This is a genomic window from Mesorhizobium sp. C399B (genome assembly GCF_030323185.1).
Classification (GTDB): Bacteria; Pseudomonadota; Alphaproteobacteria; order Rhizobiales; family Rhizobiaceae; genus Mesorhizobium.
Genome location: NZ_CP100472.1, coordinates 3256963 through 3311105, shown reverse-complemented (window position 1 = coordinate 3311105; position 54143 = coordinate 3256963). Strand labels below are relative to the sequence as shown.

General features: G+C 63.3%; 55 protein-coding genes and 9 pseudogenes (2 of these 64 only partly in view). 28 read left to right on the top strand and 36 right to left on the bottom strand.

Translation table 11 applies throughout. The annotated features are described in order from the left end of the window. Positions 1-723, bottom strand: partial view of a hydantoinase/oxoprolinase N-terminal domain-containing protein gene (locus tag NLY36_RS15955; protein WP_023736967.1) — the 5' portion only. The gene continues 1299 nt to the left of window position 1, outside the view; 723 of the gene's 2022 nt are visible here — the first part of the coding sequence; the start codon lies at positions 721-723; its stop codon lies beyond the left edge, outside the window. Between the two features lie 195 nt (positions 724-918). Between NLY36_RS15955 and NLY36_RS15950 the strand changes: the two genes are divergently transcribed. Genes NLY36_RS15950 through NLY36_RS15940 form a run of 3 tightly spaced genes read left to right on the top strand, consistent with a single transcriptional unit; the run spans position 919 to position 2902 of the window. Beyond that, a complete protein-coding gene (locus tag NLY36_RS15950; protein WP_023736968.1) occupies positions 919-1896 on the top strand; it encodes a threonine ammonia-lyase in 978 nt (325 codons plus the stop codon). 8 nt (positions 1897-1904) lie between these two features. After that, complete coding sequence (locus tag NLY36_RS15945) at positions 1905-2285, top strand: nuclear transport factor 2 family protein (protein ID WP_023696060.1); 381 nt, start codon at positions 1905-1907, stop codon at positions 2283-2285. Between the two features lie 17 nt (positions 2286-2302). Continuing rightward, positions 2303-2902 carry a DNA-3-methyladenine glycosylase gene (locus NLY36_RS15940; RefSeq protein WP_023696061.1) on the top strand — a complete coding sequence of 200 codons (600 nt, stop codon included), beginning with the start codon at positions 2303-2305 and terminating at the stop codon, positions 2900-2902. Positions 2903-2906: 4 nt separating this feature from the next. Here the strand turns inward: NLY36_RS15940 and NLY36_RS15935 are convergent, their stop codons facing one another. The 4 genes from NLY36_RS15935 to NLY36_RS15920 are packed head-to-tail and all read right to left on the bottom strand — an operon-like array spanning position 2907 to position 6611. Further along, on the bottom strand, positions 2907-4043 hold the full coding sequence (locus NLY36_RS15935) for an ABC transporter permease (RefSeq protein WP_023696062.1): 1137 nt from the start codon (positions 4041-4043) through the stop codon (positions 2907-2909). Next, a complete protein-coding gene (locus NLY36_RS15930; RefSeq protein WP_023696063.1) occupies positions 4040-4960 on the bottom strand; it encodes an ABC transporter ATP-binding protein in 921 nt (306 codons plus the stop codon). The genes NLY36_RS15935 and NLY36_RS15930 overlap by 4 nt, the downstream gene beginning before the upstream one ends. After that, a complete protein-coding gene (locus NLY36_RS15925) occupies positions 4957-5910 on the bottom strand; it encodes an HlyD family secretion protein (protein WP_023687506.1) in 954 nt (317 codons plus the stop codon). The genes NLY36_RS15930 and NLY36_RS15925 overlap by 4 nt, the downstream gene beginning before the upstream one ends. Next, positions 5907-6611, bottom strand: a complete 705-nt coding sequence (locus tag NLY36_RS15920; protein WP_023687507.1) for a CerR family C-terminal domain-containing protein — start codon at positions 6609-6611, stop codon at positions 5907-5909. The genes NLY36_RS15925 and NLY36_RS15920 overlap by 4 nt, the downstream gene beginning before the upstream one ends. A gap of 91 nt (positions 6612-6702) precedes the next feature. Between NLY36_RS15920 and NLY36_RS15915 the strand changes: the two genes are divergently transcribed. The 3 genes from NLY36_RS15915 (at position 6703) to NLY36_RS15905 (ending at position 9094) form a co-directional block, all read left to right on the top strand. Continuing rightward, positions 6703-7200, top strand: coding sequence for a CYTH domain-containing protein (locus tag NLY36_RS15915; protein ID WP_023681278.1), 498 nt, complete (start codon positions 6703-6705; stop codon positions 7198-7200). An 86-nt stretch (positions 7201-7286) separates the two neighbouring features. Continuing rightward, positions 7287-8225 carry a CHAD domain-containing protein gene (locus NLY36_RS15910; protein WP_023736969.1) on the top strand — a complete coding sequence of 313 codons (939 nt, stop codon included), beginning with the start codon at positions 7287-7289 and terminating at the stop codon, positions 8223-8225. A 41-nt stretch (positions 8226-8266) separates the two neighbouring features. Next, complete coding sequence (locus NLY36_RS15905) at positions 8267-9094, top strand: C40 family peptidase (RefSeq protein WP_023696064.1); 828 nt, start codon at positions 8267-8269, stop codon at positions 9092-9094. A gap of 50 nt (positions 9095-9144) precedes the next feature. Here NLY36_RS15905 and NLY36_RS15900 read toward each other — a convergent pair whose 3' ends face one another. Beyond that, complete coding sequence (locus NLY36_RS15900; RefSeq protein WP_023696065.1) at positions 9145-10521, bottom strand: adenylate/guanylate cyclase domain-containing protein; 1377 nt, start codon at positions 10519-10521, stop codon at positions 9145-9147. Between the two features lie 116 nt (positions 10522-10637). Further along, positions 10638-11438 (bottom strand): helix-turn-helix domain-containing protein, encoded by an 801-nt coding sequence (locus NLY36_RS15895; RefSeq protein WP_023696066.1) that lies wholly within the window; start codon positions 11436-11438, stop codon positions 10638-10640. Between the two features lie 116 nt (positions 11439-11554). Between NLY36_RS15895 and NLY36_RS15890 the strand changes: the two genes are divergently transcribed. Beyond that, the gene (locus NLY36_RS15890; RefSeq protein ID WP_023696067.1) at positions 11555-12412 is read left to right on the top strand and encodes an SMP-30/gluconolactonase/LRE family protein; all 858 of its coding nucleotides are present in this window, start codon (positions 11555-11557) and stop codon (positions 12410-12412) included. Between the two features lie 18 nt (positions 12413-12430). Here NLY36_RS15890 and NLY36_RS15885 read toward each other — a convergent pair whose 3' ends face one another. The 4 genes from NLY36_RS15885 to NLY36_RS15870 form a co-directional block, all read right to left on the bottom strand. Further along, the gene (locus NLY36_RS15885; protein ID WP_023696068.1) at positions 12431-14152 is read right to left on the bottom strand and encodes a SulP family inorganic anion transporter; all 1722 of its coding nucleotides are present in this window, start codon (positions 14150-14152) and stop codon (positions 12431-12433) included. 79 nt (positions 14153-14231) lie between these two features. Then, positions 14232-14501, bottom strand: coding sequence for a helix-turn-helix domain-containing protein (locus tag NLY36_RS15880; protein WP_023673276.1), 270 nt, complete (start codon positions 14499-14501; stop codon positions 14232-14234). A 288-nt stretch (positions 14502-14789) separates the two neighbouring features. After that, positions 14790-15500, bottom strand: coding sequence for a phosphatase PAP2 family protein (locus NLY36_RS15875; protein WP_023710371.1), 711 nt, complete (start codon positions 15498-15500; stop codon positions 14790-14792). A gap of 4 nt (positions 15501-15504) precedes the next feature. After that, positions 15505-15846, bottom strand: coding sequence for a hypothetical protein (locus tag NLY36_RS15870; RefSeq protein ID WP_023681268.1), 342 nt, complete (start codon positions 15844-15846; stop codon positions 15505-15507). 230 nt (positions 15847-16076) lie between these two features. On the opposite strand from NLY36_RS15870, the gene NLY36_RS15865 reads away from it, so the two are divergent. Next, positions 16077-16301 carry a hypothetical protein gene (locus NLY36_RS15865; RefSeq protein ID WP_023736970.1) on the top strand — a complete coding sequence of 75 codons (225 nt, stop codon included), beginning with the start codon at positions 16077-16079 and terminating at the stop codon, positions 16299-16301. A gap of 81 nt (positions 16302-16382) precedes the next feature. On the opposite strand, the gene NLY36_RS15860 is transcribed toward NLY36_RS15865, so the two are convergent. The 3 genes from NLY36_RS15860 to NLY36_RS15850 form a co-directional block, all read right to left on the bottom strand. After that, the gene (locus NLY36_RS15860) at positions 16383-17063 is read right to left on the bottom strand and encodes a GNAT family N-acetyltransferase (RefSeq protein ID WP_023703859.1); all 681 of its coding nucleotides are present in this window, start codon (positions 17061-17063) and stop codon (positions 16383-16385) included. Continuing rightward, a complete protein-coding gene (locus NLY36_RS15855; RefSeq protein ID WP_023736971.1) occupies positions 17060-17545 on the bottom strand; it encodes a MarR family winged helix-turn-helix transcriptional regulator in 486 nt (161 codons plus the stop codon). Before NLY36_RS15855 ends, NLY36_RS15860 begins: the two co-directional genes overlap by 4 nt. Before the next feature lie 395 nt (positions 17546-17940). Next, complete coding sequence (locus tag NLY36_RS15850; RefSeq protein WP_156933273.1) at positions 17941-19089, bottom strand: flavin-containing monooxygenase; 1149 nt, start codon at positions 19087-19089, stop codon at positions 17941-17943. Between the two features lie 187 nt (positions 19090-19276). On the opposite strand from NLY36_RS15850, the gene NLY36_RS15845 reads away from it, so the two are divergent. Beyond that, on the top strand, positions 19277-20308 hold the full coding sequence (locus NLY36_RS15845) for a phosphatidylglycerol lysyltransferase domain-containing protein (RefSeq protein ID WP_023736972.1): 1032 nt from the start codon (positions 19277-19279) through the stop codon (positions 20306-20308). Between the two features lie 94 nt (positions 20309-20402). Here the strand turns inward: NLY36_RS15845 and NLY36_RS15840 are convergent, their stop codons facing one another. Continuing rightward, positions 20403-21164: an ABC transporter permease gene (locus NLY36_RS15840; RefSeq protein ID WP_023736973.1), complete on the bottom strand. Its 762-nt coding sequence runs from the start codon at positions 21162-21164 to the stop codon at positions 20403-20405. After that, positions 21161-22087 (bottom strand): ABC transporter ATP-binding protein, encoded by a 927-nt coding sequence (locus tag NLY36_RS15835; protein ID WP_023736974.1) that lies wholly within the window; start codon positions 22085-22087, stop codon positions 21161-21163. Before NLY36_RS15835 ends, NLY36_RS15840 begins: the two co-directional genes overlap by 4 nt. A 270-nt stretch (positions 22088-22357) precedes the next feature. Between NLY36_RS15835 and NLY36_RS15830 the strand changes: the two genes are divergently transcribed. After that, the gene (locus tag NLY36_RS15830; RefSeq protein WP_023736975.1) at positions 22358-23719 is read left to right on the top strand and encodes a cytochrome ubiquinol oxidase subunit I; all 1362 of its coding nucleotides are present in this window, start codon (positions 22358-22360) and stop codon (positions 23717-23719) included. Between the two features lie 107 nt (positions 23720-23826). Then, positions 23827-24833: pseudogene (locus tag NLY36_RS31550) on the top strand (cytochrome d ubiquinol oxidase subunit II). Positions 24834-24998: 165 nt separating this feature from the next. Here the strand turns inward: NLY36_RS31550 and msrA are convergent. The 3 genes from msrA to NLY36_RS15800 form a co-directional block, all read right to left on the bottom strand. Beyond that, positions 24999-25724 carry a peptide-methionine (S)-S-oxide reductase MsrA gene (gene msrA, locus NLY36_RS15810; protein WP_023736977.1) on the bottom strand — a complete coding sequence of 242 codons (726 nt, stop codon included), beginning with the start codon at positions 25722-25724 and terminating at the stop codon, positions 24999-25001. 111 nt (positions 25725-25835) lie between these two features. Further along, positions 25836-26120, bottom strand: coding sequence for a hypothetical protein (locus NLY36_RS15805; RefSeq protein WP_023736978.1), 285 nt, complete (start codon positions 26118-26120; stop codon positions 25836-25838). A 79-nt stretch (positions 26121-26199) separates the two neighbouring features. Beyond that, the gene (locus NLY36_RS15800) at positions 26200-26901 is read right to left on the bottom strand and encodes a DUF1223 domain-containing protein (RefSeq protein WP_023736979.1); all 702 of its coding nucleotides are present in this window, start codon (positions 26899-26901) and stop codon (positions 26200-26202) included. Positions 26902-27095: 194 nt separating this feature from the next. On the opposite strand from NLY36_RS15800, the gene NLY36_RS15795 reads away from it, so the two are divergent. Both NLY36_RS15795 and lepA read left to right on the top strand, forming a co-directional pair. Then, a complete protein-coding gene (locus tag NLY36_RS15795) occupies positions 27096-27467 on the top strand; it encodes an endonuclease domain-containing protein (RefSeq protein WP_023681256.1) in 372 nt (123 codons plus the stop codon). 138 nt (positions 27468-27605) lie between these two features. Beyond that, a pseudogene (gene lepA, locus NLY36_RS15790) lies at positions 27606-29416 on the top strand (translation elongation factor 4). Here the strand turns inward: lepA and NLY36_RS15785 are convergent. The 4 genes from NLY36_RS15785 to NLY36_RS15770 all read right to left on the bottom strand — a co-directional run bounded on the left by NLY36_RS15785 (position 29413) and on the right by NLY36_RS15770 (position 32527). Beyond that, positions 29413-30240, bottom strand: a complete 828-nt coding sequence (locus NLY36_RS15785) for a DNA adenine methylase (RefSeq protein WP_031249420.1) — start codon at positions 30238-30240, stop codon at positions 29413-29415. The pseudogene lepA and the gene NLY36_RS15785 overlap by 4 nt on opposite strands. Further along, complete coding sequence (locus NLY36_RS15780) at positions 30240-31475, bottom strand: hypothetical protein (RefSeq protein WP_023736981.1); 1236 nt, start codon at positions 31473-31475, stop codon at positions 30240-30242. Before NLY36_RS15780 ends, NLY36_RS15785 begins: the two co-directional genes overlap by 1 nt. Beyond that, positions 31432-31986, bottom strand: a complete 555-nt coding sequence (locus NLY36_RS15775) for a DGQHR domain-containing protein (protein ID WP_286461201.1) — start codon at positions 31984-31986, stop codon at positions 31432-31434. Before NLY36_RS15775 ends, NLY36_RS15780 begins: the two co-directional genes overlap by 44 nt. A gap of 64 nt (positions 31987-32050) precedes the next feature. Continuing rightward, positions 32051-32527 carry a hypothetical protein gene (locus tag NLY36_RS15770; RefSeq protein WP_286461199.1) on the bottom strand — a complete coding sequence of 159 codons (477 nt, stop codon included), beginning with the start codon at positions 32525-32527 and terminating at the stop codon, positions 32051-32053. Positions 32528-32747: 220 nt separating this feature from the next. On the opposite strand from NLY36_RS15770, the gene NLY36_RS15765 reads away from it, so the two are divergent. From NLY36_RS15765 to NLY36_RS15750, 4 genes and pseudogenes are all read left to right on the top strand, one after another. Further along, complete coding sequence (locus NLY36_RS15765) at positions 32748-33260, top strand: hypothetical protein (RefSeq protein WP_023736983.1); 513 nt, start codon at positions 32748-32750, stop codon at positions 33258-33260. A gap of 206 nt (positions 33261-33466) precedes the next feature. Next, on the top strand, positions 33467-33871 hold the full coding sequence (locus NLY36_RS15760) for a hypothetical protein (protein ID WP_245260325.1): 405 nt from the start codon (positions 33467-33469) through the stop codon (positions 33869-33871). 318 nt (positions 33872-34189) lie between these two features. After that, positions 34190-34561 (top strand): hypothetical protein, encoded by a 372-nt coding sequence (locus NLY36_RS15755; RefSeq protein WP_023681251.1) that lies wholly within the window; start codon positions 34190-34192, stop codon positions 34559-34561. Between the two features lie 96 nt (positions 34562-34657). Beyond that, positions 34658-35029, top strand: a pseudogene (locus NLY36_RS15750) (endonuclease domain-containing protein). Positions 35030-35145: 116 nt separating this feature from the next. Here NLY36_RS15750 and NLY36_RS15745 read toward each other — a convergent pair. Next, complete coding sequence (locus tag NLY36_RS15745; RefSeq protein WP_023681249.1) at positions 35146-35466, bottom strand: hypothetical protein; 321 nt, start codon at positions 35464-35466, stop codon at positions 35146-35148. A gap of 163 nt (positions 35467-35629) precedes the next feature. On the opposite strand from NLY36_RS15745, the pseudogene mbfA reads away from it, so the two are divergent. Beyond that, a pseudogene (gene mbfA, locus NLY36_RS15740) lies at positions 35630-36616 on the top strand (iron exporter MbfA). 162 nt (positions 36617-36778) lie between these two features. On the opposite strand, the pseudogene NLY36_RS15735 reads toward mbfA, so the two are convergent. From NLY36_RS15735 to NLY36_RS15725, 3 genes and pseudogenes are all read right to left on the bottom strand, one after another. Further along, positions 36779-37124: pseudogene (locus NLY36_RS15735) on the bottom strand (antibiotic biosynthesis monooxygenase family protein). Next, positions 37121-37478, bottom strand: a pseudogene (locus NLY36_RS15730) (NIPSNAP family protein). Before NLY36_RS15730 ends, NLY36_RS15735 begins: the two co-directional pseudogenes overlap by 4 nt. Positions 37479-37543: 65 nt before the next feature. Then, complete coding sequence (locus tag NLY36_RS15725; RefSeq protein ID WP_286462531.1) at positions 37544-37798, bottom strand: DUF1127 domain-containing protein; 255 nt, start codon at positions 37796-37798, stop codon at positions 37544-37546. A 42-nt stretch (positions 37799-37840) separates the two neighbouring features. On the opposite strand from NLY36_RS15725, the pseudogene NLY36_RS15720 reads away from it, so the two are divergent. Next, positions 37841-38563: pseudogene (locus tag NLY36_RS15720) on the top strand (ArsR/SmtB family transcription factor). A 108-nt stretch (positions 38564-38671) separates the two neighbouring features. Here the strand turns inward: NLY36_RS15720 and ligD are convergent. Next, a pseudogene (gene ligD / locus NLY36_RS15715) lies at positions 38672-41183 on the bottom strand (DNA ligase D). 171 nt (positions 41184-41354) lie between these two features. After that, positions 41355-42062 (bottom strand): annotated as a pseudogene (gene ku, locus NLY36_RS15710) (non-homologous end joining protein Ku); the annotation flags it as partial. 345 nt (positions 42063-42407) lie between these two features. Between ku and NLY36_RS15705 the strand changes: the two are divergent. From NLY36_RS15705 to NLY36_RS15695, 3 genes are all read left to right on the top strand, one after another. Next, a complete protein-coding gene (locus tag NLY36_RS15705; protein WP_196813601.1) occupies positions 42408-42557 on the top strand; it encodes a hypothetical protein in 150 nt (49 codons plus the stop codon). A gap of 179 nt (positions 42558-42736) precedes the next feature. Beyond that, positions 42737-43162, top strand: coding sequence for a thiol-disulfide oxidoreductase DCC family protein (locus tag NLY36_RS15700; RefSeq protein ID WP_031249421.1), 426 nt, complete (start codon positions 42737-42739; stop codon positions 43160-43162). 61 nt (positions 43163-43223) lie between these two features. After that, a complete protein-coding gene (locus tag NLY36_RS15695; RefSeq protein ID WP_023736991.1) occupies positions 43224-43478 on the top strand; it encodes a hypothetical protein in 255 nt (84 codons plus the stop codon). Here the strand turns inward: NLY36_RS15695 and NLY36_RS15690 are convergent. Continuing rightward, complete coding sequence (locus tag NLY36_RS15690; protein ID WP_023699214.1) at positions 43441-43827, bottom strand: RidA family protein; 387 nt, start codon at positions 43825-43827, stop codon at positions 43441-43443. The genes NLY36_RS15695 and NLY36_RS15690 overlap by 38 nt on opposite strands. Before the next feature lie 308 nt (positions 43828-44135). Here NLY36_RS15690 and NLY36_RS15685 point away from each other — a divergent pair, with 308 nt between their 5' ends. After that, positions 44136-44504, top strand: coding sequence for a YciI family protein (locus tag NLY36_RS15685; RefSeq protein WP_023681239.1), 369 nt, complete (start codon positions 44136-44138; stop codon positions 44502-44504). 7 nt (positions 44505-44511) lie between these two features. Next, positions 44512-45756 (top strand): RNA polymerase sigma factor, encoded by a 1245-nt coding sequence (locus tag NLY36_RS15680; protein WP_286462506.1) that lies wholly within the window; start codon positions 44512-44514, stop codon positions 45754-45756. An 8-nt stretch (positions 45757-45764) separates the two neighbouring features. Here NLY36_RS15680 and NLY36_RS15675 read toward each other — a convergent pair whose 3' ends face one another. The 3 genes from NLY36_RS15675 to NLY36_RS15665 all read right to left on the bottom strand — a co-directional run bounded on the left by NLY36_RS15675 (position 45765) and on the right by NLY36_RS15665 (position 48344). Then, entirely contained in the window at positions 45765-46391 is a 627-nt protein-coding gene (locus NLY36_RS15675; RefSeq protein ID WP_023698057.1) for a glutathione S-transferase family protein, read from the bottom strand. 183 nt (positions 46392-46574) lie between these two features. After that, positions 46575-47549, bottom strand: coding sequence for a cysteine synthase A (cysK, locus tag NLY36_RS15670; RefSeq protein ID WP_023698058.1), 975 nt, complete (start codon positions 47547-47549; stop codon positions 46575-46577). Between the two features lie 177 nt (positions 47550-47726). Then, the gene (locus NLY36_RS15665) at positions 47727-48344 is read right to left on the bottom strand and encodes a LysE family translocator (RefSeq protein ID WP_023698059.1); all 618 of its coding nucleotides are present in this window, start codon (positions 48342-48344) and stop codon (positions 47727-47729) included. A gap of 178 nt (positions 48345-48522) precedes the next feature. Here NLY36_RS15665 and NLY36_RS15660 point away from each other — a divergent pair, with 178 nt between their 5' ends. Continuing rightward, a complete protein-coding gene (locus tag NLY36_RS15660) occupies positions 48523-49428 on the top strand; it encodes a hypothetical protein (RefSeq protein ID WP_156933260.1) in 906 nt (301 codons plus the stop codon). 24 nt (positions 49429-49452) lie between these two features. On the opposite strand, the gene NLY36_RS15655 is transcribed toward NLY36_RS15660, so the two are convergent. The 3 genes from NLY36_RS15655 to hrcA all read right to left on the bottom strand — a co-directional run bounded on the left by NLY36_RS15655 (position 49453) and on the right by hrcA (position 52234). Then, positions 49453-50802: a PQQ-dependent sugar dehydrogenase gene (locus NLY36_RS15655; protein WP_023698061.1), complete on the bottom strand. Its 1350-nt coding sequence runs from the start codon at positions 50800-50802 to the stop codon at positions 49453-49455. A 109-nt stretch (positions 50803-50911) separates the two neighbouring features. Further along, positions 50912-51112: a hypothetical protein gene (locus tag NLY36_RS15650; RefSeq protein ID WP_023672050.1), complete on the bottom strand. Its 201-nt coding sequence runs from the start codon at positions 51110-51112 to the stop codon at positions 50912-50914. A gap of 36 nt (positions 51113-51148) precedes the next feature. Continuing rightward, positions 51149-52234, bottom strand: a complete 1086-nt coding sequence (hrcA, locus tag NLY36_RS15645; protein WP_023681233.1) for a heat-inducible transcriptional repressor HrcA — start codon at positions 52232-52234, stop codon at positions 51149-51151. Between the two features lie 155 nt (positions 52235-52389). On the opposite strand from hrcA, the gene rph reads away from it, so the two are divergent. From rph to rdgB, 3 genes are all read left to right on the top strand, one after another. Then, a complete protein-coding gene (rph, locus tag NLY36_RS15640; protein WP_023672052.1) occupies positions 52390-53106 on the top strand; it encodes a ribonuclease PH in 717 nt (238 codons plus the stop codon). Positions 53107-53296: 190 nt separating this feature from the next. Further along, positions 53297-53707, top strand: a complete 411-nt coding sequence (locus NLY36_RS15635; RefSeq protein WP_023698063.1) for a VOC family protein — start codon at positions 53297-53299, stop codon at positions 53705-53707. Continuing rightward, a protein-coding gene (gene rdgB / locus NLY36_RS15630) for an RdgB/HAM1 family non-canonical purine NTP pyrophosphatase (protein WP_023698064.1) crosses the window boundary here: on the top strand, positions 53707-54143 show its 5' portion. 211 nt of this gene lie beyond the right edge of the window; 437 of the gene's 648 nt are visible here — the first part of the coding sequence; the start codon lies at positions 53707-53709; its stop codon lies off the right edge, out of view. Before NLY36_RS15635 ends, rdgB begins: the two co-directional genes overlap by 1 nt.

The window sequence follows — 54143 nt, the reverse complement described above, 5'->3', positions numbered from 1 at the left end:
CGAAACCAGCGCGCCATCGCCGCGCACCACCATCAAGGGCGCTGCGATGTTGCGGGCTTCCAAAAATCCTTCGGTTGCCGCCACCAGCCGGTCGATCATCGAGATCAGCCTGGCGTTGAGCAAGGTGGTGAGCGCGCGACGCGGACCGCCGAGCTTGGCCGACAATTCATGGCTGGCGGTCACCGGCAGGCCGGTCTTTTCGCGGATGAGGTCGCGCGCGGCGAGTTCATGCGCCGGGTTGCGGGTGGCGAAATAGGCGCACACGGCAAAGCCCGACACCGAGGCGCCGAGTTCAGGGAGTGCTGCTTCCAGCCCCGACAGATCGAGCTTGGCCGCATTGCCGTGCACGTCATGGCCGCCCGGACAAAACACCACCGGATCGGTGCCGAGCGCCGTCTTCAGCCCGTCGCGCGCAAGGTCGGCCCCGGTAAAGCCGATCATGATGAGCGCCACACGCCCACCCTGGCCCTCGACCAGCGCATTGGTGGCGAGCGTCGTCGACATCGACACGAGTTTGATCGCGGCCGGATCGGTGGCCGATTTTCCCAGCACCGCATCGACCGCGCCGGAAATGCCGACGGCAAGATCGTGCCGCGTGGTCAGCGCCTTGGCCTTAGCCAGCACCTTGCCTTTTGGCCCGCCTTGTTCCGACCACAGCACGGCATCGGTATAGGTGCCACCGGTGTCGATACCGAGGAACAGGGGTTTTGTCTTGGCGGTCATGTCTGGCGGTCCGGGATTCTGCTCCCCCGCCCTTAGCCGATACGGCCCGGCGGATAAAGGCGGGAGAGGTGGGCCAGTTTGACCCTCGTCGCCGCTCATGCCCGCCAAACTTTGTAACGGTCACATTTTTTCATTGGTGCGTGGCCTGCCTTTGCGTGCACCATGCGCCGATCTCATCCCTTTCAGGACTTCGCCATGACCACGCTTCCCGGCATCGCCGACATCCATGCCGCCGCCGCGCGGCTCTCCGGCCTGATCGCCGATACGACCTTGATCGAATCGCTGGAACTCAACAAACGCTTCGGCGGCCGCATCCTGTTCAAGCCGGAGACGCTGCAGCGCACCGGCTCGTTCAAATTCCGCGGCGCCTACAACAAACTGTCTTCGCTGAGCGAAGAAGAGCGCAGCCGCGGCGTCGTCGCCTTCTCCTCAGGCAATCATGCTCAGGGCGTCGCCGCGGCGGCTGCCATGTTCGGCGTCAAGGCGGTCATTGCCATGCCGGCCGACGCGCCGGCGATGAAGATCGCCAATGTTCGCAAGATGGGCGCAGAAGTGGTGCCGTTCGACCGCTTTCGCGACGACCGCATGACGGTGGTGCGACCCTACATGGACAAGGGCATGGTGCTGGTGCCTCCTTTCGACGATCCGGCCATCATCGCCGGCCAGGGCACGATCGGTCTCGAACTGATGCGCCAGGCAAAAGCGCTCGGCGTCAGCCTCGATGCGGTCGTCATTCCCTGTGGAGGCGGCGGCCTGACGAGCGGCATTTCGATCGCCGTCAAGGATGCCTCGCCGGCCACAGCAGTCTGGGCCGTTGAGCCCGAGCATTTCGACGACACCCGCCGCTCGCTGATCGAAGGAAAAAGGGTTTCCAACGAGCCCGGCCACAGTTCGATCTGCGATGCCATCCTCACCGCAGAGCCCGGTGCCATCACCTTCGAGATCAACCGCAAGAACCTCGCCGGCGCCATCGCCGTCTCCGACAAGGCGGCCGCACAGGCGGTGCGCGACGCCATGGCCCATCTCAAGCTGGTGGTCGAACCCGGCGGCTGCGTGGCGCTGGCGGCGCTCTCGTCAGGCGAGATCGAACTGTCGGGCAAATGCGTCGCCGTCGTGCTGTCAGGCGGCAATGTCGATTTCACCACCTATGCCGAGATCATGGCCGCGGCCTGAGAACCGATATGGCAGACGCTGAGATAAGGGCGGCTCTCGAGCGCCATTGGGCTGCCTCCGATGCCAATGATCTCGAGACGGAGCATCAGATCTATCGCGAGGACGCGGTGCTCGATTATCCGCAATCAGGCGAGCGCATCAGCGGACGGCACAACATCCAGTCGTCGCGCGCCACGCAGCCCAACCGGAAGCGCTTTGCCGTGCGGCGGATCACCGGGTCAGGCGACCTCTGGATCACCGAATATGTCCTGACCTATGACGGGATTCCGTCCTATACGGTGAGCATCATGGAGTTCGTCGATGGCAAGGTGGTTCGCGAGACCCGGTATTTCGGCGATCCGTTCGAGCCGGGGCAGTCGCGCGCGCAATGGGTCGAACGGATACCTTGAAACACGGCGGCGGTAGCATGACCGGCCACCATCCGCTCGATCGTGCCGAACTGCCTGATGATACGGCCGATCTCGCCCGCTATCTCATCGGCAAGCTCGTGGTGCGGGAGCTGCCGGAAGGCATCGTCAGCGGCCGTATCGTCGAGACCGAGGCCTATGTCACCGGCGACGCCGCCGGGCACGGCTATCGCGGCATGACGCCGCGCAACCGTTCGCTGTTCCTCGGGCCCGGACACGCCTACGTCTACCTCGCCTATGGGGTCTCCTGGATGCTCAATGTCTCGAGCGAGGGGCCGGGCACCGGCACCGGCGTGCTGATCCGGGCGCTGGAGCCGCTCGAAGGCATCGCCATCATGCGGCTGAACCGGGGCGTGGAGCGCCTGCGCGACCTGGCGCGCGGGCCGGGGCGGCTCGCCCAGGCATTGCGGATCGACCGTTCGCTGGACGGCCTCGATCTGTGCCGCCAAGGCCCGCTACGGCTGGCAGCCGACGAGCATCAGGCCGGCGACATCGGCCAAGGCATCCGCATCGGCATCACGAAGGATGCGGACCGCCCGCTGCGGTTCTATGTCAGGGGCAGTCCGTTCGTCAGCGGTCCGCGATCGCTCAATTCCTGAACGCTCAGTCGAGCGTGCGCCTGAACCGCACCAATGCGACGCCGGCAAACAAGGCCACGAACCCGACCAGCCAGGCGATCTCGCCCGCAACCGCCGGCAGTTCGGCGCCCTTCAGCATCACCGCGCGGGTGATGCGCAGAAAATGCGTCAGCGGAAAAATCTCGCCGAAGGTCTGCGCCCAGCCCGGCATGCCGCGATAGGGGAACATGAAGCCGGACAAAAGGATCGACGGCAGGAAGAAGAAGAAGGTCAGCTGCAGCGCCTGCATCTGCGTGCGGGCGATGGTCGAGATGGTGTAGCCAAGCAGCACCAGCGCCAGCACGAACACCAATACGGCTGTAAGCAGCAGCGACATCGAGCCGGTGAAAGGAATGGCGAACAGAAGCTTCGACGCCGCCAGCACGACGACCACCTGGACGCCGCCGACCACCAGATAGGGCAGCACCTTGCCCAGCATGATCTCGAACGGGCTGGACGGCATGGCGAGCAGGTTTTCCATAGTGCCGCGCTCGGTCTCGCGGGTCAGCGCGATCGAGGTCATCATCACCAGGGTCATCTGCAGGATGACGCCGAGCAGGCCGGGCACGATGTTGTATTGCGAGATGCCTTCCGGATTGTAGCGCTGGTGCACCACCACATCGAGCTGGCCCCTGGCGGCCTCACTCGCCGCCTCCTGCATGCCTTGCGCCCGAAGCAGCGCCTGGCTGGCCACTTTGCTTAGCGTCGAGATGGCGCCGCTGGCGGCGGCCGGGTCGGTTGCGTCGGCCTCGATCAGGATCTGCGGATTGTCGCCGCGCTCTACCCGGCGGCCGAAATCGGCCGGGATGGTGACGACGAAGGCGACATCGCCGCGCGCCATCAGGAATTCAGCATCCTCGGCACTTTGCGCGACATGGTCGAAGCGGTAGTAGCCGGTGGTCTGCAGGGCCGCGACAATGGCGCGGGTGTAGGGGTCGTTGCTGGTCGCCACCAGTGCGGCAGGCAGGCTTTTGGGATCGTTGTTGATGGCGTAGCCGAACAGCACCAGCTGCAAAAGCGGCACGCCCAGCATCATGGCGAAGGTGATGCGGTCGCGCCGCATCTGGATGAATTCCTTGATCAGCAGCGCACCGAGCCTGGCGAAGGAGAAGACGCTGTTCATGCCATATTGTCCTTCGAGCCGGACATGAACTGGATGAAGACGTCCTCGAGGCTGGTCTCGCCGGGTTTTACGCTGACGCCCTTGTGCTCCTTCTCGACATCGGCGAGCGCCTTTTCGAGCTTTGCCTTGTCGGAGCCGACGACATGCAGCGTCGCGCCGAACGGCGCCACCTGGTCGACGCCGGGCCGGTCCCTGAGTGCATCGGCGACCTGGTCGAGGCGCGGTCCCTGCAGCACGAAGGTGGTCAGACCGGCATTCGTCACCACCTCGTCCACCGTGCCGGTGGCCAGCATCTTGCCGTAGGAGATGTAGCTGATGCGGTGGCAGCGCTCGGCCTCGTCCATGTAATGGGTGGAGACCAGCACGGTCAGACCGCCGCTCGCCAGCCGGTGGATCTCGTCCCAGAATTCGCGCCGCGCCTTCGGATCGACGCCGGCGGTCGGCTCGTCGAGCAGCAGCAGCTTCGGCTTGTGCATGATGCAGGCGGCCAGTGCCAGCCGCTGCTTCCAGCCGCCCGACAGCGTGCCGGCGAGCTGGTCGCGGCGGCTCGTCAGGCCAAGCTCTTCCAGCGTCTTCGACACATGCTCCTCGACCGGCTTCAGCCGGTAGAGCCGCGCCACGAATTCGAGATTCTCGCCTATCGTCAAATCCTCGTAGAACGAGAATTTCTGCGTCATGTAGCCGACTTCGCGCTTGATGCGGAGCGACTCGGTGCGGATGTTGAAACCCAGCACCGTACCTTCGCCCTCGTCGGGCGTCAGCAGGCCGCACATGATGCGGATGGTCGTCGTCTTGCCGGACCCGTTGGGCCCGAGAAAGCCGACGATCTCGCCCTCGGCCACCGTCATCGTCACATGGTCGACGACAGTCTTGTCGCCGAAACGCTTGACCAGGCCATGAACGTCGATGGCGTTCATTTTGCGGAGGCCGCCAGCTCGACATCGACGATCTGTCCCGGCTGCAGCGCTTGCGCCTTGCCCTCAGGCCGCGCCTCGACGAGGTAGACCAGCTTCTGCCGGTTCTCGAGCGAGTAGATCACCGGCGGGGTGAATTCCGGGTCGGGCGAGACATAGCTGACGCGCGCCTTCACCTCCGGCCCGCAGCCGTCGCAATGGACGACAAGCAGCGTGCCGACCTTGATCGACGAGAACGCACTTTCCGGGACATAGACGCTGAGCTTTACCGCACCGTCCGGCAACATCGAAATGACAGGCGCGGTCGGACCGGCGGTGTCGCCGGGATTGCGGATGACGTCATTGATGCGGCCGGGCGAGGGTGCCGCCAGCACGCGCTTCGATAGCCGCCACTCAGCCTGCTTCAACGCCGACTGTGCCTGTTTGACCTGATTGTCTGCCGCCTTGATCGTTTCGGGACGCGCAGGCAGACCGCCGACGGCGAGGTTGGCCTGCGCCTGGCCGACCTGCGCATTGGCGGTCTCCAGCGTCGCGGCGGCGGTGTCGTAGTCGGCCTGCGTGCCGGCACCGCGCTTGAACAGGTCGGCGGCGCGGTCGTATTTGCGCTTGGCATCCGTGGCCTGGGCCTTGGCCATGTCGACCTCGGCCTTCAGCACCGCGATCTCCTCCGGCCGCTTGCCGATCTGCAGGTCGGCCAGCTGCGCCTGCGCCTGGGCGAGCGCGGCCTCTGCCTGGGCGACGGCGATTTTTGCGTCGGCGCTTTCGAGAGTCACCACCGGCGTGCCTGATACAACACGGTCGCCGCGCTTGACCGCGACGGTCTCGACCTGCGCCACTTCGATCGGCGCCAGCAAGACATAGTCGCCCTCGACATAGCCGACGGCAAGCGGCGCTGCCGGCGCGCAGGCGCCGAACAGCTGGGCTGCGAGCGGCAGGGAACAGAGAAAACTCATCGCTTGCCCTCCTTGCGGGCGACCGGATTTCGGGCCGCCAGTATGGCGCCAAGATTGCTTGTGACCGCCGCCACCACCTTGGCGGCTTCGGTGTTACCGATCTCGCGCCAGCCCATACGACGCATCACTGCTTCGCGGCCGATGCGGAAATAGATGACCTGGCCGATCAGCGTGAAGACCACGAGCTTGGTGGCCTCGCTTTCGGCCGGCTCGCCCGTCGCCTGTTCCCAGATCTGGCAGAGGCGGCGATGCGTCGGTTCGAACACCCCGTCATAGATGCGGTCGAGGGCGGCCGTCGGATGCGACAACTCTCTAAGTACGAATTGTACGATCTCGCCCGCCTCCGGCCTGGCGACGACAAATCCTACCATCCGCTCCAATGCGGTCGAGAGCTGCGCCCGCGCCGTCTCTGAACTGGCTTGACCTTGCAGCTGCATGCCGCCGAGCGCCTGGCCGGCAACCGCCTGGATGGTCTCAACGATGTGGTCGGCGGCGGCCCCGCGCAGCCCTTCCTTGCCGCCGAAATGATAGGCGATGGAGCCGATGTTGGCCTTCGCCTCCGCCGCGATCTCGCGCGTCGAGGTGCCGTCGAAGCCCTGCCGCCCAAACAGTTTGAGCGCGGCCAGCACCAGTGCGGCGCGCGTCTGCTCGGCGGGCGATGTCTCCTGGCGAGGCATTTTGTTGGGCGCGGATTTGATCATGTGGCCTGTTTAATCAAACGATTGATTAAAGTCAAATTGATTGTCTACGGCCGCTTGCCATGTCGCGCCGCAGACGCTTTAGTGCGCGGCCATGGGCAAGGAAGTCGAACGCAAGTTCCTGGTCTCCAGCGCCGAATGGCTAGAAATGGCCGAGGCGAATATACGCATTCGCCAGTTCTATCTTGCCGCAGCACCTGGCCGCACCGTGCGCGTGCGCATCAGCGACGGCAGTTCGGCGAAGCTGACGCTCAAATTCGGCAGCAAGATCCGCGAGCGCGACGAATACGAATATGAAATTCCTCTGACTGATGCTGAGGAGATGCTGGCCTTCGCCATCGGACATGTCATCGAGAAGACACGCCACCATGTTAGGCATCGCGGCTATCTCTACGAAGTCGATGTTTTCGGCGGGATCCTAGCCGGCCTTGTGGTGGCCGAACTGGAGACGCCGGAGGATGTACCTGACGAAATGCTGCCTGATTGGCTCGGCCGCGAAGTGACCGGCGAGCAGAGATTTTACAACGCGTCGCTCGCCCTAGAGCCGGATGATTTTAGGTCGGGTCGACCTAAAATCGGAATCCGGCTCTAAATCAAAAGAGATGGAGCATGATGTCGTCCGAAAACCGCTTCACACTTTTCGGCATCATGCTCTAGGGGGATTCCGGAGATCGCCGCATGAGCTTTCGCATCGATCCGCGCCTGCCGCTGACCGGCGAGGTCAGGCGTATCCTTGGCGAGGAGATCGGCAAGGCGCTTGCCCATCTGGCCGTCGCGCGCGACCAGCCGGAGCAGGCATTGCACAAATGCCGCAAGCGGCTGAAGAGCGCGCGCGCCTTGCTGCGGCTGGTCCGTTCCGGAAATGAAACATTCTGTCGGACTGAGAACCAATGCTACCGTCAGGTGGCGGCGCTGCTTGCCGGGCCGCGCGAGGCGACCGCGCTGGTCGAGACCGTCGACCGGCTGGCAGCCGCCTTTCCCGAGCAGGTTGCCGGCGGCGGCCTCGACAGCGTGCGCGACCGGCTTATCGCCCGCCAGCATGAAATCCATGCCGGGGCTGGTCTCGACGCCGCCATAGGCGCGGCCACGGCCGCCTGCGAGGAAGGCCTGATCCGGATCGAGCGGCTGCTGCTCCCCGATCTGCCTGAGCATGCAGCCGATGTGCTTGCGGAAGGCGCTCGCAAGACCTTGCGCCGGGCCAGGAAGGCGCTGGACAAGGCCGGATCCCACGGAGGAGCCGAGGATTTCCACGATCTGCGTAAGGCGGCCAAGACCCACTCGATGCATCTTTCGCTGCTCGGCCGGCTGTGGCCGACGCCGATCAAGGTGCGGCGCAAGGCGGTCGACGAACTGGGTGAAAGGCTCGGCGAACTGCACGACGTCTTCGTCATGCGCGTGTTGATCGAGGCCGACGGTGAGCCGCTCGGCGATGCGCAGGACACAAGGCTTCTTGGCAAGCTTTTGAAGCGCTCGGAAAAAAGCCTGAAGAAGAGCTGCCTCGCCGGAGCGGCCGAGCTGTTCGGCGACAGCCCCAAGCGCTCGACGAAGAAGCTCGCACGCAATGCGCGCGACGACCTCGCCGGCCCGGCATTGTCGGAAGAGGTCCCGGTCGGTTGATCATGGCCGAGGGCGTCACCTCGTGCTAGTCACACTTTGCCATGACCGCGCCGCGCGACACGATTCTCGACCGCCTTGGCCGCTGGCTTGCCGGCCGGCTGCAGGACGAATCCTCGGGCTATGAGCCCTACACGCCGTCCGATGCCGAGACGTTGCGGCGCACGCTCGAGCCCGGCGACATCCTGCTCATCGAAGGCAACCAGAAGATCTCGGCGGCGATCAAATACCTGACACAGTCGACCTGGTCGCACGCCGCCTTCTATGTCGGCGATGCCTTGTCCGAACCGGAGGACGGATCGGAACGGCGTCGGCTGATCGAAGTGACGCTCGGCGAAGGCTGTGTCGCCGTGCCGCTGTCGCGCTACCGCACCTACAACACCCGTATCTGCCGGGCGAGCGGGCTGACCCCGGAAGACCGCGACCATGTCGTCGCCTTCATGATCGGCAAGCTCGGCCTGAAATACGATCTCAAGAACATCTTCGACATGCTGCGCTTTTTCCTGCCGACGCCACCGGTGCCGGTGCGCTGGCGCCGCCGCATGCTGGCTTTCGGTTCCGGCGATCCGACGCGCGCCATCTGCTCGACGCTGATCGCCGAAGCCTATGGCGAGATCCGCTACCCGATCCTGCCCGAGATCACCCGCGCGCCCGGCCGCGCCTCGGCGCAGTCGAACTATTCGCGCCGCGAAATCCTGCACATCCGCCACCACTCGCTCTACACGCCGCGCGACTTCGACCTGTCGCCCTTCTTCCGCATCGTGAAACCGACGCTGGAATTTGGGTTCGACTACCGGGCGGTGACCTGGGAGGACAAGGCAGGCACCGACGCCGCAGCCGCGAAGGCTGGCGCAATCGCCTCAGACACGTGATGGCTTCGGCCTGAGTCATGAGGTGCAGGCGTCTCACATGGCGGCCTGCATCACGCCGAAACCGCAATAGCGCCCTGGTTTTCGGCTCTGTGTTCGACCCAGACATGGACCGGTTCGTCCCGGCCGCGGATGCTAACCGGTCCATGATCGCGCGCATTCAACTGTGTCGCGGGCGATTCCGCCTTCGCGGCCTCAACCAGTCGTGACCCAAAGCAAATATTCGCCTGAAGCTCACGGCAGAGCGCCTGCAAACGGCTGGCGACGTTGACGGTGTCGCCCACCACCGCGAAGGACAGATTGCGCTCGCTGCCGACCGCGCCGAGGACGACTGCTCCATATTGTGCACCGATCCGGACGTCCAGCGGCGGATATCCCCTGGACACACGCTGGACATTCCAGTCCTCGAGAGCGGCGATCATCGCTTCAGCGCACTGGATGGCCCTGGTCGCGTCGTCATGGCTGGCTTGCGGAACCCCGAAGGTCGCCATGATGCAATCGCCGATATAGTTGTCGACGGTGCCGTGGTGGTCGAAAACGACCTGCTCCATGCGACGGTGGAACTGACGCAGAAGTTCGAACACTGCTTCGGCCGGATGATCCTCGGAATAGTGTGTGAAGCCGACGATGTCGGCGAACAGCACCGCGATATCCTGCCGGCGGACCGGGCCGAAGGGCTCGTCATCCGTGGCGAGCTGGTCGACGACATTGGGCGAAAAATGCCGGGCGAGATTGGCGCGGGCGCGCTCCGCCTTGACATAGTCTTCCGACAGATGCCGGGAACGGGAGACGACCAGCGCCATGATCGCGCCGATAATCAGGACAACCAACACATTGGTCGCCTGCGCGAACGTATCGACGAAATTGGGGTTGAGATAGAGATTCAGTCGCTCTGTCATCGGCAGCGAATAGAGGTTCGTTGCCGGAATGACGGTTCCCGCATGAAAAACCACCCATCCCACCCCGATCGTCCACGTCAAGGCCGCGAGCGCGCCGAGATAGAGCGCCAATCGCGTCGAAAGGGTCAGCGCGCCAAGGCATACGAAAATCAGCAGGAATTTGAAGCTGCCCTCGCGCAGTTGCATCGCGGCCGGCGCGACCTCTTGGGCAAACGGGTTGGGCGTTACCAGCAGAACGGTCAACAGAATGATGTCCAGCGTACCGACGAGGTAACCGATCCACCATGGCGCGTTGCGACGGCGCGCAAAGCGAAACTGGATCAGGCCGACGAGCTGGAACAGCACGAGGCCTGCGAGCACGAAGAGCAGCGAGGCATCCCAGCGGCTGATCAACGAAAAGAAGCAGGAGATCACGGCGAGCGATGCCGTGCGCGCCCAGAACTGCAATGCAGCACCCTGGCGTTCTGCGCGCTCCCGCAAATTTTTCAGGCGCGAATAGCGGCGAAGTTCAAGTGTTGGCGCGGTCGGCATAGGATCACTTCGATTTTGCGGGGACGGTCACGCATTCGGCAAACCCGCCCCGTACAGTCAGGCAAATCAGCGCGCGAACTCTATCATGGTTTCGTTTTTGAAACGCGGCTGGCGCGTCAAGCCGGCAACGGACGGCGTCCCTTTGCCGGAGCGGTGGGCCGGTCGGACGCACCGGCATCCCTGGGGTGCGGGCCGATCGGCATGATCGCCGGAAACGGGGTTGCGCCAAAAGCAAACGTCCATTTGTAGCCGGTCAGCCCGTCTTCCGGCGTCGTGTGCTGGTCGTGATGGGCGAGCAGTTTGGCGCGCTCGGCCAGTTCCTCCGCCTCGCGCTTCACCATCTCCGCCGTCTCCGGCCGCATCCGCCTGGAGAAAGAGACGAAGGTCGCTTCCCGCTCCAGATGGGTGATCGCCCAGCCGATGAAATTCTTGTTTGTCATCTCGAATAGCGGCCTGAGCGGCCCTTCGAAATTCCACTGGATCGGTGTGTCGACCAGCAGCCGTGCCGACAGCCCGCTGCCCAGCGCAATGAGGCCGAGCGCTTCGAGATCGCGCAGATAGAGGAACATCGAGGCTTCGCTCAAGCCCTGCGAGCGCATGACGCCCTCGGGCGTGAATTTCTCCGATAGCATGACGAAGATGAACAGCAACGCCGGCCGTCCGGCAAGCTTGCGCTCGACCTCTGGCGCGATGCGGTTGACCGGTCCCGGCCCCCGGTTCATCGACCCCAGCACGTTTTCCAGCCCGACGCCGGCGGCAGCGCAGATCCCGACGAGACGGTCGAGCTTGCAGTTGCGCTCGTGGAAGATGCGCTTCACCGTCGGCTCGGAAACGCCCATCCGCCCGGCAAGCTCACGATAGGTGACGCCTTTGGCCTTCAGCGTCCGCTTCAGCGCCTCGAAGATCAGGCCGTTCATGGAATGCACCTCTTTTCTCGCGATTTGGTATCGCGTTTCGATACTAGCGGCAATCGCCCTTCCGGAAAAGTATCGACATCTCTAGCTCTCCGCCATCCACCACAGGAGACCTGGCAGTGAAAACCCTCATCACCTCGATTTGCGTCGCCGCCTTCGGTATCGCGCTCGCACCTGCGGCCGAGGCCGCCGAACTCTGGCGCGCCTCGGGCTTCGAGCAACCGGAATCGGCGCTGTTCGACGCCGCCAACAATCGCATCATCGTCTCCAACATCGTCGGCAATCCCGGGGAGGCCGACGGCAACGGCTATCTCTCGGTGCTGTCGCTGGACGGCAAGATCATTAGCCAGCACTGGACCGACGGCATGGATGCACCAAAAGGCTCGGCGATCTCCGGCGGCAAGCTCTACGTCGCCGATATCACCAAGGTGCGCATCGTCGATCTCGCCAGCGGCAAGCTCATCTCGACCATCGATGTGCCCGGCGCCGTTTTCCTCAACGACGTGACATCGGACAGTTCGGGCAAGGTTTATGTCACCGACATGCTGGCCGATGCGATCTACCGCATTGACGGCGACAAGCCGGAACTGTTCGTGAAGGATGCGAAGCTCGCCGCACCCAACGGCATCTTTGCCGATCGCGATCGGCTGATCGTGGCGTCCTGGGGCAAGGGCATCAAGCCGGACTTCAGCACTGCCGCGCCCGGGGGCCTGCTGTCGGTAGATCTCGCGACGAAAGCCGTGACGCCGCTGCCTGGCGCACAAAACTTTGCCGACCTCGATGGCGTCGTCGCCATCGGCGACAGCATCTACGCCACCGCCTTCATGACCGGCACGCTCTATAGGTACAAAGTCGGCGAGGCGCCGGAGGCTGTAGAGCAGTTCAAGCCGGGCAGCGCCGATATCGGCACAGATGGCACGCGGATTTTCGTGCCGCTGATGAACGAGGGCGAGATCGCGGTGCTGAGCCTGGACTGACGGCGCACATTTGCCGGCTCAGCCAACGGGCGCGGCTTTGAGTTGCGCCCGCGCATCCTTGATCGAAGCGGCAAAGGTCACCAGCGGCCGCTTGACGCCGTGGTTGATCAGCATGCGCCGTGTCTGCGGCGAGGCGCCGGCGATGATGAAACGCACCCCTGCGCGCTTCGCCTTGTGCGCCGCGCCCTCGATGACATTGGCCGCGGTGGAATCGAAGAACGGCACCGCCGAGCAGTCGAGGATGAAGTTCTTGCGCTGGTCGGCTATGCGGTCGAGCACCGTGCCGACAGTCGAGGCGGCGCCGAAGAAGAAGGCGCCGGAGATGCGATAGACGACGGTGTCGGCGTCGCTTGCCTCGCTTGCATCGTAGGCGCGGCCGCTGCTGTCGGCGACATCGTCCTGCACCAGCGGCAAATCCGCCTCCACGGCGATCGACTTGGCCATGCGGTCGATGAACAGGATCGAGCCTAGCGCGAAGCCGACGACGATGCCTTCGGTGAGATCGCGGAAGACGACGATCAGGAAGGTTGCCATCAGCACCAGGGCGTCGCCGCGCGAAGCGCGCAGCAACGTGGCGAAGGCCTGCTTCTCGAACATGTTCCAGCAGACAACCGCCAGCACCCCGGCAAGGGCGGCAAGCGGGATGTAGCTCGCCATTGGTGCGGCCACCAGCATGAAGACCAGCAGAAAAAGCGAATGCAGCATGCCGGAAACCGGCCCATGCGCGCCGGCCCGCACATTGGTGGCGGTGCGGGCGATGGTGCCGGTGGTGCAGATGCCACCGAACAGGGCAGAAGCGATGTTGGCAAAGCCTTGCGCGACAAGCTCGCAATTGGAACGGTGCCGCCGCCCGGTCATGCCATCGGCGACCACGGCCGACAGCAGCGATTCGATGGCGCCGAGCAGCGCAAAGGCCACCGCATCCGGCAGCACCGCAAGCGCCTTGTCGAGGCTGAGCGCCGGCAGCGCCGGAAATTGCAGGCTGCGCGGAATGCCGCCATAGCGGGTGCCGATCGTTTCCGCCGGCAGCGAAAGCAGCGCCACGACAAGGGAGGCCAGTCCGACGGCGATCAGCATGCCCGGCCAGCCGGGCCGCCAGCGCTTCACCCCGACGATGGTGGCGATGGTCAGCGCCGCCACCAGCGTTGCCGAGATATTGAGCGTGCCGGCCGCGTGGCCGATCGCCATCAGCTTCGGCAGCAGCGGCCCGGGCTCCGGCCCGGCAAGCCTCAGCCCGAACAGTTCGACGATCTGGCCGGAGAAGATGATGATCGAGATGCCGGCGGTGAAGCCGACCGTCACCGGGTAAGGGATGAATTTGATATAGGTTCCGAGCCGGAGATAGCCGATGGCGAGCAGGAAGATGCCGGCCATCATCGTCGCCAGCAGCAGTCCGTCGACGCCTTCGCGCTGCACCGTCGCCGCCACCAGCACGATGAAGGCGCCGGCCGGGCCGCCGATCTGGAAGCGGCTGCCGCCGAGCGCCGAGACGATGAAGCCGCCGACAATGGCGGTGAACAGGCCGCGCTCCGGCGTCACGCCCGAAGCAATCGCAATCGCCATCGACAGCGGCAACGCGACAATAGCGACGGTCAGCCCGGCCATGAAGTCGGCCTTGAACTGCGGCAGGCGGTAACCTTCGCGCCAGACCGTCACCAGCTTGGGCGTGAACAGCTCTGAAAATGTCGGCTTTGCCGACTTCTGGGCCGGTTGATGCACTGCCCGCCGGATCTGATCCATGGACTGCCTTCCGCTTGCGTGAAGGCGGCGGGATCGTCGGCAGGACTGTCGGCGGTCGCCGTCGCGACTATATGCCGGCTCAGCCTTGCGGGTTCGGCGGCGCGACCGGCTTGAGGCGCACGCCCCGGCCGCCGCGCTCGCTGGTCTGGTTCTCGCCGATGAGCTCCACCCCGGCCTCGTCGAGAGCCTGGATAACCTTCATCAGCGTATCGACCACACCCCTGACCACGCCGTCACTCGCTTCCATGCGCTGGATTGTCGGAAGCGAAACGCCGGCACGCTCGGCGAGTGTCTTCTGATCGATGCCGGCCAGCGCCCTCGCGGCGCGCATCTGGGCGGCAGTGATCATCGGTCGGAACCCCCGTCTGAGTCTGCGGAGACGACGTGTAATACAATCATAGTGATGTTTCAACCATCATAAAGCATACATGAAACATGATCTCCTCACAAAGCCGGATGCCGGGATACGGGATGAGCATGCTACGTTAACCGCCTTGGCTCTTATTGGCGGGGAAATATCAGTTGAAGATTTTCAGGACCTTGACGACGTCGGCAGCCTTGCTGTCGGCGGTTTTTCTGCTGGCAGGCTGCGGACACGGGCTGATCAACCGGCTGATTTGAATGTCGCTCCGGATCGTCAGTCTTCGGGCTCGTTGCCACCGGCCACCGCCTTGTTCCGCTGCAGCATTCGCGCCGCCAGCCAGCACAGCGTCGCCCAGGTGAAGCCGGCGCACCATCCCGCCAGCACGTCGGAAGGCCAGTGGACGCCGAGATAGACGCGGCTGACGCCGACCAGCAGCGTTACCAGCACCGCCAGGCTGAGGACATAGATTTTCGTCGTTCGTCCCGGCAGGAAGCGCGCTGCCAGCGAGCCCAGCGTGAGATAGGTCACCGCCGACAGCATGGCGTGGCCGCTGGGAAACGACAGCGACGTCTCGTTGGCCAGGTGCGAGACAAGATCGGGGCGCGGCCGGTCGATGCCGGCCTTGAGCAAGGTCGACAGCAGCTGCCCGCCAGCCACCGCGACAAAGATCAGCAGCGCCGTCCTCGGCCTACGGATCAGCAGGAGGTAGACGATCACCGCCGTTACGATCAGCACCAGCACGCTGGAGCTGCCGAGGCTGGTGATGTCGCGCATCGCGCCTTCCAGCCATGCCGGGCCGACGGGAACATCCGGCTGACCCACTTTTCGGAAAGCGAGCAGGATCTCAGTATCGAAAGCGTGCGGCGTGGTGGCCCGCGCCACCTCCATCAGTTCCTCGAAGCCCCACAGCCCGGCGGCTATCACCAGCCCGGCCAGCAGCACCGGAAATTCAAGCCAGTTGGTGAACGCACGCGGGGTCTTCATCGGATTACAGTCGCCCCTGCAGGTAAGGCCCGAGCGAGATCAGCACCACCGCCGCGATGGCCAGCACGATGCCGGTCGCTTGCAAGGCATTGACGCGTTCGCCGAAGAACACCAGCGCCACCACATTGACCGCCACCAGCTGGATCACCGCCGACAGGCTGAACGACACCGACATGCCGAACTCACGAACCAGCCGCAGCATCATCAGATTGCCCGCCGTATAGAGCGCCAGTGTCAGCACGATCTTGCCAAGGCTTGGCGCCAGCCCCCATTGCTTGGCCGCGATGGCCGCCAGCAGGAAGATCACCGTCGAAATGACGAGCTGCGCCAGTCCCCAGAAACTCACTTTTGTGCCTCGCTGTCCTTTGTGGCAGCTCTTGTTTCGCAAGCGTGGCGGCACGTCAAGCAGACTGCGGCGGAACAGGCCACGGCCGAGGTGCTGAATGAATGGCAGCGCGATCGCGGTCTGACTGCCACGCTCGGTCGGATTCGTGCAAACCCAGGCAGCTGCGCTCAAGCATTGGAAAAGAATGGACTTTTAAACATGGCGTCCTACGTCTTCTGGAGGAGAGTGCCATGCCAAAGTCCGTCTATGACCGTGGCCTGCTGAAACCCGACGACATCGCCAGGCTGCAACGCGTGTTCGACGAAGCCTGCCGCAGGCGCGACGTGCATCCCGATTCGGCGGAGGCGCGGGAGATCGCGCTGAACCTGCTTGCGCTCCACAATGCCGGCATGATCGAGGAAGATATGCTTATGGAAACCGTGGGTTTCCGCAGGTTGGAGCCGAAATCAGCCTGAGGCCCGCAAGGCGGCCTGGAGCAATTCCAGGAAAAGTGTGAAGCGGTTTTCCGTCCGGAATTGCGTAAAAAACAAAGGCCTCTAGCCGGCGCGCTGCACGACGGCCACATTCATCTCTGCCCGCAGCCTGAAGCCGATGGATTCGTACAACCCAACCGCGCCGGCATTGCTGGCATAGGCATGCAGGTAGGGAACTTCGCCGCGCGCAAAAATTCGGTTGGCCACGAACACCGACAGCAGCCGGCCGAGGCCGCTGCCGCGAAATTCGGGATGCGAGCAGACGCCGCTGAGTTCGCTGTAGCCGGGCTGCTTCATGCGCTCGCCGGCCATCGCCGCCAGCCGGCCGTCGATCTTCACGCCCCAGAACTCGCCGAGGCTCAGCGCCTTGAGCGTGAACGGGCCGGGCTTGGTCAGTGACGCCAAAGCAAGCATCTCGGCCGCGTCGTCCTGCGTCAGCTGCTGTACACGCTCGTCCGACACGGAAGGCAATGGCGCCTCGGCAACCATCTGAACGCCGAAGGCGGTCACGGTCGCGGTCAGTTCCGGCGGCAAGGCAATGGGGTCCGCCTGGAGCATGAACACGCTCTCACCTGCAGGAATGAGGCTTGCGAGCGCCTGCAGGCTCTCAGCGTCGTCTGCCCCGGAAGCCGCGAAGGGGACGATCGAGGAGGGATAGCGCCTGGCGAGCCTGTCGCCATACGCAAAGATCCGATGCCGCGTGTCGAGCGCGCTCCAGACCGGACGATCGAGGACATGGCTCATGGCGCGACATCCTGTTTCACACGACGGTCGAGCGGGGCCGCCGCCAGGCCGTCCTCTATTGCCGAGAGTTGTTCGAGAAGCGGCCCTGCAAGGTCTTTGCACAAGTCGGCAACGGCGTTCTCGATGCGCGGCCAAACGTCCCGCTTCGCCCTATCGACCAGGCGCTGGCCGTTCGCGGTCAGCGAGATCATCCTGCGGCGCTGGTCGTCGTTCGATGGCGCGGCCTCGACCAGCCCCAACTCGGCCAGCAGCGCCACGCTGCGCGTCACCCCCGGCTGGGTGATCCCCAGTGACTGCGCCAGTTCGCCGACAGGCAGCGGCCCAAGCCGGTCGAGCGCGGCCAGCAGAGGATACTGGCTGGACTGCACCGGCACCTCCAGCCCATCGAGCATGCGCTGCGTATCGGCCTGCAACTGCTCGCCGATGCGCTTCAGCCTGCTGCCGAGGGTGAGATAGCCAAGGGATCGAATGATGTCTTCCATGGGTGGTCCGTCTCCTGGATAAGTATAACATGTTATATAATGATGCAATGAACGAGTTCAAGCGCCTGCTTTGGAGGTTGGCCGCAAGCATCTCAACTTCGTCGTCCTTGGGCGAAGCAGGAGCGAAGCTCCGTCGCGGAGACCCAGGGATCATGCCTTGGCCGTGGAAGCAGCGGAGCAGAACCTGCAACGCAGCGTAGTTCAGAAGTCACGGCATGGATCCTCGGGTCTGCGCCGTCGCTACGCTCCTTGCTTCGCCCGTGGATGACGACGGGATCGGCGTTTCAGCCCAATCGCCAGGATATTCGATCCGTCTTGCAGATGCGTTGAACCACTAGTCCGCGCCATAGCAGCAGCCCGAAGTGCGCGGTGTTTCTCCGTCCAGAAGCGCTCGTCTACAACCCCTTGGCGATCTGACGGGCAATCGCTTCGGCCTGCAGGCCGGCGCTGTGAAAATAGCTGGTCAGACTTGGCCGCATGCCGATGAACCACAGGCCGGGCTGGCCGCTCGGGGTGCCGCCATTGGCCTTCGGCACGCCCTTGGCGTCGAGCACGCCGAGATCGCCCAGCATGGCCTCCAGGCCGGTGCGATAGCCGGTTGCCGCGATCACTACATCCGGCTCGAGCACCGTGCCGTCGTTCAGCCGCACGCCGGCGCCTTCGAAAGCCGCCACCGGCGCCACCACCGAAATCCGTCCGGCCTTCAGCGCTGCGACGGCGCCGTCGTCAATGGCAATAGCGATCTGCTCGACGCCGAGCCGGCTGGCGCCGCCCTTCGGCGCCGGCGGCAGGCCGAAGCGGGTGAGGTCGCCGAACACCAGCCGCTGCGTCGCGGCAATCGCGGCATCGGCAATCCACGTCGGCAGCATCGCCATGAAACCGCCGAAGCGCGCCACGGCGACCTTGCCGATCCGTTTCGGCATCAGCGACGGACCCTGCCTGGCTGACAAGCAGATGGCCTTTGTGTCGGCACGGGCGAGGTGGTTGAGCACGTCGAAGCCGGAATTTCCGGCCCCGACCACCAGCACGCTTTTGCCCACATAGTCCTGCGCTGTGCCGAAATCGGCGGCGTGGACAAGTTTGCCGGTGAAAGTCGCCTTGCCTTGCCAGTCCGGCGTCCATGGCAAGCGGTCGCGGCCGGTGGCGACGATGACATTGCGGGCGCTCAGCGTTTCCCGGCCCGTATGGACGAGCCAGCCATTGCCTCTGCGTCCGATCCGCTCGGCGGCGGTGCCGAATTCGACCCTTACGCCGCGCGCGCGGGCAAAATCCTCGAGATAACCGACGATGGCATCCTTGTTCGGAAAGGCGGCGGTGCGTGGCGGATAGGCAAGGCCGGGCAGGGCCGACAGCGCGCGATGCGTGTTGAGGGTCAGCTTCTCGTGCCGCCCTCGCCACGGTTCGGCGATCCGCGGCTCCTTTTCAAGCACGACGACCCGCACGCCGCGCCGGCCAAGCGCGTCGGCGGCCGCCAGCCCCGCCGCTCCGGCGCCGATGACGATAACCGTATAGTCGAGTCCTTTCGGCCCCGGGACGATAGGCATCGTTTCGCTTGTCGTAGCCGCCATTCGGTCGAGATTTCCTTTCAGGTGCGCCATGGGGACCCGTCCTATATGGCACGTCCCATATGGCACAGGGGCGATATGATCGATAATGAGGTCGCGTCAATGCGACTGATTCGAGGCCTTGGGGGCAAGCCTCTGTTTATCATCGGCACGCGGAAGCTCGACCATGCCCTCCTTGCGCATCTTTCTCGACAGACTGCTGGAGGGCGCCGCAGCCAAGGTGCCGCGCCAGGATTTTTCGCATGTCGAGCGGCTGGCGCTTGTCCGCCGGCACGGCGACTTCTCGCTGGCCTATTCGACCGCCGTGCAGCAAAAACTGTCCTATTTCGGCGACGCCGACGGCTACATCGCCTTCGGCACCAAGATGAAGCACCATTTCGCGCTAGGTGACCCGGTGGCCCATCCGGCCGATCGGCCCGACTATATCAGGCGCTTTGTCGAAGCCGCCGACAGGCCGTGGTTCGTGCAGATCGGCGAACCGACGGCGCGCGTGCTGTCCGGGCTCGGCTACCAGGTCAACCGTCTCGGCGTCGACACGCGGCTGGAACTGCCGGCTCACGATTTTTCCGGCAAGCGCAACGAAACCGTGCGCTATTCCGAACGCTGGCTCTTGAAGAAGGGGTTTTCCTTTGGCGAAGGAGCGGTCTATCTCGACGAGGTCCAGCGCCTGTCGCAGAACTGGCGGGCCGACCGCATCGTCAAGCGCTGGGAGATGGCGTTCCTCAACCGCCCCTTTGCCGATCATCTCGGCATCGATATGCGCCGTTTCGTGCTCTACAGCCCGGAAGGCGAGCTCGTCGCTCTGCTCGATTTCGATCCGATGTTCCGGGATGGCAAGGTGATCGGCTACACCACCTCGTTCAAGCGCAAGCACATCGATGCCTCGCCGCATGCCGAAATCGGGCTGACCAAATTCGCCGTCGACCGGTTTCGCAATGAGGGCATTTCGGTCGTCACGCTCGGCCTGTCGCCGATGCTCGATGTCGGAGCCAACAGCTTTGCCGAATCGAGCTTCTGGCGCAACGCCTTCGAGCGGGCCTATGAGTCGCCCTGGGTCAACCGCAGCAAGTTCAACCTCAAGGGCCAGGCGGCGTTCAAGCGCCGCTTTCATGGCATCGAGGAACCGACCTATATCGCCTTCCGCCAGGGCAGGCTGATCGAGATGCTGGGGTTGCTGCGCCTCATCAAGGCGATCTAGCAAGATCCGTGGCGGCCAACGTGGCCGATCTGCCCTCAGGAAAACTGTTGATTTGACCGGCGCATGGGCGATCGCCTGATTTAGAGTGGCAGGGTCAGTTGCGCAGCCGGTAGCCGGTGCGGAAGATCCAGGCGACGATGGTGATGCAGATGGCGAGGAACACGACGGTCATGCCGAGGCTGACGGCGACCGAGACATCGGACTTGCCGTAAAAGCTCCAGCGGAAACCGCTGATCAGGTAGACGACCGGGTTGAACAGCGTCACCGTGCGCCAGGTCTCGGGCAGCATGTTGATCGAATAGAAGCTGCCGCCGAGGAAGGTCAGCGGCGTGATGATCAACAGCGGCACCAGCTGCAATTGCTCGAAGCTTTTCGCCCATATGCCGATGATGAAGCCGAACAGGCTGAAGGTCACCGCCGTCAAGACAAGGAAGGCCAGCATCCAGAACGGATGCTGGATGGTGAGCGGCACGAACAGCGAGGCCGTCGCCAGGATGATCAAGCCGAGGATGATCGACTTGGTCGCGGCGCCGCCGACGTAGGCGATGACGATCTCCAGATACGACACCGGCGCCGACAAGAGCTCGTAGATGGAGCCGACGAATTTCGGGAAATAGATCGCAAAGGAGGCGTTGGAGATCGACTGCGTCAACAGTGAGAGCATGATCAGGCCGGGCACGATGAAGGCGCCGTAGCTGATGCCGTCGATCTCGGTGATGCGCGAGCCGATGGCCGAGCCGAAGACGACGAAATAAAGCGATGTCGAGATCACCGGCGAGACGATGCTCTGCAGCACGGTGCGGAACGCACGCGCCATCTCGACCCGGTAGATCGCCCATACTGCTCGCCAATTCATGGCTCTTGCCTCAACAGATTGACGAAGATCTCCTCGAGCGAGCTGTTTTGCGTGTCCATGTCGCGGAACTGGATGCCTGCCGTCTCGAGTTCGCGCAGCAGCGATGCGACGCCGGGGCGTTCGCTCTGGTTGTCATAGGTGTAGGTCAGCTGTGTGCCATCGCCCGACAGCTCCAACGCGTAGTGCGAAAATGCATCGGGAATGGCGGGGAGCGGGTTGCGCAATTCCACGATCAGGCGCTTGCGGCCGAGCTTGCGCATCAGTTCGGCCTTGCCCTCGACCAGGATGATCTCGCCGCGGTTGATGACGCCGACACGGTCGGCCATCGCCTCGGCCTCTTCGATATAGTGCGTGGTGAGGATGATGGTGACGCCGTCGTCGCGCAGCCGCCGCACCATCGCCCACATGTCCTGGCGCAGTTCGACGTCGACGCCGGCCGTGGGTTCGTCGAGGAACAGGATGCGCGGCTCATGCGAGAGCGCCTTTGCAATCATCAGCCGCCGCTTCATGCCGCCCGACAGCGTGATCGCCTTGGCGTCCTTCTTGTCCCACAACGACAGGTCGCGCAGCACCTTTTCGACGAAGCCCGGATTGGGCGCCTTGCCAAACAGGCCGCGGCTGTAGGTGACGGTTGCCCAGACGCTCTCGAACGCGTCGATGGTCAGCTCCTGCGGCACCAGCCCGATCAGGCTGCGCGCGGCGCGGTAGTCTCGGTTGATATCGTGGCCGTCGACGGTCACCGTTCCCGACGAACGGTTGACGATGCCGCAGACGATCGAGATCAGCGTCGTCTTGCCGGCGCCGTTCGGCCCCAGCAGCGCGAAAATCTCGCCGCGTTCGATGTCGAGGTTGATTTCCTTCAGCGCCTTGAAGCCGGTGGCGTAGGTCTTGGTGACCCCGGCAATCGAAATGATGGAAGGCAAATTCGTGGAAGACATGAGGCCGAAAACGACTGTTTGAAAGAGGCGGGGATTATTATTGCGCTGAATGTCGGTGCGCACGGCGGGAAGTCAATGCCGCTGCTGACAATTGTGGACAAACGTTCCCCTTTTGCCGTTTCGTCATGGGGGTATCGGGGCACTGACGGATTGATCCCATCTGCTGCGACAACGCGCCCCGCGTGACGCCAAGCCGCTTTGACCGGACCGCATCCGCCGCCTATTCTGCGCCAACAAACAGCAGCCGGAGCCCGCATGGACCCGCTCATCCTGTCGCGAATGCAGTTCGGGGCGAATATCTCGTTCCACATCCTGTTTCCGACCATCACGATTGCGCTTGGCTGGGTGCTGCTGTTCTTCAAGCTCCGCTACAACGCCACCAATGATTCCGCCTGGATGCGCGCCTATTTCACCTGGGTGAAAGTGTTCGCGCTGTCCTTCGCCATGGGCGTGGTCTCCGGCGTCACCATGAGCTTCCAGTTCGGCACCAACTGGCCGGGCTATATGGAGCATGTAGGCAACATCGCCGGGCCGCTGCTTGCCTACGAGATCCTCACCGCCTTCTTCCTCGAAGCGGCCTTCCTCGGCATCATGCTGTTCGGGTTCCGCCGCGTCTCCAACCGCGTCCACACGCTGGCGACGGTATTGGTCGCCGGCGGCACCACGCTGTCGGCCTTCTGGATCATTGCGCTCAATTCCTGGATGCAGACGCCGGCCGGCTTCGAGATGATCGATGGCAAGGCGCATCCCGTCGACTGGTGGGCGATCGTCTTCAACCCGTCCATGCCCTACCGTCTGACGCATATGCTGCTTGCCTCCGGCCTGACGGTGTCGTTCCTGATCGCCGGCCTGTCGGCGCTGCGCTACCTCACCGGCGACCGGTCGGAATCGATGTGGAAGGCGCTGCGCACCGGCGTCTTCACCGCCGCCATCCTGATCCCGATCCAGATCTTCGCCGGCGACCAGCACGGGCTGAATACGCTGGAGCACCAGCCGCAGAAGATCGCCGCCATGGAGGCGAACTGGAACACCGGCCCCAACGTGCCGCTGGTGCTGTTTGCGCTGCCCGACGAGGCGGCGAAGGAAAACAAATTCGAGATCGCCATTCCCGACGGCGCCAGCCTGGTGCTGCGGCATTCGACCAGCGGTATCGTGCCGGGGCTCAACGACTATCCTGGCCTGCACCCGCCGGTGTTCCCGGTGTTCTGGGGCTTCCGCATCATGGTCGGCACCGGCATTTTGATGCTCATCGTCTCGTGGTCGGCGACCTTCTTCCTCAAGCGCCGCCACAGCCTGCCGAGGCCGCTGGCCATGCTGATGGTGCCGATGGCGCTGTCGGGCTGGCTGGCGACGCTGGCCGGCTGGTACACCACCGAAATCGGCCGCCAGCCCTGGCTGGTCACCGGCGTGCTGAAAACCGCCGACGCTATCGGCCCGGTCGCCGGCAGCCATGTCGCGCTGACGCTCGCCATCTATCTCATCCTCTATGTGCTTTTGCTGATCGCCTATCTCGGCGTGCTGGTGCACCTGGCGCTGAAGGCGGCCAAGGACGGCGACACCTCGCCGCTGCCGGGCGTGATGAAGACGGCGATGTCGCAACCGGCCGCAGCGGAGTGAGAATGGTCCGCGTAGCGGACGAAAAGCCAACGATTTGGCTTTTCGAATGACGAACGCCCGGAGCCATAGCGAAGGGCAGAACCGTTGATGAGAGGGATGACAGACCGATGACCTTCGACTGGCCAACCGCGCTGCCCCTGATCTTCGCCGGCCTGATGGGCCTCGCCATCCTGATCTACGTCATTCTCGACGGTTTCGATCTCGGCATCGGCATCCTGTTCTCGGTCGCCGAAGATGCCGAGCAGGACACCATGATCGCGGCAATAGGCCCGTTCTGGGATGCCAACGAGACCTGGCTGGTGCTGGCCGTCGGCCTGCTCCTGGTCGCCTTTCCGCTGGCGCATGGCGTCATCCTCACCGCGCTCTACATTCCGGTCTTCGTGCTTTTGGTTGGCCTCATCCTGCGCGGCGTCGCCTTCGATTTCCGCGCCAAGGTGCCCGCCGGCAAGAAGCATCGCTGGAACCGCATTTTCTTCCTCGGTTCCGTCATCGCCTCGCTGGCGCAAGGCTATATGCTCGGCGTCTATGTGCTTGGCCTCGATGTCGGTTTTTGGTGGCATCGCTTTCGGCGCGCTGGTGGCGCTCTGCCTGTCGGCGGCCTATGCAGCGATGGGCGCGGCCTGGGTCATCTACAAGACCGAGGGCGAATTGCAGAGGAAGGCGGTGGCCTGGCTGCGCACGGCCCTTGTGCTGACCGCGCTCGGCATGGCGGCGGTGTCGCTGGCGACCCCATTCGCCAGCCCGCGCATCTTCGCCAAATGGTTCGTCTGGCCCGAAATGCTCTATCTGTCGCCGCTGCCGATCCTGTCGGCGCTGCTGTTCATGTGGCTATGGCGGCAGACCTTCCACCTGCCCAAGCCCGACGACCGCCATGCGCTGCGGGCCGTTCCTGACGCTCGCCACCATCTTCGCGCTCGGCTTTGCCGGGCTTGCCTGGTCGTTCTACCCCTTCGTGGTGCCCGACAGGCTGACCATCTGGCAGGCGGCGTCGGCGACGGAAAGCCTGGCCATCATCCTCGCCGGCACGGTGGTCGTGCTGCCGGTGATCATCTTCTATTCGTTCTATGCGTATCGGGTGTTTGGGGGCAAGGCGACGGATCTGACGTATGATTGAGGGGAGCTGATCTCCCCCCTTGAGGGGGAGATGGCCGGCAGGCCAGAGGGGGTCGCCGCGCGTGGAGCGCTAACCTTCTTCTGCCGCAGGAGGTCGCGTCCGGTCGGACCGACCCCCTCTGTCGCCTCCGGCGACATCTCCCCCTCGAGGGGGGAGATTAGGTGCTCAGCTCTTCCCCGCCAGCACCAGCACCGGCTTCTCGCTGTACAACCCCGGGAACAGCGACTTCAAATTCGCCACCTTGGGCAGGTCGTTGTAGACGATGTAGGGGTAGGTCGGGTTCAGCGTCAAAAAGTCCTGGTGATATTCCTCGGCCGGATAGAAGGTTTTGCCCGTCTCCAGCGTGGTGACGATGGGCTTGGCAAACACTTTCGCCTGGTCGAGCTGGGCGATGTAGCTCTGGGCGATCTTCTGCTGCTCGCCATTCTCGGCAAAGATGGTCGAGCGGTACTGGGTGCCCGAGTCCGGGCCCTGGAAGTTCAACTGCGTCGGGTTGTGGGCGACCGAGAAATAGACCTGCAGCAGCTGGCCGTAGGTCACCTTGGACGGATCGTAGGTGATCTCGACCGATTCGGCGTGGCCGGTGCGGCCGCTGCCCACCGTTTCGTAGACGGCGTCATCCTTGGCGCCGCCGGTGTAGCCGGAGACGGCCTTGGTCACGCCCTTGACGTGCTGGAACACGCCCTGCACGCCCCAGAAGCAGCCGCCGGCGAAGATAGCCTTCTCGCTGCCGCTGGCGGCCTTCTCGTCCACTGCCGGCGGCGGGATCACCACCGCGTCCTCGGCCGAGCGCGCCGGGCTCTGCCAGAAGGCGGCCGCGGCGGCGGCGACGATGAGCGCGGCAAGCGCGCTCTTGAAGATCGGCGTTCTCGTCCTTGCAATGCCGGTCATGTCTGATCTCCTTGATGGTGGCGAAGACTATACGACAGAACGTCCCGCCTGGTTTCTCAAATTGCCGTGCGCCGGCCCGGCCACTGTGCGGCCGGGCCATGGAACCCAGCCTTATTGCGCGGGCGCCATGGCGTCCGCCGGCTTCATCGCATCCGTTGCGGGTTTCATGGCATCGGCCGGCTTCATGGCGTCGGTGGCGGGTTTCATTGCATTCGTCGCCATTGGGTCGGCGGGCTTCATGGCACCGGTCGCCGGCGCCATGGCATCGGTCGCGGGCTTCATCGCATCAGTTGCCATCGCCGGCTTCATGGCGTTGGTCGCTTCGTCGGCACGGGCGCCGGCGGCGAAGCCGGTCATCGAAAGCGCAAAAGCGAGCGCGGTCAGGGTCTTGGTCATGATGGTATTTCCTCCTTGAAGAGGGCGCGCGGATGCGAGCCCGGTTATGCCGCGCTAGCGGCGTTGCGTAGAAAAAGAATCAGTCGGCGGCTGCAGCCAGGATCGGCCCACCACCCGGCGACTGCACCAGCACCGCGGTGCTCAGCCCGCCGCTTGCCGCCGGCAGCGGCAGTGTGGTGGCGTCGCCGCTCCAGCTGCCGAGTTTCTCCAGCGAGTGCACGACATTGGCATGCGGCAGCGTGCGCCCGGTATTCTCGCCGCGCGCCACCGGCACTTCGATGACGCCCTTGTTGTAGCGGACCAGCCAGACATCGGCGCGGCCGGCCGGCGCGGAACCGGCGCCGATGCTGATCTTGCCGCCGTCGAGCGACAGCGTCGGCCCGTTCGTGTGACCGCTCGCGGAAATCAGCTGCTCGATCTCGCCGGGCGCTGCACCCACCGCATCGGCACCGCCATTGACCACGATCTGCGGCGTGAACGGGCCGGAGCGGCCGAGCGACGGCTCATAGCGCACCTGGCGCTGGGTAAATTCCTCGCGGCCGAAAATGTCTTTCCAGCCGAGATAGTCCCAGTAGGTGACGTTGAACGACAGCGCCAGAACGCCCGGCTCGTCCTTGACCTTGATCAGATTGGCATTGGCCGGCGGGCAAGACGAACAGCCCTGGCTGGTGAACAATTCGACCACGGTGAGCGGCTGGGCGAAGGCGGTGCCGCCAAGCATCATCAGCGCGGCGCCTACGGCAGCCAGCATGCCGGCGCGTTTTGGGTTAAGTCCAGTCATCGGGGGTCTCCGTTGCGGCGGGTTCATCCCACACTTCGTCGCTGCCCGAGGCTTCGTTACATGGTTCACCGCTTCGTGATTGGGGGCGGACGCGTCGTTGCCTTCTCCCCTTGTGGGAGAAGGTGGATCGGCGCGAAGCGCCGAGACGGATGAGGGGTGTTCCAGCGGAGTGAGACGTTGGTTAATCTAACGTCATGCCACATCAGCCCGTCGCTCCTGCCAAACGAAACTTTGCCCGTTCGCTCCGACGTGAAATGACGGAGGCGGAAGACAAACTGTGGCACGAACTACGTGACCGCAGGCTCGATCGGATCAAATTTCGGCGCCAAGTTCCTGTTGGAAAATACGTCGCCGATTTCGCTTGTCTTGAATCACTCCTCATCATCGAGATCGATGGGAGTCAGCATGCGGACTCAGAGTCAGACCAGGCCCGTAGAACGGAACTGGAGGCGAGAGGCTTTCGTGTGTTGCGCTTTTGGAACGACGATGTCCTGAAAGACATGGACAGCGTCTGCACCACGATAATCGCTTATGTAAGGGATGTCAGTTTGCAGCCATGGCGGTGAAAGAACGCCGGCGTCAAGCTGGAACACCCCTCATCCGTCTCGGCGCTGCGCGCCGATCCACCTTCTCCCACAAGGGGAGAAGGCAAGGGCACCGCCCCCCGCTTGCCCCTGCAACCCGCCCCTGCTAAAGCGCGCGCCATGAGCACGCCTCTCGACCACATCCGCAATTTCTCCATCGTCGCCCATATCGACCATGGCAAATCCACGCTTGCCGACCGGCTGATCCAGTCCACCGGCGGGCTGGAGCTGCGCGACATGAAGGAGCAGGTGCTGGACTCGATGGACATCGAGCGCGAGCGCGGCATCACCATCAAGGCGCAGACGGTGCGGCTGAAATACCGCGCCAACAATGGCGAGGACTATATCCTCAACCTGATCGACACGCCGGGCCATGTCGACTTCGCCTATGAAGTGTCGCGTTCGCTCGCCGCCTGCGAAGGCTCGCTGCTGGTCGTCGACGCCTCCCAGGGCGTCGAGGCGCAGACGCTGGCCAATGTCTACCAGGCCATCGACAACAATCACGAGATCGTCGTGGTGCTGAACAAGGTCGACCTGCCGGCCGCCGAGCCCGAGCGCATCCGCGAGCAGGTCGAGGAAGTCATCGGCATCGACGCCTCCAACGCCGTGCTGATCTCGGCCAAGACCGGCCTCGGCATTCCCGATGTGCTGGAGGCAATCGTCCACCAATTGCCGCCGCCGCGCGAAGGCGACGCGTCGGCACCCCTGAAAGCCATGCTGGTGGACAGCTGGTACGACGCCTATCTCGGCGTCATCGTCCTGGTGCGCATCATCGACGGCGTGCTGAAAAAGGGCGCGACCATCCGCATGATGGGCACCGGCGCAAAACACCTGGTCGAGCGCACCGGCGTGTTCACGCCCGCCCGCATCAATGTCGACGAGCTCGGCCCCGGCGAGTTCGGCTTCTTCACCGGCTCGATCAAGGAAGTGGCCGACACCCGCGTCGGCGACACCATCACCGAGGACAAGCGCCAGACCGCGCACGCCCTGCCCGGCTTCAAGCCGGCGCAGCCGGTGGTGTTTTGCGGCCTGTTCCCGGTCGACGCCGCCGATTTCGAGGATCTGCGCGCCGCCGTCGGCAAATTGCGCCTCAACGACGCCAGCTTCTCCTATGAAATGGAGACCAGTGCCGCGCTCGGCTTCGGCTATCGCTGCGGCTTCCTCGGTCTGCTGCACCTGGAAATCATCCAGGAGCGGCTGGAACGCGAGTTCAACCTCGACCTCATTGCCACGGCGCCGAGCGTCGTCTACCGGCTGCTGCTTCAATGACGGCCTCGGTTAAGGAGTTGCACAACCCCGCCGACATGCCCCGACGTGGTGAAAATCTCCAGCCATCGAGGAGCCGTGGATCCGCGCCACCATCCTCACCCCCGACGACTATCTCGGCGGTATTCTAAAGCTCTGCCAGGACCGGCGCGGCATCCAGGCCGACCTGTCCTATGTCGGCAAGCGTCGCCATGCTGATCTACGACCTGCCGCTCAACGAANTGGTTTTTGACTTCTATGATCGCCTAAAATCGATCTCCAAGGGCTACGCCTCCTTCGACTATCATCTGACCGACTACAAGGAAGGCGATTTGGTGAAGATGTCGATCCTGGTCAATGAGGAGCCGGTCGATGCGCTGTCCATGCTGGTCCACCGCACGGCGGCGGAAAAGCGCGGCCGCCAGATGTGCGAAAAGCTGAAGGAGCTGATCCCGAACCATCTGTTCAAGATCCCGATCCAGGCCGCCATCGGCGGCAAGGTCATCGCCCGCGAAACCATCTCGGCGCTGCGCAAGGACGTGACCGCGAAGTGCTACGGCGGCGACGTGTCCCGCAAGCGCAAGCTGCTGGACAAGCAGAAGGAGGGCAAGAAGCGGATGCGGCAGTTCGGCAAGGTGGATATTCCCCAGGAGGCGTTTATCCAGGCCTTGAAGATGGGCGATTAAGAGTCAAACCCAATACGAACCAAAATCTCTGTAACCGCTGCACGAGACGCCTTGAGGCCGCCTATGGTGCTGTGTCTCGTGAGTTCGACTATTTCGCCGAAACCTTCATAAAGTTCCAATAGACTTTGATGGTTCGCATTGCTTACAATCAGCGTTACACCTCTGGCCTTAGCTCGTTCGACCGATTTGGCTAACCGCTCTTGGTCAGACCAAGAGAACAATTTTTCGTTATATTTGTTAAATCCGTTGTTGTTGTGCTTTACGGTATAAGGCGGATCTAGATAAACAAAATCTCCACTGGCTGACATGTCAACTATCGCTTCGAAATCATCGGATATGAGATCGGCCTTCGCCATGGCCGAGGACACCTCGGCAAAGTCATCGGTATCTAGCAAAATTTCCGATTTTGATCCCTTTGGTACATTGAATTCGCCTCGCCTATTCACGCGGTAAAGCCCGTTGTAACAAGCGCGATTCATATACAAAAACCACGCCGCACGCTCGAACCGTTCCATTGGAGGAGCGCTGCGCTGCCGATAATAGTGAGCCTCGCTGTGAAGTTCACTGTGCCATCGTAGCTTCTCAGAAACAGACGACCAGTCATCTCTGATCGCCTTATACATCTCGACCAGTTCCGCGTTTGCGTCTGACAGGACCGCGCTCTCTGGCCTCAGCGCAAGAAAGATCGAAGCGCCGCCCAAGAAGGGTTCGAAATAGCGGTTGAATTGCTTGGGGAAAAGAGCCTGGTGGCGGTTAGCCAACCACCTTTTCCCCCCGGCCCATTTGAGCGGAGAAATAATTGAACCAGGTGTACGAAAAAGCATTACGCGAGCCTCTTTCTCAACTCGCTTTGGATGAATTCAAGCAGTGCGACGTCGTCGTCGGAGTATGAACGTCCGTAAGGATGTGCCCAAATTTTCCGGACTTCGTTAAAATCTTCGAGCCACTTGAGATACTTTGCCAAGCCCTTCGATTGTTCGGGCAGCGGAAAGCTGAGGGCCTCCTTGAACAGAGGCCAGTTCTCGGGTGTTTCCACTATTTTCTTCAACTCAATCAGATCTAGATATGTTTCTAGAGGCTTCGGTCCCGCTGGATCGTCCAAGCTTTTTTCGTATGCCTTCTTTTTTATTTCTTTGTTCCGCACCGCTACGTTGAAGAAGTCATCCCCATGCTCGTCTCGTAACCGTCTAACAACAAAGCCATGGACTTCGTCTGTGACCCAAGAAACCAGGCGATTACATTCCTCACGAGTATCCTTGTTCGTACCGGCCAGAAATTCTTTGAGGCCGTCCGGGTCGAAATTGGAGTTGGCTTGAGCCACCAATTCGGCAGCCCGGTAAAAATATCGCGCCGGTCCACCAGATCCAAACGGAACGTAGAACCGATCCTTAAAGGCTTCGTCGGTACCGTTCGATATGAAGTCGAAGAGCGACTTACAGAATCCGATGATTTTTTCGACAATAACCTCTGGGTCGCTCTCATGGGGGTCCAGTTTCGAGTATTGGGTCAGGTGTCTCACAACTTCGCCACATAGTCTTAAGTGAGCCTGGATGGCGGGGTTGTAGCAGAGAAGCTGTGGAGGTCCGGCTTCCCACCGAGCGACATTGGCCGCGCGGACCGCCGAAAAATACGCGCTGAGAAATTGCGACGTATTTTCTAATGTTGATTTTTTAGTTCCGCCGGTCAGGGCGCCAGGCAGGTATGAGCCATCTCGGCTAGAGCGCCGTCCAAGTAGACCACTTTTTAGAAGGGCCAGTTTGATCTGAGGCAGCGCTAGAACCTGGTTCTTGGTAGCAGGAACGCCAGGCGGGGCGAAGCGATCTTCAAACGGGCCAGCAATCTCATGTCGAAGTTGGTCTAGCGAGCGAGCTGCGATGCCTCTCGCTGATTCTTCCGGGTCGTCTGAGTCCCATTTCAGTTCCCCATCCAGTTCGTCCAAAAGCCGCGGCTGCACCTGCTTTTGTTCCTTATTGATAGTTGTGAAAAGGATGGCCTCTTCGGTGGCTGGAAGCTTCTCAAAAGCTACAACGGGTATGATCGGATCGATGCCCTCCTCCATCAAAGATGGCGCCATACAGGCGATGTTGTCCGTCAATCACCCAACAGGTCTTGTACGATTCCGGCAGGTAAAGTTTGCCAAAGCGCACGTCTGACTCGTCATCGCGACTTCCTTGGTCGAATCTGACCGGGATGTGAAAGCTCACAATAATCGAGTTAGCAAAATATCCGCCCTTGGAGAGAAAGCTCGCAATGGCTTTGATACGCTTAGAGTCGATCAGCCGCTGATATGATGGAGCTCCAGAAGGATCGCGAAGGTCTCGGTGATTCACGAATGCGCGCCGGAGCAGTTCCTTGGCTGGTACTGTAAACGCGTAAGCTGTTCGGCCCCCGAGCTTAAATCGGGACGCGGAAACATACCTGTTGGCTAATGCAGGAATTTTCTGGCCGCTTAGAAACTCCGCGACAAATTGGTGCTTTGCGGCGCGGCCAAGTGTCTTTGCAATTTCCTGAAAATATCGCAACTCCTGCTCCCGCAGAACATGCACTTGTTTTTCCTTCGCTTTCGCCAAATCTCCTTCCGACCAACGAACTTGAGACGTCACGACGCACCAGATTATTTTTCGACCGGAGCCGTCACCCCAGAAACTTCCTGAGGGTGTTGGCTATTGCACGCTTGTGCGTGTCGAGATCTGCCACCAAACTGAAAGCGCTCTTCCGCCGAAGGCTTTCGGCTGTTTGGCAATCCGCAACAACGATCGTATCCTCATCGATTCCAAGGACGCTTATTTTCTTCGCAATGCGATCGCCATCGGCGTCTATGGGAACGACGAATTCATGCCCGACGTTGAGTTGCTCAAAACCAAGCAGGTAGAGAACGGACCAAAATCTGTTCTCCAACATTTCCACATTTGACTTTGGCCGTCTTAGACGTATGCCTGTTTTGAGCGCCTTGTCGAATTCCCACCCTTTGGCTTTAAAATCGTCGACGGAAGGTGCGGGCACCTTTTCGTAGTCGAAGGCTTGCCGGCGGTTCTTATATTCTGAAATGCGCTCAGAGCGCGTCGCGGCAAAGCTCGCGTTGCTCAACTTTTCGGATTGATTCGTCCCCATACCGGCACTTTCAAGATATTTCTGCCGATTTCAACTGAGAGGCCGTCCCGAATCCGGGATCAAGGACTTTTTTCTCTGGCACGATCATTATTTCTGTCTGTCCACCACTTGCGCTATCAAATGGAGTTTGAATGTTTGCAAGGGGCTCTGCGAAAGAGCCCACGCCTTCAACAACCCTCTACCTTAGCGTATCCTTCTCTCCGGCTTTGGGAGAACCCGCATGCGCACCACGTCAGACACCATCGCCGCAATCGGCCTGGCCATCGGTGGCGCCTTCGGCCTGGCCGGCACCTTCGTCACCAGCGCTCCGCTGCGTGAAACACTCTGGGCGATCGACGGCGTGGCGCTTGTGATGGCAACCGCGCTGCTGACCATGAAATACCAGCGGCTGGGCAATGACTGCATAGCTGCCGGGTTCCTCACCTTCCTTGCCGGCGAGAGCTTGCTGATGGCCGGCAATGCGGCGGGGCTGGAGGCCAGCGTGCCCTCCTATGTCGGCGGCATCTCGTTGTGGGCGGCGGCACTCGTTCTGATCGCCGCGGCGAATACCTTTGCGCTCTGGATGCGGCTCACCGGGCTCATCGCCGCCATCCTGTTTGTCGTGACCGTGGCCATGGTGCTGTGGGGCGCGCCCTTGCTGCCGACCTCGGCGCCGCTGCCCGCCGCCGGCTATCCGTGTTTGGTGCTGACCTTTGCCGGCTGGATATGGACGTTGCTGAAGTCGCCGAGGTGATTGACGCGATCCGACGGCTGGCGCCGCAGGGTGAAGGTGGGGCGCTGACTTTTCCTTCCCCCCTTGTGGGGGAAGGTGGATCGGCGCGATAGCGCCGAGCCGGATGAGGGGTGTTCCAGCGGAGTGAGACGCTTGCGTTCCCTGGAACACCCCTCATCCGACCTCGCTTCGCGAGGCCACCTTCTCCCACAGGGGGAGAAGGGAAGATGGCGCTTCTTCCCCGACCATGCGAGCGTGCGTCTCCGATTCGGAAACCCGCCGCCATGCTCCGCCTCACCCTTTGCGCTCTCCTCCTCGCCGCCCCGGCGCATGCCGCCGATATGGCGTTCTTCGTCAAGAATTTGCGCAAACAGGCGGTGGCGGTGGAGCTGTTCAGCCGTGACCGCAAGATGTCCTGGCCGGGCGGCGACCAGGTGTTTCTGATCGAGCCCAGCTCGCAGAAATCGGTGCCGATCTCGTGCAATTCGGGCGAAAACATCTGCTATGGCGCCTGGGTGAATGGCAATGATGCGGTCTCCGCCGGGGTCGGGCCGGATAATGACCAGCCATGCGATACGTGCTGTTTCATCTGCGTGGAGAAGACGACGGAGACGATCGATCTGGTGGAGTGACGGGCGGGGCGCCGAAGCTGCTGATCTCCCCCCTCGTGGGGGAGATGTCCGGCAGGACAGAGGGGGGCGCGAAGGATCGCCAGCGTATGGATCAGCAAGCCTAAAATTGAAATGGCGCGGCTGCAGGAATGAGAGGTCGGCGGGACAGCGCCCCCCTCTGCCTTGCCAGGCATCTCCCCCACGAGGGGGGAGATCAGCAGCTCCACCAACCTCTCCCAATCCCCCCAAAATCAGTCACGCCCCGCCCTTCAATCTCCGCCGCCATCGTGCGATGCTGATTCCCTCGGCCGGGGGGCCGATTTGCCTCGGGGGAACACCATGTCTTTCACTTGTCTGCGCCGCGTCGTCGTCGCGCTCTCGCTTGCCGCGCTGTTTGCGCCGGCAGCGCACGCAGCCGACATCACCTTCGCCGTCAAGAACAGCCATCCCAACGCCATGCGCCTCGAGCTCTACAGCCAGGACCGCGACTATGTCTGGCCGGGCAATGACAAGGATTTTTATCTCGACGATGGCGAGACCAAGCAGATCCCGGTCTCGTGCGACGAAGGCGAGTCCATCTGCTACGGCGCCTGGGTCGACGGCGACGAGGGAACCTATTGGGGCGTCGGCCCCAACAACAAGGAAAGATGCGAGGATTGCTGCTACACCTGCAATGGCGGCGAGACGGAGGAAATTGAACTGACGCCGTAGGAAGTACAGCCAATCTCCCCCCCAAGTGGGGAGATGTCCGGCAGGACAGAGGGGGGCGCCATTGAGCGCAAGCCTCGGCAACCACCGAGCATCGTAATGCCGCACACGCCTCTACCGCCTCGACATCGCGCAAACGCCAGATCGATGCGCAAAGTCCTGACGCCAGCCGAACTCAAGCTCTGGAACGAACTTCGTGCCCACCGGCTGATGGGGCTTGGCTTCCGGCGACAATTTCCGATTGCCGCCTACATCGTCGATTTCGCTTGCCCGGAGAAGAAGCTGGTCATCGAAGTCGATGGCTCCCAGCATGCGGACGCCCGGCGCGGCTGCCGGTGATGAAACGCGGACATCGCACCTCGAACAAGATGGCTGGACCGTCCTGCGGTCTGGAATGACGACGTCATCCGCGACGTCGACAATGTCTGCCAGCATATTGTGATTGCGGCTGGGCTTGGACGCGCATCCTGAACGGTGCCGGTGCTGGGCTTTAGGCAGGGAAAGGTCGGCCGGACAGCGCCCCCTCTGGCCTGCCGGCCATCTCCCCCACGAGGGGGGAGATCGGGTTTCGCCTTGGCTTTCGCCAATTATCCCAGCAATGCCCTCTGCCGCTTCGGCCCGCCTGCCTTGCGCCAGGAATTGAACCGGTGCGTCGCGGCGGCAAACGAGATCTTCATCTGCTGGGCGACCGAGTAGCGCGACTTGCCTTCGTCGAACAGGCGGTAGCAGCATTCGACGCCCTCCTCGGTCAGCTTGCCGTCGGGCGCCTTGTTGTGCGGATTGGCGGGGTCGAATTTTTCGACCTGCTGTTCTACCAGGCCTTTCAGCCGCTGCAAATCGGCCTCGATGCTGGCGATAAGATCGAGGACGGGTTTCGGATCGAAGTGGTCGTGCGGCTTTGCCGTCATCTTGCTCATGCCTTTCGCTTGCGTGTCGCGACAATATAGGTGAACATTTGCCGATAATGAAGGGCGCGTTGCAATCCGGCGCTTCAACATTTCTTGACCGGTGATTGACCGCGGAGATTGCAGCGCCTAGTTTAGAATTGTTCTAAACTGGGGTGAATTTCTCATGCTTTCCCGTGTCTTCGGTTTCGGCCGCCGTCCTTTCGAAACGCTGTCGGAACAGGAGATCCTGGCCCTGGCAATTTCATCCGAAGAGGATGACGGGCGCATCTACCGCGCCTATGCCGACGGGCTGGCGGACAGTTTTCCGCAATCGGCGAAAGTGTTCGAGGCGATGGCGGCGGAGGAAGACGGCCATCGCGATTCCCTGATCGAGCTTTACCGCAAGCGTTTCGGCGAGCGCATTCCGCTGCTGCGCCGCGAGCACGTGAAAGGCTATTACGAGCGCAAGCCCGACTGGCTGGTGCGGCCGCTCGGCATCGAGCATGTGCGGCGCCAAGCCCGAAGAGATGGAGCGGCAGGCCTATCGCTTCTATGTCGAGGCGGCCAAGCGCACCCGGCGATGCCTCGACGCGGAAACTACTCGGCGACCTGGCCGCGGCCGAGCAAAGCCATGAGAATTCGGCGCATCGGCTGGAACAGAAACTCGTGCCGGGCGAGGTGAAGGACGAGGAAGCCAGCGCCGAGCAGCGCCAGTTCATCCTGACCTATGTCCAGCCGGGACTGGCCGGGCTGATGGACGGCTCGGTGTCGACACTGGCGCCGATCTTTGCCGCCGCGTTTGCCACCCACGACACCTGGCAGACGCTGCTGGTCGGCCTCGCCGCCTCGATCGGCGCCGGCATCTCGATGGGCTTTACCGAAGTCGCTTCCGACGATGGAAAATTGTCAGGGCGTGGCTCGCCGATCAAGCGCGGACTGACGGTCGGCATCATGACGACGCTGGGAGGCCTCGGCCACGCGCTGCCTTACATCATCCCGCATTTCTGGACGGCGACGGCGGTGGCGGCCGTCGTGGTGTTCTTCGAATTGTGGGCGATCGCCTTCGTGCAGAACCGCTACATGCAGACCNCGTTCCTGGCGCGCGGCGTTTCAGGTGGTGCTGGGTGGGGCGCTGGTGTTTGCGGCCGGGGTGCTGATCGGGAATGCGTGAGCGCCAAAGCGCCCCCTCACCCAGCCTCCGCTACGCTCGGCTGACCTCTCCCCGAGGGGAGAGGAGATTTTCGACGCCTGCGCCAGTCTCTTCTCCCCAGCGGGGAGAAGGTGGCCGCGAAGCGGCCGGATGAGGGGGCCTGGCGCGACGGCCGATACCTAGTCACCCATTCACCGCCCTGCTATCCTCTGGCGCCTCGTCCCTCTCCGTCAGCCCGTAATCCCGCACCACATGCGCAATCCGCAACCGATATCCGGAAAATATTCCGCCGCGGCCGGCACGCTGCGGCCTGCCGATGCTCTTCCGTGTTGCGCCAGGCTTTCACCGCTTCCTCGTCGCGCCAGAAGGACAGTGACAGGACCCGGTTGGGATCGCCCAGGCTCTGAAACCGCTCGATCGAGATGAAACCATCGATGCCGTCGAGCAGTGGCCGCAGTTCCGCGGCGATGCCGAGATACGCATCGCGCTTTCCCTCAGCCGGTTGCACCTCGAAGATGACAGCGATCATGCTTCCTCCTTGACCGCGGTCTGGAACAGCTGCCGCGGTCCATGCGGCCCCGACACCAGCTTCAGGAAGATGCGGTCCTCTTTCAAGATGAACTTTTCGCGGCGGGCGAATTCGTAATTGGCCTTGCCGGCGGGATCGGCGGCGAGACGAGCGCGGTAGGCCTCGTAGGCAGCGAGGCTGTCGATGCTGTAGGCGGCGTAGGCCGTAGTGGCCGAGCCCTCATGCGGGGCGTAGTAGCCGATCAGATCGGCGCCGGCAGCGCGGGATCGCCTGGCCCCAGGCCTTGGCATATTGCTCGAACGCCGGCTTGCCGAACGGGTCGATCTCATAGCGAATGAAGCAGGTGATGGCCATCGTGAACTCCTTGGGTTTCGCGTGGATAGTTCGAGCGGCGTCGAAACGTTGTGCCGCCGGGTGTGCTAAGCAAAAGCGCTGGCGGTCAGGCCTGCCAGAAGGGGCCTTGCGCATTCGCGGCGCACATCCTCACGGGTCAGGCCGAGATCGCGCAGCAGATGGTCGTCGACCTCCGCGAGGTCGGAGCCGCTGCAGATGGCGGTCGGTACCAGCGGGCGAGCAGCCGCCGTTGCAGCCAGGTGACGAACGGAAACGGCCGGCGGCTGGCGAGTGGGGCGGAAGCGGTTGGCATCGGCGTTCTCCTTGATCCCGCCCGACAATAATGCTTAATCTGACGAGAATGCTTCGATGGAGGCCTAACTATGCGTGAAGGACCCGACATTGCCCGCATCGCCAGCCTGGTCGGCGATCCGGCGCGGGGCAAACATGCTGAATGCGCTGATGGGCGGCACGGCTTTGACGGCGAGCGAACTGGCGCTGGAGGCCGGCGTCTCGCTGCCGACGGCGTCCTCGCATCTGTCGAAACTGATGGGAGGGCGGGCTTTTAACTTTGGCCAGCCAGGGACGGCATCGCTATTACGGCCTCGCCGGGCCGCAGGTTGCCGGCATGATCGAGGCGATCACCGGGGTGGCCGAAGCGGTCGGCCCCAAGCGGGTGCGGCCCGGCCCGCGCGACGGCGCCATGCGCGTGGCCCGCGTCTGCTACGACCACCTCGCCGGCGAACAGGCGGTGGCGATGCTCGACCGGCTCGTCGCGCGCGNNATCCTGTTGCGCGACGACAAGGAGATCAGGCTCGGGGAGATCAGGCCGGGGCAGATCCGGCCGGGGGAGATCAGGCTCGGGCCGTCGGCGGCGTCATATTTTTCGGCCCTCGGTATCGATGTCGGCGCCAAGCCGCGCCGGCCGGTCTGCCGCGCCTGTCTCGACTGGAGCGTGCGCCGCTCGCACCTCGCGGGAACGCTCGGCGCGGCTATTCTGGACAAGATCCTGTCGGAGAAATGGGGCAAGGCGGGAGAAGGACAGCCGCGCGGTGGTGTTTTCACCGCCGGGGAAGCAGGCGTTCGAGCAGGTGTTTTTGGGTTAGTTTGCAGGCGCTAATTGGGCGACGCTGGTGGGACAGCACCCCCCTCTGTCCTGCCGGACAGAGGGGGGTGTGACGGAACGCTTGCGTAGCAGGTGAGGCGCGCGACGCTCACCCCCGCTTCAGCACCTTTCCCTGCTTGAAAAAGTCCACCCACGGATCGGCCTCCGCTAGTTCCTTCAGCGTCGTCTTGCCCCCGATCGGGAAGGAATTCGGCGCCAACCCTTTTTCAACCTCCGCCCAGGTCACCGGGATCGACACCGTCGCGCCCTTCTTGGCGCGGGAAGAGTAAGGCGCGACCGTGGTCGAGCCCCTGCCGTTGCGCAGATAGTCGACGAAGATTTTTCCCGTGCGCGCCTTTTTCGACAGCGTCGCGGTGTAGCGGTCGGGCGCGGCCTGCTCCAGCGCCTTGGCGAAATCATGCGAGAAGGTTTTGACCGCCTCCCAGTCCGCCGACGGCTTCAGCGGCACCAGCACGTGATAGCCTTTGCCGCCCGACGGCTTGACAAAATTCGGCAGCGACAGATCGTCGAGCTTGCCTCTGATGTCGAGTGCGGCCTCGCGCACCGCCTTGACGTCGACGCCTTCATCGGGATCGAGATCGAAGATGATCTGATCCGGCTTTTCCAGCTCATCGATCTTGCAGCCCCAGATGTGGACCTCGACCACGCCGTACTGGACCAGAGCGGCAAGGCCGTCGAAATCGCGGATGAACAGGATTTCCTCGCCATCGGTCGGGTCCTTCATGCGGGCAATCTTGTCGCTCATGCCGGCCGAGGCATGTTTCTGGAAGAAGCGCGGACCGCCGATGCCGTCCGGCGCCCTGACCAGGCTGAGCGGCCGGTTGACGACGAACTGCTCCATGCGCGGCCAGACCAGCGCATAGTGCTCAAGCAAAGCCTGCTTGGATATTTTTTCCTCGGGCCACAGCAGCTTGTCGGGATGGGATAGTTTTACGCTGGTCGTGATCGTCGCGGGCGCCTTAGCCCCGGCGGCCTTGCCGGCGCCGCTTGCCGCCGGCTTTGCCTTGTTCGCAGCCTTCGATGGCTTTTCCTGCACGACTTCCTCCGCCGGCTTGTCCTCGCGCAGTCCCTGGAACGACGCGTGGCGTATTATACGGTCCGACGTCCAGCTGCGGAACTCCACTTCGCCGACAAGTTCGGGCCTGACCCAGACCAGACCCTTGCCCTTCGGCACGGCGGCGGCAAAGGGCGAGGCGTCTGCCTTCAGCGCATCGAGTTTTTTCTTCAGATCGGTGGCGCTCCTGGCTGTGAAGCCCGTGCCGACGCGGCCGGCATAGTGGAGCTTGCCGCCCTCGTGGTAGCCGACCAGCAGCGAGCGCAGGCCGCGGCCGGTCTTGTCCGAGGGCAGATACCCGCCGATGACGAATTCCTGGCGGGCCGTGCATTTCGACTTCACCCAGCTTGGGCCACGGCCGCTGCGGTAGGGCGCATCGGCGCGCTTGGAGACGATGCCTTCAAGGCCCATGCGGCAGGCGTGCTGCAGCATGATCTTGCCGGGCTCGGCGAAATGGTCGCTGAAGCGGACGGCGGCATTTTCGGCCGTCTCGCCGAGCAGCTCCTGCAGCGCCTGCTTGCGCTCGACCAGCGGCTCGCGGCGCAAATCCTTGCCGTCAAGCCGCATCAGGTCGAACACATAGTAGGTGAAGCGGTTGGTTCGATTGGCGGAGAGATCCTGCTGCAGCAGCGAGAAGGACGAAACGCCGCTGTCGGCGAGCACAACGATCTCGCCATCGATGATGGCGTCGCTGCATTTCAGCTGGGCTAGTTCCGCGACGATCTCGGGGCCGAATTTCTCCGTCCAGTCGAGGCCGGTGCGGGTCAGCAGCCGCACCTCCGTGCCGGCGATCTGCGCCTGCATGCGGTACCCGTCGAACTTCACCTCATGCAGCCAGTCCTCGCCGGGCGGCGCCTCGCGCTCCAGCGTCGCCAGCTGCGGCTCGACGAAGTCGAGGCGCTTGCCGGCTTTCGCCTTGCTGGATGCCGCGGGCTTGTTGGAGTGCCAGACCTTCGGCTTCTTGCCGTCGGCGGTCTTGCCTTCCGCGACCTCTTCGATGGTCAGGCCGGACTTCACCGATTTCGGTGCGTCCTTCAGGATATCGTCGCCGGGGCGGGCGGCGGCATCGTCGGATTTGATCAGCAGCCAGTTGTCGCGCTTTTCGCCCGGGCGGGGTCTTAACCTGACCAGATGCCACCGCCCATTCAGCTTCTGGCCGTTGAGTTCGAAGTCGATATGGCCCTTTTTCATCGCCTTGGCGGGGTCGATCTCCGGCGTCCATGTGCCTTCGTCCCAGACGATGACGGTGCCGCCGCCATACTCGCCCTTGGGAATGGTGCCCTCGAAGCCGGCATAGTCGATCGGTGTGGTCCTCGACATGCACGGCCAGCCGCTTTTCGTGGGGGTCGAGGCTCGGGCCTCGCGTCACCGCCCAGCTCCACAACACGCCCTCATGCTCGAGGCGGAAATCATAGTGCAGCCTGGTCGCGTCGTGCTTCTGGACGACGAAGATGCCGCCGGGCTGCTTGCCGCGCGCGACCTTGCCCGCCGGCTCGGCCGTCTTCTTGAAATCGCGCTTGGACTGATATTGTTCGAGGCTGGCCACGGCGCCGACCCTCAAGCCGACTTGCGCTTGGGCGCAGAAGCTTTCGCCTTGCCGCTTTTTTGCCGCCGGCTTGGCCTTCTTCGCCGGGCCTTCCGCCTGGCCGCCATCGGACAGGCTCTTCTTCAGCGCGTCGAACAGATTGACGACATTGGACGGCTTGGGCGCGGCCTGCGCTTTCGGCGCCTTCTTGCCGGCCTTCTTGGCGCGGATCAATTCGAGCAGCGCGTCCTCATACTTGTCCTCGAATGTCGACGGATCGAACTTCCCCTTCTTCTTGTCGATGATGCGTTCGGCCATATCGGTCATCTCCTGGTCGGTCTTCACCGCCTTGATGTCGCCGAAGATGCTCTCCGGCTCCCGCACCGTGTTGCCGTAGCGCAAGGTGGTCAGCACCATGCCTTTGCCGCGCGGCTCGATGACCACGGGCCGCTCGCGGCTATAGAGCACGACGCGCGCCAGCCCGGCCATCTTCTTGTCCGCCATGGCATCGCGAATGACGGCAAAGGCCTCCTCCGACACCTTGTCGGCGGGCGTGACATAATAGGGCGTGTCGAGATAGATCTGCTCTATCGAGGCTTTGTCGACGAAGCCGTCCAGCGCCATCGTGTGCGAGGACTCGATCTGCACCGCTTCGATCTCTTCGTCCTCGATATGGACGAACTCACCGGGGCTCACCTCATAGCCCCTGATCTCGTCGCCATCGCCCAGCGGCTTGCCGGTTTCAGAATCGACATAGATGCGCTTGACCGTGTTGCCGGTCTTGCGGTTGAGCACCCGGAACGAAACTTTTTCGGCGTGGGTGACGACGTTGGTCAGTTCGACAGCGCAGGTGACCAGCGACAGTTTCAGATAGCCCTTCCAGGCGGGGCGAGGTGCCATGGCGAACTCCTGCGCGATGCGGTTCAAGCGAGAACGGGCAAGGCCCGTTCCGGTTCCGGGCGCGCAACCAGGGGCATTTCGGCAGCGAGCATGGAAATTTCGAGAGGCTCGCCAAATCTGAAACAGAACCGCGCCCAAGCGACATTCAGACGAAACATATGTGATGCAAAAGTCACAATGCCGGAAATGGCGACGAACCACACCGAAAGACCCCCAAACAGCCGCATTCCAGCCACGAAGCATGGGGTTTTCGACCAAAGATTAACATCGTGTTCACCGACTATTCACGCCTCGACGCTATGATCCCCGCAATCGGACGGGACATCCGAAAATCGGGACAGGGACTTGAGTAAAATGAAATTCTGGGGCCACATTGCCGGCTATGCCGCCGCCATCCGCGAGTTCATCGCGCCGACCTATCGGCCGGAGCGCTACTACATGCGCGGCCCGGGTCCGGCCTGCGCCCGTCGCGGCAGCTCGCTCGGCGCGCATTGATCATGACGTTCGAAACGCGTCACGACAGCCGGATCTGCAGACCGGAGGCCGATCCCCGCGCAACCACCTATCGCGCCGAGCGCCCCGCGCTGGCCGCGAGAAGCCGTGCGACAACGCCGCAGCTTTGATCCCGCTGCCGGCGGGCTTAGTGTCTGAAGACACAAGCTGCCGGACGTCCCGTGACTTCTTCTCCTGAACCCTTCGATGCCAGCCAGCCATTGATCGTTTTCGACGGCGTCTGCGCGCTGTGCTCGGGCTTCGTACGCACGGTGGTCGGGCTCGACGGCAAAAACCGCTTCCGCTTCGCCACGGCGCAGTCGCCCTTCGGCGAGGCGCTGTTCCAGAGATACGGGCTGCGCACCGACAGCTACGAGACCAATCTGGTCCTTGTCGGCGGCGCTCCCTTCATCCGGCTGGACAGTTTCATCGCGGTGATGGCCGAACTCGGCTGGCCGTGGCGGGCGGTGAAGGCCCTGCTGCTCATCCCGCGCCCCTTGCGAGACTGGCTCTACGAACGCATCGCCAAAAACCGCTACGCCATGTTCGGCCGCAAGGACAGTTGCGAGATCCTGTCCGCCGCGATACGTGCGCGTGTGATCGGCTAATCGCATGTCACCCAAAAGTGACCTCGGTTCCGGGAACGACATACGCAAAAAGAGCGGCGCCATGAGGCTTCTGGTCGTTGGCGGCTATGGCATTTTCGGCGGCCGCATCGTGCAATTGCTGGAGAGCGAGCCCCGCCTGATCCTGCTCGTTGCCGGGCGCTCACTGGCCAAAGCCGAGGCCTGGTGCAACATCCGCACCGGCGCGGCGGCGCAACTCGTGCCGGCGCGCTTCGGTCGCAATGGCGACCTCGCGCAAGGCCGGCCTGTTCGTTCGCGCCTCAGTCCGGCAGCGCCGCGACGGCGACGATCTCGATGACGATGTCTGCCTGGGCAAGCGCTGCGACGCCGATTACCTCCGAAGGCGGCGGATTGTTGTCGCTGCAATGCTTCGGACAATGCTCGGCGAAAAACGCGTCCAGCACGTCGAGACGAAAATTAGGCGAGCTGAGGACGCCGCCGTCGGGAAATGGCCCTTTGACGAAAAAGGTCAGCCTGATGAGATGGTCGAGCCCGCTGCCAAGTTCTTCCAGATCCGATTTGATGTTGCCGAGAACTTCCCGCCACTGCGCCGCGGCATCGCCGGCGAAGCCGCCACCCTTCTTGCCGGCCGGATCGTAGTCAGCCGATGTCGCGGTGTTGCCGCAGATAGACGGTGCCTTTCGCACCGCTGACGACCGTGCCTTTGCCCCATGGCATCAACCGGCCGTTCTTGAATTTCTTGTGGGTCACGAGTTCCATTCTCTCTCCCATGCCTCGTGTGACGTGCCCGCCAACGACATAGGATAGTGCTGGGCGGAGCCACGGCCAGTCCGCTGCCGGTCATCCGCCAGCAGACGGAGGAACATCTGGTCCTTGCGAAATCTCCTGGCGGAGGCGAAAGTTTTTTTCTGAAGCCTGTCGAAATCGGCCGCCGCCGCGCGACATACGTCTGGCCCCGCTAGGACGCGGCCTTCGAAACCACGGGAGAAGACCCATGCGATACATGCTTTTGATCAACAGCGACGAAGCCGCGCAGGCGAACACGCCAATCGAGAAGGCTCAGCAGATGAGCGCAGCATATGCCGCCTATACCGAAGCGTTGAAGAAATCCGGCGCATGGCTCGCCGGCGAACGGTTGCGCCCGACCCAGGCGACCACCTCGGTGCGGATCACAGACGGCAAGACCAACGTGATCGACGGCCCCTATGCCGACACCAAGGAGCAGCTTGCCGGCTTCTACATGATCGAGGCGGCCGATATCGATACCGCCATCGACTGGGCGGCGCGCTGTCCGGCGGCGAGCGCCGGCACGGTCGAGTTGCGGCCGATCTGGGAAATGGCCGACTACATGCCCAAGAAATGACACCGTGATGGACAATCGCCCGGAGATCGCGCGGGCGGCGGCCGAAGCGGCCGCCCGGCAGAGTTACGGCAAGCTGGTCGCCTGGCTAGCGGCGCGCACCCGCGACGTGGCCGGCGCCGAGGACGCGCTGGCCGAGGCCTTCGCCGCGGCGCTGGAGCGCTGGCCACAGACCGGCGTGCCCGACAAGCCGGAAGCATGGCTGGTGGCTGTGGCGCGCCGGCGGCGCGTCGACGCGGTGCGCCGTCGGCTGACCAGCGAGGCGAGCCGCGACCATCTCAAGCTGATGGCCGAGGAGATGGAGGCGAGCATGGAAGACGAAGACCTGCCCGACGAACGTCTCAGGCTGATGTTTGCCTGTGCGCATCCGGCGATCGAAGCCAGCGTGCGGGCGCCGCTGATCCTGCAGACCATTCTGGGTTTCGACGCGGCGACGATCGCCTCGGCCTTCCTGGTTTCGCCGGCGACGATGGGCCAGCGTCTGGTGCGCGCCAAGAGCCGCATCCGCGAGATCGGCATTCCGTTCCGCGTGCCGGATCGCGCCGAACTCGGCGACCGGCTGGAAACGGTGCTGGAAGCGATCTACGCGGCTTTCGCCGAAGGCTGGACCGACCCGGCAGGGACCGAGACGAGAGCGCGCAATCTGGCGACCGAAGGCATCTGGCTCGGGCGGCTGGTGGCATCCCTGATGCCGGACGAACCGGAAGCGCTCGGCCTGCTGGCGCTGATGCTGTTTGCCGAGGCGCGGCGCCCGGCGCGGCGCGATGCGGCTGGAGATTATGTGCCGCTCGCCGACCAGGATTGTCTTCTTTGGGATCACGCGCTGATCGACGAGGCCGAGGCGCTGCTGGGCCACGCCGCCACCATTGGCGTCATCGGCCGCTACCAGCTCGAAGCGGCGGTACAATCGGTGCATGCGACGCGGCGACGGATCGGCCAAACCGATTGGGCGGCGATCCGTAACTTCTACGATGCGCTGTCGGCGATATCAGGCTCGCCGGTGATTTCGATCAACCGCGCCGTGGCGATTGCCGAGGGCGAAGGGGCGGCGGCAGGACTGGCGGCGCTCTACGTGCTGGGCGACGACAAGCGGCTCAACGACTACCAGCCCTACTGGGCCGCCCGCGCCGGCCTGCTGGCCAGGCTCGGCAATGCGGCGCAAGCGGTCGAAGCCTATGACCGGGCGATCGGCCTTGAACGCGACCCCGCCGTGCGCCGCTTCCTGCAGGCGAAACGGGCGATCCTGCGAAATTGAAGCGTCGTTCAGGCCGGCCACATCTCATGCGCGGTGTTGAGCCGTTTCATCAGCGGATGCGCGCGCAGCGCCGACCATAAGCGTTCGATGTTCGGCCAGTCGGCCCGCGCCTTGTCCATGTCGGGGTGCCAGGCCACCAGCATGACGAGGTAGATGTCGGCCAGCGACATCGCGTCGCCGACCAGCCAGCCGCGCCCCTCGAGGGCTGCATCGACAATGGCGAAGCCGCGGTCCATCTCGGCAATGGCTGCCTGCTTGACGGCTTTCTTGCCGTCGGCATCGGTGGTGTAGCGATGGGCATAGTAGAGGCGCAGGATGGCGGGGTAGAGCACCGACGACATGAACGCCATCCAGCGCAGGAAACCGGCGCGATCCGGGGATCCGGCGGCCGGTGCCAGACCCGCCTCCGGATGGCGCTCGGCAAGCAGGATGCAGATCGCCGCCGATTCGGTTATCGATTGACCGTTGGGCAAGGTCAGCACCGGAACCTGATTCAACGGGCTGATGTCGAGGAAAGCCGGGTCCGGCGGATCCTTCTTGGGCACATCGATCTGGTCGAATTGCGCGTTTGCCAGCGCCAATGCGGCCTCGACGACGAAACCGCCACTGCCTGGGCGCGTGTAAAGTCTGTACATGAATGTCCTCCCCGGCCCACGCGGGCCGTTGGAGATTTGCACCGGCAGAGCGCCGCGCTCAAGCGGGTCGGCCCGGTGCCACGCGGTATTTTGTGCGGTCCAGACGGAGCAAGTGCTGGAGGTGTCGGCGGGACAGAAGGAGGTACGGATCGCTACCTATCCGTCCTTCCCGCTCCGCGAAAACTAAGCGCCCAGCCCGTCGAACAGGATCGTCGACAGATAGCGCTCGGCGAAGGACGGGATGATCACCACAAGGTTCTTGCCCTTGTTCTCCGGCCGTGAGCCGACGACGATCGCCGCTTGCAGGGCGGCGCCCGACGAGATGCCGACCGGCACGCCTTCGAGGCGGGCGACGAGGCGGGCATTGGCGACCGAATCCTCGTTGGAGACCTTGACGATCTCGTCATAGATCAAGGTGTCGAGGATCTTGGGCGCAAAGCCGGCGCCGATGCCCTGGATCTTGTGCGGGCCGGGCTGGCCGCCCGACAGCACCGGCGAGGCCTCGGGCTCGACGGCGACGACATGCACCGAAGGCTTGCGCTGCTTCAGCACCTGGCCGACACCGGTGATGGTGCCGCCGGTGCCGATGCCGGCGACGAAGATGTCGACCCCGCCATCGGTGTCGTTCCAGATCTCCTCGGCGGTGGTGCGGCGGTGGATCTCCGGGTTGGCCGGGTTTTCGAACTGCTGCGGGATGACGGCGTCGGGCAAGGTGGCGGCCAGCTCGTCGGCCTTGGCGATGGCGCCCTTCATGCCTTTCGGCCCTTCCGTCAGCACCAGTTCGGCGCCGAGCAGCGCCAGCATCTTGCGGCGCTCCACCGACATGGTTTCGGGCATGGTCAGGATCAGCTTGTACCCCTTGGCGGCGGCGGCGAAGGCGAGCGCGATACCGGTATTCCCGGAGGTCGGCTCGATCAGCGTCGTCTTGCCGGGTTTGATCCGGCCCGACGCTTCCAGCGCCTCGATCATCGAAACGCCGATGCGGTCCTTGACCGAGGCGATCGGATTGAAGAATTCGAGCTTGGCAAGAAGGTTGGCAACGACGCCCTTCTCCTTGGCGAACTTGTCGAGCCGCACCAGCGGCGTGTCGCCGATCGTCTCGGTGATCGAGTTGTAGACACGGCCGCGGCCGGGCACGCGCGCGGAAGGCTTGTTCATTGGTTTCGCTCCCAAATCAGATCAGGCAATTGGCGTCGGCGGACAGAATAAGGCTTTCGCCCGCGCAAGATAGGCTGCCGGCCGAAAATATCGAGTGGGCCGCTTGCTGAAAACGCTTGCCTTCCGAAGCCGCATTTCCGGATGGACCGATCGGCGGAATGAATTGCCTGAACCGATCTACTGACGTGCGGCAATGGCTGCGGCCGCGCCCACCATGAAGCCGGCGGCCGTGCGGTTCAGCGCCTTCAGCGCGCGCGGCGATTTCAGGAACCAGCGCGCCTTGGCGGCCAGCGCCAGATAGGGCACAAGCACCACGAAGAGCACGATAACGGTGAGCGCGACCAGGATGCCGTAGTCGGCGAGCGTGATGGTCTTCAGGTCGACGATGGTCGGCGTGATGGCGAGGTAGAAGATCATCGTCTTCGGGTTGCCCAGCGTAACGGTGAGCCCGGCAAGGAAACTCGAAACCAGGCCGCCCTTGCCTTTCCTGGCCTCGACAGTCTCGGGCGTGATCCCGGCCGTCCAGAAACGCCAGCCGAGGAAGGCGAGATAGGCGACGCCCAGCCATTTGATGGCGAGAAACACCATGCCGAAGCTTTGCGCGACAAAGGCAAGGCCGAGCACCACCGCGGTGAGATAAATGAGGTCGCCGAGCATCAGGCCGAACGACATCGCCAGCGACGAGCGGAAGCCGGAGCCGAGCGCCCGCGCCACAAGCGCGGTGACGCCGGGGCCGGGAATGGCGGCGGCGATGCCCAGCGCAGCACTATAGGCAAGGAAGCCGGTGAGGGTCATGACGGTCGCACCTCGTGAAACGACTCTGATGCCATGAAAGCCTGCAACGGCAAAACGGATTCGATTGCGCCAAGCAGGACATGAAAGCCGGTCATCATCGCCTGAAAGCGAGAGATGGTTCACTTACGCCCCGAAGGCGGTCGGCTATCTCGCATGGCTCCGAACGGCAGGAGCACCCATGTTAGCCAAACGACTTCACATCCAGCTCATGAAGTGGATGCCCAACAACTATTCCGAAGCACGCGGTCACGTCCACGAGCTGGAATGGTATCTGTGGTTCGAGGGGCGTCAGGCTTTCAGCCTGTTCGACAAGGGCGATAGCGATGTCGTTCCGCAGGCTGGATATTTTACCGACAGCCGGAACCATGGCGCCCACCCCGTTCGTCCGATGATCTATCCGCTGGTCGTCAACAACCGCTTCAAGGTGCGGCTGGTGGCGATCGAGCGTGACGGACCGCAAATGATAGACCCCGACGACACCGCCAAAGGCGAATTCTACATCGACCTCGACACCAAATATCCGCCGGTCTCGGACTGGCGCATCATTGCTGCCGATCCGCGCAATACCGACCTCAACGTGGAAGCGTCGTTCCAGCTGCAATGGCTGGACTATGTCGATACCGCCGAGATTGCCGAGGATGGCCCGCCACGCATCATCGACAAGTCCAACTATCCCTATCCCTGGGGCGCCAATGTGATGGTGTTCGAGCACTGGCTCGGGCTTGGCCGCAAGGCGCCGCTCAAACTCATCGACCCGAACCGCGCATCGCGCCGCGAATACTGGATGATCAATGGCAATGCGGCCCGGCGCATGGTGCAGGACCTCTATCGCTTCAACGTCAACCAGCTTGGCGTCGCCAACGACACCATCAGCAGTGTTTACGTGCCGAAGCTCAATGCCGGCCACGTCACGGTGACGCTTTACGAACACGATTTCAGCGACGGCCGCTTCGCGCAAGGGGCGAAGAAGTCCTTCGGCTCTGTCGGCCTCTTCAATCTCAGGGATACCGGTTTCGATGACCGCGTCTCATCGGCCGAGGTGATCCATACCTATCCCAAGGTGATCCATCGGGACGTGCATTAGGGCCGGATTGCGCTGTTCGCCGGCTCAGGATGGGCCATCGACATGAGTGATGCGCCAGATGGTGCCGTTGCCATCCTCGGTGACGATAAGCGCGCCGTCCTTGGCCACCGCGACGCCGACCGGCCGGCCCCAGACGGCGTCGTCGGAGAGGACGAAGCCGGTGATGAAATCCTGGTACTCGCCGGTCGGCTTGCCGTCGCTGAATCTCAGCCGCACCACCTTGTAGCCGGTCCTCATACCACGGTTCCAGGAGCCGTGCAGGGCGACGAAGGCGTCACCCTTGTACTCTGCCGGGAAATTGCCGCCGTCATAGAAGGCGACGTTGAGCGGCGCCGAATGCGCCTGCATCAGCACGTCGGGCACGGTGACGGAGCCGGCGAGGTCTGGGCGCGCGCCCTCGTGACGCGGGTCCTCGTTGGCGCCGATATAATACCAGGGCCACCCATAGAAGGCGCCATCCTTGACTGAGGTGGCATATTCGAACGGCACATCGTCGCCGAGACCGTCGCGCTCGTTGACGACACACCACAGCGCGCCGGTGGCCGGCTGCACGGTCATGCCCGAACAATTGCGCAGGCCGGTAGCGAGGATGCGGCCATTCTTGCCGTCGGGGCCGAAGGCCAGCACGTCGGCACGGCCATCCTCGGAACCCCAGGTGGCGCCGAGTGGCTGTGATTTTGCCCAGGCGCCAAGGCCGCCCTTCGGTGCCTTCTGCATGCCCTCCGCGACGTTCGATCCGGAGCCGACCGAGAGATACAGCGTCTTTCCGTCCGGCGAGAAGGCGATATCGCGGGTCCAGTGGCCGCCGGTAGGGATGTCGGAGACAATCGTCTCCGGTTCGCCGGAGGCTTTAAGGTCGCCGTCGCGATAGGCGTAGCGGACCACGCTGTCGTTGTTGGCGACGTAGACCCATTGCGGCTTGTCGCCAGGCGGGTAGAAGGCGATGCCATAGGGCTGGTTGAGATTGTCGGCAAAAATGCCCTCTTCGGCCGGCTTCGCGCTACCCTTGGCCAGCCGATAGACGCGGATCTGGTTGGCGTCACTGTCGGCGACGAACAGGTCGCCGTTCGGCGCCACGCGCACGACCCGCGGATTGGAAATGCCGGAAGCAACCAGTTCGGCCGAAAACCCAGGCGGCAGGACGGGCTTCGCGCCCTCGGGCCGATCGCCAAGGCCGGCGCTGTTGGAGGCGGATTCGGTGATGTTGGGCTTTTGCAGATCATCCGGCTTGATCAGCCGGCGCACACCTGGCTTGTCGGCCGTCCAGTCGCCGAAAGCGTCTTTGCCGGTCAGCAGCGGTTGATCGGCCTCCTGGGCGAAGGCGCTGGTGGCCAGAAGCAGGGCAAGGCCTGCCAAGCCGGCAATCCGGATCATGCTGTTCTCCTCGAACTCGCGCCGGTCGGCGCGTCATGCACAAGGGAGATATTGTGCGGCCGCCGCAAAAGAGAAGCGTGCGCGCGCGCAGATTCGACGAGAGAACCGCTCAACTTTCCTCTTCGACGTCGAGATCGTCGTCGAGACGCTTTTCCAATGCGACGAGATCTTCCGGCAGCGGCAAGCCCATGGCGCGCATTTCGCGCAGTTTTTCGCGCAGCTGCTCCTGGATTTCGTGCTCGTCCTCCGGCTGGTTGACCATTTCTTCGAGCAGCATGCTGATCTGGGCCTTGAACGATTCAAGCGCCATTCTGCGCCCTCCTTTACGGTGATCCCGGCTTTCGAATTATCTTAACATCCGGGTAATCAATTGCGCAGTGTAGTCGACCATAGGCACGATGCGGGCATAATTCAGCCTGGTCGGGCCGATGACGCCGAGCGCGCCGACGACGCGGGCGTCCTTGTCGCGGTAAGGCGCCACGACCAGCGACGAGCCGGAGAGCGAGAACAGCTTGTTTTCCGAGCCGATGAAGATCCGCACGCCGGGGCCGTCCTCGGCGAGGTCGAGCAGCTGGATCAGCCCGTCCTGCGTCTCCAGATCCTCGAACAGGTGGCGCAGCAATTCGATATCGGCCTGGGCGGTGACGTTTTCGAGCAAATTGGCGCGGCCGCGCACGATAAGGCGCGCCGGCAGGCCGCTATCGGCGCCGGCCCACACCGCCAGGCCTTTCTCGACCAGATCCTGCGACAGCGTGTCCAGCGCTGCCCTGGTCTCGTCCTTGATGCGGGCGATCTCGATGCGCGCCTCGGCGAGCGTGCGGCCCCTGATATGGGCGTTGAGGAAGTTGGAGGCCTCGTGCAGCTGCGAGACGGTGATGCCGGCCGGCAGGTCGACGACGCGGTTCTCGACATCGCCATTCTGCGACACCATCACCGCCAGCGCCTTGGTCGGCTCGAGCTGGATGAACTCGATGTGCTTCAGCGCCACCTCGTTCTTGGTGGCGAGCACCAGGCCGGCGCCGCGCGACATGCCCGACAGCATCTGGCTGGCCTCGGTCAGCATGTGTTCCAGCGTCGCGCCCGAGCCGGAGGCGCGCACCTGCGCCTCGATGACCCGGCGTTCCTCGTCGGAGAGATCGCCAAGCTCCATGAAGGCATCGACGAAGAAGCGCAGGCCGGTCTGGGTCGGCAGGCGCCCGGCCGAGATGTGCGGGGCATAGATCAGGCCGAGATGCTCGAGGTCGCTCATCACGTTGCGGATGGTGGCCGGCGACAGCGACGACGGCAGGATGCGCGACAGGCTGCGCGATCCCACAGGCTCACCGTCCTTCAGATAGGATTCGACGATGCGCCGGAAAATGTCGCGCGAACGCATGTCGAGCGATTGCAGCGCGGGCGCCAGCAGACTGGGTTCGGTGACTGCCTTGGTCATTCGAGCCAAAAACCTCCGGCTCAAGGATATAGACTTCCATCGCCCCCGCGCAACCCGGCGTCTGTGCCAGATCGCCCGGCCTTTTCCTTTGCGCCATGGGCTGCATGCGTCTACAAGCCGCCGACGCAACCGTAAAAGAACAGAAAGAGGCCTCGATGCGCCCTTCCAAACGCCAAGCCGACGAAATGCGCGCCATCTCGTTCGAGCGCGGCGTCTCCAAACACGCCGAAGGCTCGTGCCTGGTGAAATTCGGCGACACGCATGTGTTGTGCACGGCAAGCCTGGAGGAAAAGGTGCCAGGCTGGATGCGCAATTCCGGCAAGGGCTGGGTGACGGCGGAATACGGCATGCTGCCGCGTTCGACCGGCGAGCGCATGCGCCGTGAAGCCTCGGCCGGCAAGCAAGGCGGCCGCACGCTGGAAATCCAGCGGCTGATCGGCCGCTCCTTGCGCGCCGTTGTCGACCTGCAGGCACTGGGCGAACAGCAGATCACCGTCGACTGCGACGTCATCCAGGCCGATGGCGGCACCCGCACGGCCTCGATCACCGGCGGCTGGGTGGCGCTCTACGATTGCCTGCGCTGGATGGAAGCGCGGCAGATGGCCAGTGTTGCCAAGGTACTGAAGGACCATGTCGCGGCAATTTCCTGCGGCATCCATGACGGCCAGCCGGTCATCGACCTCGACTATATCGAGGATTCATCTGCCGGCACCGACGCCAATTTCGTCATGACCGGCAAGGGCGGCATCGTCGAGATCCAGGGCACCGCCGAGGGCGAGCCGTTCTCGGAAGGGCAGTTCGCGGAGCTGATGGGCCTGGCAAAGAAGGGCATTCAGCGGCTGGTGAGCTTGCAGCAGATGGCTGTGGCCTGATTGAATTTAACGTGATGACGTCGGCGATCCTTCACACCCCCCTCTGGCCTGCCGGCCATCTCCCCCGCAAGGGGGGAGATCAGAGGTCGCTACCGTTTTCGCCAACCATCAACGTTGAGACGCCGAAAGCGGAACTGCCAATCTCCCCCCTTGCGGGGGAGATGCCCGGCAGGGCAGAGGGGGGTGCCTGATGCAACCCTCCGCTATTCTTGAGTCAGCGCTTTACGTCACGGATCTCGCCGCTGCCGAAGCCTTCTACTCCAACGTCCTCGGCCTCCCTCTCCTCGGCAAGGTCGACGGCCGCCATCTCTTCTTCCGCTGCGGCCCGGGCGTGCTGCTGGTCTTCAACGCCGAAGCCACCAAAATCCCGCCGGCGCCCGATGCGCGGCTGAAAGTGCCGCCACATGGCACGGTCGGCGAGGGCCATCTCTGCTTTGCCGCAAGTGCGGATGAACTCGCACAGTGGAAGGCGCAACTTGAGGCGAAAAACATCGCCATCGAAAGCGAATTCGAATGGCCGCAGGGCGGGCGCTCGATCTACATACGCGACCCCTCGGGCAATTCGATCGAATTCGCCGAGCCAAGGATCTGGGGCCTTTGATGCATTCTCTCGATGGAAAGAAGATCGTCGTTGCCAGCCACAATGAAGGCAAGCTGCGCGAATTCGCCGACTTGATGGGTCCGTTCGGCTTCGAGGCGAAGTCGGCCAAGGACTACGGCCTGCCGGAACCGGAGGAGACCGGCACCACCTTCGAGGAAAACGCCTACATCAAGGCCTTCGCCGCGGCTAAGGCGACCGGCCTGCCGGCGCTGTCGGACGATTCGGGCCTGTGCGTCGACGCGCTCGACGGCGCTCCCGGCGTCTACACCGCCAATTGGGCCGAAGCTCCCGATGGCAGCCGCGACTTCGGCATGGCCATGCAGCGCACCGAAGTGGCCTTGCAGGAGGTCGGCGCCGCCGAGCCAGCGCAGCGCAAGGGGCGGTTCGTCGCCGTCATCTGCCTGGCCTTCCCCAATGGCGAGGCTGAATATTATCG

What these genes read in the sequence shown, in the direction of transcription:
- NLY36_RS15950 (WP_023736968.1), top strand. Translation starts at nt 919, where the DNA reads ATGACCACGCTTCCCGGCATCGCCGACATCCATGCCGCCGCCGCGCGG.
- NLY36_RS15945 (WP_023696060.1), top strand. Translation starts at nt 1,905, where the DNA reads ATGGCAGACGCTGAGATAAGGGCGGCTCTCGAGCGCCATTGGGCTGCC.
- NLY36_RS15940 (WP_023696061.1), top strand. Translation starts at nt 2,303, where the DNA reads ATGACCGGCCACCATCCGCTCGATCGTGCCGAACTGCCTGATGATACG.
- NLY36_RS15935 (WP_023696062.1), bottom strand. Translation starts at nt 4,043, where the DNA reads ATGAACAGCGTCTTCTCCTTCGCCAGGCTCGGTGCGCTGCTGATCAAG.
- NLY36_RS15930 (WP_023696063.1), bottom strand. Translation starts at nt 4,960, where the DNA reads ATGAACGCCATCGACGTTCATGGCCTGGTCAAGCGTTTCGGCGACAAG.
- NLY36_RS15925 (WP_023687506.1), bottom strand. Translation starts at nt 5,910, where the DNA reads ATGAGTTTTCTCTGTTCCCTGCCGCTCGCAGCCCAGCTGTTCGGCGCC.
- NLY36_RS15920 (WP_023687507.1), bottom strand. Translation starts at nt 6,611, where the DNA reads ATGATCAAATCCGCGCCCAACAAAATGCCTCGCCAGGAGACATCGCCC.
- NLY36_RS15915 (WP_023681278.1), top strand. Translation starts at nt 6,703, where the DNA reads ATGGGCAAGGAAGTCGAACGCAAGTTCCTGGTCTCCAGCGCCGAATGG.
- NLY36_RS15910 (WP_023736969.1), top strand. Translation starts at nt 7,287, where the DNA reads ATGAGCTTTCGCATCGATCCGCGCCTGCCGCTGACCGGCGAGGTCAGG.
- NLY36_RS15905 (WP_023696064.1), top strand. Translation starts at nt 8,267, where the DNA reads ATGACCGCGCCGCGCGACACGATTCTCGACCGCCTTGGCCGCTGGCTT.
- NLY36_RS15900 (WP_023696065.1), bottom strand. Translation starts at nt 10,521, where the DNA reads ATGCCGACCGCGCCAACACTTGAACTTCGCCGCTATTCGCGCCTGAAA.
- NLY36_RS15895 (WP_023696066.1), bottom strand. Translation starts at nt 11,438, where the DNA reads ATGAACGGCCTGATCTTCGAGGCGCTGAAGCGGACGCTGAAGGCCAAA.
- NLY36_RS15885 (WP_023696068.1), bottom strand. Translation starts at nt 14,152, where the DNA reads ATGGATCAGATCCGGCGGGCAGTGCATCAACCGGCCCAGAAGTCGGCA.
- NLY36_RS15880 (WP_023673276.1), bottom strand. Translation starts at nt 14,501, where the DNA reads ATGATCACTGCCGCCCAGATGCGCGCCGCGAGGGCGCTGGCCGGCATC.
- NLY36_RS15875 (WP_023710371.1), bottom strand. Translation starts at nt 15,500, where the DNA reads ATGAAGACCCCGCGTGCGTTCACCAACTGGCTTGAATTTCCGGTGCTG.
- NLY36_RS15865 (WP_023736970.1), top strand. Translation starts at nt 16,077, where the DNA reads ATGCCAAAGTCCGTCTATGACCGTGGCCTGCTGAAACCCGACGACATC.
- NLY36_RS15860 (WP_023703859.1), bottom strand. Translation starts at nt 17,063, where the DNA reads ATGAGCCATGTCCTCGATCGTCCGGTCTGGAGCGCGCTCGACACGCGG.
- NLY36_RS15855 (WP_023736971.1), bottom strand. Translation starts at nt 17,545, where the DNA reads ATGGAAGACATCATTCGATCCCTTGGCTATCTCACCCTCGGCAGCAGG.
- NLY36_RS15850 (WP_156933273.1), bottom strand. Translation starts at nt 19,089, where the DNA reads ATGCCTATCGTCCCGGGGCCGAAAGGACTCGACTATACGGTTATCGTC.
- NLY36_RS15845 (WP_023736972.1), top strand. Translation starts at nt 19,277, where the DNA reads ATGCCCTCCTTGCGCATCTTTCTCGACAGACTGCTGGAGGGCGCCGCA.
- NLY36_RS15840 (WP_023736973.1), bottom strand. Translation starts at nt 21,164, where the DNA reads ATGAATTGGCGAGCAGTATGGGCGATCTACCGGGTCGAGATGGCGCGT.
- NLY36_RS15830 (WP_023736975.1), top strand. Translation starts at nt 22,358, where the DNA reads ATGGACCCGCTCATCCTGTCGCGAATGCAGTTCGGGGCGAATATCTCG.
- msrA (WP_023736977.1), bottom strand. Translation starts at nt 25,724, where the DNA reads ATGACCGGCATTGCAAGGACGAGAACGCCGATCTTCAAGAGCGCGCTT.
- NLY36_RS15805 (WP_023736978.1), bottom strand. Translation starts at nt 26,120, where the DNA reads ATGACCAAGACCCTGACCGCGCTCGCTTTTGCGCTTTCGATGACCGGC.
- NLY36_RS15800 (WP_023736979.1), bottom strand. Translation starts at nt 26,901, where the DNA reads ATGACTGGACTTAACCCAAAACGCGCCGGCATGCTGGCTGCCGTAGGC.
- NLY36_RS15795 (WP_023681256.1), top strand. Translation starts at nt 27,096, where the DNA reads ATGCCACATCAGCCCGTCGCTCCTGCCAAACGAAACTTTGCCCGTTCG.
- NLY36_RS15785 (WP_031249420.1), bottom strand. Translation starts at nt 30,240, where the DNA reads ATGCTTTTTCGTACACCTGGTTCAATTATTTCTCCGCTCAAATGGGCC.
- NLY36_RS15780 (WP_023736981.1), bottom strand. Translation starts at nt 31,475, where the DNA reads ATGGAGGAGGGCATCGATCCGATCATACCCGTTGTAGCTTTTGAGAAG.
- NLY36_RS15770 (WP_286461199.1), bottom strand. Translation starts at nt 32,527, where the DNA reads ATGGGGACGAATCAATCCGAAAAGTTGAGCAACGCGAGCTTTGCCGCG.
- NLY36_RS15765 (WP_023736983.1), top strand. Translation starts at nt 32,748, where the DNA reads ATGCGCACCACGTCAGACACCATCGCCGCAATCGGCCTGGCCATCGGT.
- NLY36_RS15760 (WP_245260325.1), top strand. Translation starts at nt 33,467, where the DNA reads ATGGCGCTTCTTCCCCGACCATGCGAGCGTGCGTCTCCGATTCGGAAA.
- NLY36_RS15755 (WP_023681251.1), top strand. Translation starts at nt 34,190, where the DNA reads ATGTCTTTCACTTGTCTGCGCCGCGTCGTCGTCGCGCTCTCGCTTGCC.
- NLY36_RS15745 (WP_023681249.1), bottom strand. Translation starts at nt 35,466, where the DNA reads ATGACGGCAAAGCCGCACGACCACTTCGATCCGAAACCCGTCCTCGAT.
- NLY36_RS15695 (WP_023736991.1), top strand. Translation starts at nt 43,224, where the DNA reads ATGAGGCTTCTGGTCGTTGGCGGCTATGGCATTTTCGGCGGCCGCATC.
- NLY36_RS15685 (WP_023681239.1), top strand. Translation starts at nt 44,136, where the DNA reads ATGCGATACATGCTTTTGATCAACAGCGACGAAGCCGCGCAGGCGAAC.
- NLY36_RS15680 (WP_286462506.1), top strand. Translation starts at nt 44,512, where the DNA reads ATGGACAATCGCCCGGAGATCGCGCGGGCGGCGGCCGAAGCGGCCGCC.
- NLY36_RS15675 (WP_023698057.1), bottom strand. Translation starts at nt 46,391, where the DNA reads ATGTACAGACTTTACACGCGCCCAGGCAGTGGCGGTTTCGTCGTCGAG.
- cysK (WP_023698058.1), bottom strand. Translation starts at nt 47,549, where the DNA reads ATGAACAAGCCTTCCGCGCGCGTGCCCGGCCGCGGCCGTGTCTACAAC.
- NLY36_RS15665 (WP_023698059.1), bottom strand. Translation starts at nt 48,344, where the DNA reads ATGACCCTCACCGGCTTCCTTGCCTATAGTGCTGCGCTGGGCATCGCC.
- NLY36_RS15660 (WP_156933260.1), top strand. Translation starts at nt 48,523, where the DNA reads ATGTTAGCCAAACGACTTCACATCCAGCTCATGAAGTGGATGCCCAAC.
- NLY36_RS15655 (WP_023698061.1), bottom strand. Translation starts at nt 50,802, where the DNA reads ATGATCCGGATTGCCGGCTTGGCAGGCCTTGCCCTGCTTCTGGCCACC.
- NLY36_RS15650 (WP_023672050.1), bottom strand. Translation starts at nt 51,112, where the DNA reads ATGGCGCTTGAATCGTTCAAGGCCCAGATCAGCATGCTGCTCGAAGAA.
- hrcA (WP_023681233.1), bottom strand. Translation starts at nt 52,234, where the DNA reads ATGACCAAGGCAGTCACCGAACCCAGTCTGCTGGCGCCCGCGCTGCAA.
- rph (WP_023672052.1), top strand. Translation starts at nt 52,390, where the DNA reads ATGCGCCCTTCCAAACGCCAAGCCGACGAAATGCGCGCCATCTCGTTC.
- NLY36_RS15635 (WP_023698063.1), top strand. Translation starts at nt 53,297, where the DNA reads ATGCAACCCTCCGCTATTCTTGAGTCAGCGCTTTACGTCACGGATCTC.